The sequence below is a fragment of the Paenibacillus dendrobii genome, assembly GCF_009807035.1.
In the GTDB taxonomy this organism is placed as follows: Bacteria; Bacillota; Bacilli; order Paenibacillales; family Paenibacillaceae; genus Paenibacillus_AQ; species Paenibacillus_AQ dendrobii.
The window spans coordinates 634,386-692,056 of record NZ_WUBI01000001.1 but is presented as its reverse complement, the minus strand read 5'-3'; the positions used below and the strand labels follow the sequence as shown (position 1 = coordinate 692,056).

Annotated in this window: 46 protein-coding genes and 3 pseudogenes (2 of these 49 cut by a window edge); 41 read left to right on the top strand and 8 right to left on the bottom strand. The window is 46.2% G+C overall.

Annotated features, from left to right (window positions below):
* The 6 genes and pseudogenes from GRF59_RS03000 to GRF59_RS02975 form a co-directional block, all read left to right on the top strand.
* Positions 1-863: the 3' portion of a putative thiazole-containing bacteriocin maturation protein gene (locus GRF59_RS03000; protein ID WP_160496171.1), read on the top strand. 1,099 nt of this gene lie to the left of the window's left edge; 863 of the gene's 1,962 nt are visible here — the last part of the coding sequence; its start codon lies beyond the left edge, outside the window; its stop codon occupies positions 861-863.
* A complete protein-coding gene (locus GRF59_RS02995) occupies positions 860-2,809 on the top strand; it encodes a TOMM precursor leader peptide-binding protein (protein WP_160496170.1) in 1,950 nt (649 codons plus the stop codon). The genes GRF59_RS03000 and GRF59_RS02995 overlap by 4 nt, the downstream gene beginning before the upstream one ends.
* A gap of 43 nt (positions 2,810-2,852) precedes the next feature.
* Positions 2,853-4,445, top strand: a complete 1,593-nt coding sequence (locus GRF59_RS02990; RefSeq protein ID WP_160496169.1) for a SagB family peptide dehydrogenase — start codon at positions 2,853-2,855, stop codon at positions 4,443-4,445.
* Positions 4,446-4,811: 366 nt separating this feature from the next.
* Positions 4,812-5,030: pseudogene (locus tag GRF59_RS30235) on the top strand (phosphotransferase); the annotation flags it as partial.
* A 372-nt stretch (positions 5,031-5,402) separates the two neighbouring features.
* Positions 5,403-7,334 (top strand): fructose-1,6-bisphosphatase, encoded by a 1,932-nt coding sequence (locus GRF59_RS02980; RefSeq protein WP_160496168.1) that lies wholly within the window; start codon positions 5,403-5,405, stop codon positions 7,332-7,334.
* Positions 7,335-7,611: 277 nt separating this feature from the next.
* Positions 7,612-8,124: a DUF3189 family protein gene (locus tag GRF59_RS02975; protein ID WP_160496167.1), complete on the top strand. Its 513-nt coding sequence runs from the start codon at positions 7,612-7,614 to the stop codon at positions 8,122-8,124.
* Positions 8,125-8,355: 231 nt separating this feature from the next.
* On the opposite strand, the gene GRF59_RS02970 is transcribed toward GRF59_RS02975, so the two are convergent.
* Entirely contained in the window at positions 8,356-9,201 is an 846-nt protein-coding gene (locus GRF59_RS02970) for an SDR family oxidoreductase (RefSeq protein ID WP_160496166.1), read from the bottom strand.
* 94 nt (positions 9,202-9,295) lie between these two features.
* On the opposite strand from GRF59_RS02970, the gene GRF59_RS02965 reads away from it, so the two are divergent.
* From GRF59_RS02965 to GRF59_RS02950, 4 genes are all read left to right on the top strand, one after another.
* Complete coding sequence (locus GRF59_RS02965; protein ID WP_202128476.1) at positions 9,296-9,709, top strand: MerR family transcriptional regulator; 414 nt, start codon at positions 9,296-9,298, stop codon at positions 9,707-9,709.
* Positions 9,710-10,026: 317 nt separating this feature from the next.
* On the top strand, positions 10,027-10,629 hold the full coding sequence (locus GRF59_RS02960) for a TetR/AcrR family transcriptional regulator (protein WP_160496165.1): 603 nt from the start codon (positions 10,027-10,029) through the stop codon (positions 10,627-10,629).
* 5 nt (positions 10,630-10,634) lie between these two features.
* Complete coding sequence (map, locus tag GRF59_RS02955; protein ID WP_160496164.1) at positions 10,635-11,381, top strand: type I methionyl aminopeptidase; 747 nt, start codon at positions 10,635-10,637, stop codon at positions 11,379-11,381.
* A 40-nt stretch (positions 11,382-11,421) separates the two neighbouring features.
* Positions 11,422-11,652: a CPBP family intramembrane glutamic endopeptidase gene (locus GRF59_RS02950; RefSeq protein WP_160498091.1), complete on the top strand. Its 231-nt coding sequence runs from the start codon at positions 11,422-11,424 to the stop codon at positions 11,650-11,652.
* A gap of 192 nt (positions 11,653-11,844) precedes the next feature.
* Here the strand turns inward: GRF59_RS02950 and GRF59_RS02945 are convergent, their stop codons facing one another.
* Together GRF59_RS02945 and GRF59_RS02940 are read right to left on the bottom strand one after the other, a co-directional pair.
* Positions 11,845-13,587: a sensor histidine kinase gene (locus GRF59_RS02945; RefSeq protein ID WP_160496163.1), complete on the bottom strand. Its 1,743-nt coding sequence runs from the start codon at positions 13,585-13,587 to the stop codon at positions 11,845-11,847.
* Positions 13,584-14,264, bottom strand: coding sequence for a response regulator transcription factor (locus tag GRF59_RS02940; RefSeq protein WP_160496162.1), 681 nt, complete (start codon positions 14,262-14,264; stop codon positions 13,584-13,586). The genes GRF59_RS02945 and GRF59_RS02940 overlap by 4 nt, the downstream gene beginning before the upstream one ends.
* Before the next feature lie 107 nt (positions 14,265-14,371).
* Between GRF59_RS02940 and GRF59_RS02935 the strand changes: the two genes are divergently transcribed.
* The 11 genes from GRF59_RS02935 (at position 14,372) to GRF59_RS02885 (ending at position 35,609) form a co-directional block, all read left to right on the top strand.
* Positions 14,372-15,241 (top strand): carbohydrate ABC transporter permease, encoded by an 870-nt coding sequence (locus GRF59_RS02935; protein WP_160496161.1) that lies wholly within the window; start codon positions 14,372-14,374, stop codon positions 15,239-15,241.
* Positions 15,242-15,309: 68 nt separating this feature from the next.
* On the top strand, positions 15,310-16,161 hold the full coding sequence (locus GRF59_RS02930) for a carbohydrate ABC transporter permease (protein WP_160498090.1): 852 nt from the start codon (positions 15,310-15,312) through the stop codon (positions 16,159-16,161).
* Between the two features lie 47 nt (positions 16,162-16,208).
* Positions 16,209-17,390: an efflux RND transporter periplasmic adaptor subunit gene (locus GRF59_RS02925; protein WP_160496160.1), complete on the top strand. Its 1,182-nt coding sequence runs from the start codon at positions 16,209-16,211 to the stop codon at positions 17,388-17,390.
* A 13-nt stretch (positions 17,391-17,403) separates the two neighbouring features.
* Positions 17,404-18,756, top strand: a complete 1,353-nt coding sequence (locus tag GRF59_RS02920; RefSeq protein ID WP_160496159.1) for an ABC transporter substrate-binding protein — start codon at positions 17,404-17,406, stop codon at positions 18,754-18,756.
* Between the two features lie 21 nt (positions 18,757-18,777).
* Complete coding sequence (locus GRF59_RS02915) at positions 18,778-21,381, top strand: hypothetical protein (RefSeq protein ID WP_160496158.1); 2,604 nt, start codon at positions 18,778-18,780, stop codon at positions 21,379-21,381.
* A gap of 553 nt (positions 21,382-21,934) precedes the next feature.
* On the top strand, positions 21,935-22,876 hold the full coding sequence (locus GRF59_RS02910; protein WP_160496157.1) for a hypothetical protein: 942 nt from the start codon (positions 21,935-21,937) through the stop codon (positions 22,874-22,876).
* A gap of 126 nt (positions 22,877-23,002) precedes the next feature.
* Positions 23,003-29,782, top strand: a complete 6,780-nt coding sequence (locus GRF59_RS02905; protein ID WP_160496156.1) for a stalk domain-containing protein — start codon at positions 23,003-23,005, stop codon at positions 29,780-29,782.
* Between the two features lie 763 nt (positions 29,783-30,545).
* Positions 30,546-31,892: a lytic polysaccharide monooxygenase gene (locus GRF59_RS02900; protein WP_160496155.1), complete on the top strand. Its 1,347-nt coding sequence runs from the start codon at positions 30,546-30,548 to the stop codon at positions 31,890-31,892.
* A 452-nt stretch (positions 31,893-32,344) separates the two neighbouring features.
* Entirely contained in the window at positions 32,345-33,328 is a 984-nt protein-coding gene (locus tag GRF59_RS02895) for an alpha/beta fold hydrolase (protein WP_160496154.1), read from the top strand.
* A 405-nt stretch (positions 33,329-33,733) separates the two neighbouring features.
* The gene (locus tag GRF59_RS02890) at positions 33,734-34,786 is read left to right on the top strand and encodes a helix-turn-helix transcriptional regulator (RefSeq protein ID WP_160496153.1); all 1,053 of its coding nucleotides are present in this window, start codon (positions 33,734-33,736) and stop codon (positions 34,784-34,786) included.
* 31 nt (positions 34,787-34,817) lie between these two features.
* Complete coding sequence (locus GRF59_RS02885; protein WP_160496152.1) at positions 34,818-35,609, top strand: SDR family NAD(P)-dependent oxidoreductase; 792 nt, start codon at positions 34,818-34,820, stop codon at positions 35,607-35,609.
* A gap of 120 nt (positions 35,610-35,729) precedes the next feature.
* On the opposite strand, the gene GRF59_RS02880 is transcribed toward GRF59_RS02885, so the two are convergent.
* On the bottom strand, positions 35,730-37,109 hold the full coding sequence (locus tag GRF59_RS02880; protein WP_160496151.1) for an SMI1/KNR4 family protein: 1,380 nt from the start codon (positions 37,107-37,109) through the stop codon (positions 35,730-35,732).
* Between the two features lie 384 nt (positions 37,110-37,493).
* Between GRF59_RS02880 and GRF59_RS02875 the strand changes: the two genes are divergently transcribed.
* The 6 genes from GRF59_RS02875 (at position 37,494) to GRF59_RS02850 (ending at position 43,659) form a co-directional block, all read left to right on the top strand.
* A complete protein-coding gene (locus tag GRF59_RS02875) occupies positions 37,494-38,279 on the top strand; it encodes a stalk domain-containing protein (protein ID WP_160496150.1) in 786 nt (261 codons plus the stop codon).
* A gap of 401 nt (positions 38,280-38,680) precedes the next feature.
* The gene (locus GRF59_RS02870; RefSeq protein ID WP_160496149.1) at positions 38,681-39,682 is read left to right on the top strand and encodes a LacI family DNA-binding transcriptional regulator; all 1,002 of its coding nucleotides are present in this window, start codon (positions 38,681-38,683) and stop codon (positions 39,680-39,682) included.
* 327 nt (positions 39,683-40,009) lie between these two features.
* Positions 40,010-41,362 carry an MFS transporter gene (locus GRF59_RS02865; protein ID WP_160496148.1) on the top strand — a complete coding sequence of 451 codons (1,353 nt, stop codon included), beginning with the start codon at positions 40,010-40,012 and terminating at the stop codon, positions 41,360-41,362.
* A gap of 29 nt (positions 41,363-41,391) precedes the next feature.
* A complete protein-coding gene (locus GRF59_RS02860; protein WP_160496147.1) occupies positions 41,392-42,237 on the top strand; it encodes a sugar phosphate isomerase/epimerase family protein in 846 nt (281 codons plus the stop codon).
* Positions 42,238-42,277: 40 nt separating this feature from the next.
* Positions 42,278-43,372 carry a Gfo/Idh/MocA family protein gene (locus tag GRF59_RS02855; RefSeq protein WP_160496146.1) on the top strand — a complete coding sequence of 365 codons (1,095 nt, stop codon included), beginning with the start codon at positions 42,278-42,280 and terminating at the stop codon, positions 43,370-43,372.
* Between the two features lie 83 nt (positions 43,373-43,455).
* The gene (locus tag GRF59_RS02850) at positions 43,456-43,659 is read left to right on the top strand and encodes a hypothetical protein (protein ID WP_160496145.1); all 204 of its coding nucleotides are present in this window, start codon (positions 43,456-43,458) and stop codon (positions 43,657-43,659) included.
* Between the two features lie 92 nt (positions 43,660-43,751).
* On the opposite strand, the gene GRF59_RS02845 is transcribed toward GRF59_RS02850, so the two are convergent.
* A complete protein-coding gene (locus GRF59_RS02845) occupies positions 43,752-44,405 on the bottom strand; it encodes a cell wall hydrolase (protein ID WP_160496144.1) in 654 nt (217 codons plus the stop codon).
* Positions 44,406-44,660: 255 nt separating this feature from the next.
* On the bottom strand, positions 44,661-45,569 hold the full coding sequence (locus GRF59_RS02840; protein ID WP_160496143.1) for an AraC family transcriptional regulator: 909 nt from the start codon (positions 45,567-45,569) through the stop codon (positions 44,661-44,663).
* Between the two features lie 188 nt (positions 45,570-45,757).
* On the opposite strand from GRF59_RS02840, the gene GRF59_RS02835 reads away from it, so the two are divergent.
* From GRF59_RS02835 to GRF59_RS02825, 3 genes and pseudogenes are all read left to right on the top strand, one after another.
* Positions 45,758-46,759, top strand: coding sequence for an aldo/keto reductase (locus GRF59_RS02835; protein WP_160496142.1), 1,002 nt, complete (start codon positions 45,758-45,760; stop codon positions 46,757-46,759).
* Positions 46,723-46,917: pseudogene (locus tag GRF59_RS02830) on the top strand (SDR family NAD(P)-dependent oxidoreductase); the annotation flags it as partial. The gene GRF59_RS02835 and the pseudogene GRF59_RS02830, both read left to right, overlap by 37 nt.
* 105 nt (positions 46,918-47,022) lie before the next feature.
* Positions 47,023-48,237 (top strand): sugar efflux transporter, encoded by a 1,215-nt coding sequence (locus tag GRF59_RS02825; protein ID WP_160496140.1) that lies wholly within the window; start codon positions 47,023-47,025, stop codon positions 48,235-48,237.
* Positions 48,238-48,598: 361 nt separating this feature from the next.
* On the opposite strand, the gene GRF59_RS02820 is transcribed toward GRF59_RS02825, so the two are convergent.
* Positions 48,599-49,615 (bottom strand): aminoglycoside phosphotransferase family protein, encoded by a 1,017-nt coding sequence (locus tag GRF59_RS02820; RefSeq protein ID WP_160496139.1) that lies wholly within the window; start codon positions 49,613-49,615, stop codon positions 48,599-48,601.
* A complete protein-coding gene (locus GRF59_RS29630; RefSeq protein WP_237391604.1) occupies positions 49,605-49,754 on the bottom strand; it encodes a hypothetical protein in 150 nt (49 codons plus the stop codon). Before GRF59_RS29630 ends, GRF59_RS02820 begins: the two co-directional genes overlap by 11 nt.
* Before the next feature lie 455 nt (positions 49,755-50,209).
* Between GRF59_RS29630 and GRF59_RS02815 the strand changes: the two are divergent.
* The 11 genes and pseudogenes from GRF59_RS02815 to GRF59_RS02775 form a co-directional block, all read left to right on the top strand.
* Positions 50,210-50,621, top strand: a pseudogene (locus GRF59_RS02815) (MFS transporter); the annotation flags it as partial.
* 60 nt (positions 50,622-50,681) lie between these two features.
* Positions 50,682-50,864 carry an H-type small acid-soluble spore protein gene (locus GRF59_RS02810; RefSeq protein WP_160496138.1) on the top strand — a complete coding sequence of 61 codons (183 nt, stop codon included), beginning with the start codon at positions 50,682-50,684 and terminating at the stop codon, positions 50,862-50,864.
* Positions 50,865-50,900: 36 nt separating this feature from the next.
* Positions 50,901-51,071, top strand: coding sequence for a hypothetical protein (locus tag GRF59_RS29310; protein WP_168928891.1), 171 nt, complete (start codon positions 50,901-50,903; stop codon positions 51,069-51,071).
* An 81-nt stretch (positions 51,072-51,152) separates the two neighbouring features.
* A complete protein-coding gene (locus GRF59_RS29935) occupies positions 51,153-51,278 on the top strand; it encodes a hypothetical protein (protein WP_272914963.1) in 126 nt (41 codons plus the stop codon).
* Between the two features lie 124 nt (positions 51,279-51,402).
* Positions 51,403-52,791, top strand: a complete 1,389-nt coding sequence (locus GRF59_RS02805; protein WP_160496137.1) for an S-layer homology domain-containing protein — start codon at positions 51,403-51,405, stop codon at positions 52,789-52,791.
* A 333-nt stretch (positions 52,792-53,124) separates the two neighbouring features.
* The gene (locus GRF59_RS30230; RefSeq protein WP_423802948.1) at positions 53,125-53,283 is read left to right on the top strand and encodes a CPBP family glutamic-type intramembrane protease; all 159 of its coding nucleotides are present in this window, start codon (positions 53,125-53,127) and stop codon (positions 53,281-53,283) included.
* Between the two features lie 251 nt (positions 53,284-53,534).
* On the top strand, positions 53,535-53,810 hold the full coding sequence (locus GRF59_RS02800) for an XRE family transcriptional regulator (RefSeq protein ID WP_237391603.1): 276 nt from the start codon (positions 53,535-53,537) through the stop codon (positions 53,808-53,810).
* An 894-nt stretch (positions 53,811-54,704) separates the two neighbouring features.
* On the top strand, positions 54,705-55,160 hold the full coding sequence (locus GRF59_RS02790; RefSeq protein ID WP_160496136.1) for a DinB family protein: 456 nt from the start codon (positions 54,705-54,707) through the stop codon (positions 55,158-55,160).
* A 551-nt stretch (positions 55,161-55,711) separates the two neighbouring features.
* Entirely contained in the window at positions 55,712-56,251 is a 540-nt protein-coding gene (locus GRF59_RS02785) for a GNAT family N-acetyltransferase (protein WP_160496135.1), read from the top strand.
* A gap of 186 nt (positions 56,252-56,437) precedes the next feature.
* Positions 56,438-56,932, top strand: coding sequence for a DinB family protein (locus GRF59_RS02780; protein WP_160496134.1), 495 nt, complete (start codon positions 56,438-56,440; stop codon positions 56,930-56,932).
* 278 nt (positions 56,933-57,210) lie between these two features.
* Positions 57,211-57,671, top strand: partial view of a DinB family protein gene (locus tag GRF59_RS02775; RefSeq protein WP_160496133.1) — the 5' portion only. The gene runs 16 nt beyond the window's last position; only the first 461 of its 477 coding nucleotides appear in the window; the start codon lies at positions 57,211-57,213; its stop codon lies beyond the right edge, outside the window.

The following is a 57,671-nucleotide window of genomic DNA, read 5'->3' as shown; positions in this document are numbered from 1 at the left end:
CCTCGGCGGAGACCGGTATTTTCCACCGTTGGGAGGAAGGGGACTTGAAGCAGCTTCCGCTCTCGCAGTGTCGAGTGCAGGCAGTCGACCCGCTGTCGGAAGGTCCCGCCGAGCTGCTGCCACAGATCGTCTGTTCGGGGATGACACACCATGAAGCCAGAAAGGAAGCGGGCTTGGCCGGCATCGAGGCTTACGTGTCGCGACTGGCCGGAGTTCTGAAGGAGGCTAGACCTGCGCAGCCGGATACCGCAAGTCCGATCGAGTCGCAGTCATATGAATATGTAGGGATCGGAGCAGGAGAGACCGTAGCGGAAGCGGTCTTCCGCGGACTGCGGAAATGTCTGTTCGAGGAGCTGAAAAGTCGTTCCGAATCCAGCCTGCCCTCCGTTTATCCAGTCAAGTTAAGCAAGGTTGAGGATGACATTTGTCGCTATTGCTTGCGCACATTGACTACGATGCGGGACGCCCCGATCATCGGTCTGGGGCAAGAAGAAGCAGCGGGTTTTCCGGTCGTCTGGGTCGGTACGAACGGGTACTGGTACGGCGGGGTCGGATTCAACCGCACGATGGCGCTGCGAGAAGCCCTTTGCCAGGCACTGATGAGGACTCAAAACGATGTGTTGGACATCCAAGACCAAATCCTGGAGCGCTCTTCGGTCAGAGTGGAAGATGCTTTGCCGCAGAACCTGACGATTCCAAGCTTCGATCAGTCAGAATACAGCTTAACGCTGCAATCCGTCCGGCAGATTCTAAAATTGAATCGTAAGCGGATCACGGTCGTTGACTTGTCGTTAGAACCGTTTATGCAAGAAGAACTGGCAGGCGTGTTTGGCGTGTCGCTGCGAGAGGAGGAGACGCTTTGAGCGCGATCGTAACGGTCATTGGGGAAGGACAACTCGCGGATTTGGTAAGCAAGTTATTATCTGCCGATGACCGCTATCGGCTGTTACGGCAGGAGAGCATGGATTCTGGAGAGACGGCAATGGAAGACTTGGCGCTGGTGTTGAACGATGCTTGGGATCCTTCCATTCATCTTGCGGCGGAGGAACGGTTCCGACAGTCGGGAACGCCCTGGCTGCGCGGGTTTGTTGCATTCGGAGAGGCGATTGTCGGTCCGTTGGTTCGTCCGGAGGGGCAAGGATGCTCGCAATGCGCGGATACCCGGTTTCTGTTGGCGGGAAGTGACCGCAGGGAATCATGGGAACTACAGCAGATGCTGGCGTCGCATGGGGGGATCGCCCGGGACACTTGGGCGTCTCAAACGGGATTATTGCAGGTGGCGCACGTTGTCGCGGCAGAAGCCGTTAAGGTACTGTCGGGCGGCCAGCCGGAAATTGAAAGCCGGATGTACTTGATCAATCTGCGTACGATGAAAAGCTCATCGCACTTCTTCCTGCCCGATCCGCTATGTCCGATCTGCGGCCGATTGCCGGAAGACGATGCAGAGACGGCACGTGTTGCGCTGCAACCAAGCCCGAAAATCACCGTCGAAACGTATCGCAGCCGTTCGATGGATGAGCTGAAGGATGTTTTGGCTAATGAATATTTAGATGCCAGGACCGGTTTTCTAAACGGGAAAATGGTTGACCTTGTTTCCCCATTCGCCGATGCAAGTATCAATTTGCCCTTGTTTGGCGGAGATGAAGCTTGTGCAGGCCGGACCCACTCCTATGCGGACAGCGAAATGACGGCCATCCTGGAGGGACTGGAACGTTATTGCGGTCTGTCGCCCCGCGGCAAACGATCCGTCGTTCATGACAGTTTCCGCAATGTGAAGGCCCAAGCGCTCGATCCTCTCAGCGTAGGCGTCCATACGAAGGAACAGTATGAACGCGCAGACTTCCCTTTCAAGCCATTCGATCCTGAGCGGCCGATCGATTGGGTATGGGGTTATTCGTTCCTGCAGCAGCGTCCGATTCTCGTACCGGAGCTGTTGGCTTATTACAGTTCGGGCTGCGGTCACGGATTCGTCTACGAAACGTCTAATGGCTGCGCGCTGGGTGGCAGTCTAGAGGAAGCAATCTTCTACGGGTTGCTGGAAGTGGTGGAGCGCGACTCCTTCCTCATGACCTGGTATGCGCGGCTGCCCCTGCCGCGCCTGGATCACCGTTCGGTCCAGGACCGGGAATTGCGATGGATGACGGATCGTCTAGAGGCCGTGGCGGGCTATAACGTGCATTTGTATAATTCGACAATGGAGCACGGCATACCGAGCGTGTGGGCGCTTGCGAAAAACAAGAAAGAGCGGGGTGTGAACCTCATCTGCGCGGCGGGCGCCCATCCGGATCCGATCCGTGCTGCAAAGAGCGCGATCCACGAGGTGGCGGGCATGCTGCTCACAGTCAGCGAGAAATTCGAGGAAAACCGTCAGCAGTATGAACGGATGCTTCTCGATCCGTACCAGGTCGTTCAGATGGAGGACCACTCCATGCTGTACGGGTTGAAACAGGCGGAGGAACGGCTCGATTTTCTGCTTAATGATAATCGTCCGATGCAAACGTTTGCCGAAGCGTTTGAACCGAGAGGGTGGAACGCCGATCTGACCGATGATCTGAAGGCCATGCTGCATGTTTTTCGCCAATTGAATCTGGAAGTGATCGTGGTGGACCAGACGACTCCGGAGACGCGTCGCAACGGACTGCATTGCGTGAAAGTACTTATTCCTGGCATGCTGCCGATGACGTTCGGGCAGCATCTCATCCGTTTGACGGGACTAGATAGAGTGCTCAGGGTCCCTGCGGAGCTGTCTTATTCGCTGGAGCCCTTGTCGCCTGAGCAGCTTAATCCATTTCCGCACCCGTTCCCATAAATACGGCTATGGGGCGACGCGGTTGAAGACAAGGAGGAACGCGATGAGTCTTATGAATTTGGACGTTTTTCTTCACCTTTTGCAATATGATCCGGATAAGGTCAAGCCCTTGGATTGGGAGACGGATTGGGGTGACGCGCCGCTTCCTTACAAGCTTTATCGCGGCTTGCCAATGTTTCCTCTATCCAGAGAAGTGCCGGCAACGCTCGAAGGCAGGGAAACGACCGGTGCGCCTTGCCTTCGCGATATCGGACATTTCCTTTACTATGTATTCGGCCTTACGCAATTGACCCAATCCGTCATGCCAGGGGATACATCGGAAGAACCGGGAGGCGTCTTGCAGATGTGCCGGCGCTTCGTTCCTTCCGGAGGGGGGCTATATCCGAGCGAACTGTATCTCTATCTGAAGCTTGATGAATTGCCTGCCGGCGTATACCATTACGATGCGGCGCATCATCGGCTGGTGTTGCTGCGCGAAGGAAATTACGACGACTATTTAGCGAGGTCGCTCGGGAATCGCCGCGACACGAATGGTTGCTTCGGAGCCGCGTTCGTGTCTACGGTTTACTGGAAAAATTTTTACAAATACAATAATTTTGCCTACCGGCTTCAAGGGCTAGATGCCGGCATTGTGATCGGACAGCTGCTCGAAATGGCGAAACGAATCGGATTTTCGTCTAGCGTGCATTTTCAATTTCTCGATCAAGCCGTCAATCATATGCTCGGACTATCGGAACAAGAGGAGAGTGTGTACGCGGTTATCCCGTTATCGACAGAGACAGCGATCCGGTGGATGGAAAGCGGAAACGAGGTTGAGGACATGGTTTCCGCTTCCGAGCTGTGCCAGGAGTTGCCGCCAGTCAAGCATGATCACTATGTCAGGTCACGGAGGATAGCTGATTATCCGATGCTCCTTCGGATGAGCGAAGCGTCCCGACTGGATTCGGCGCGATTGTTTCGAGAGATCCGGAAGGATGAACAAGCAATCCCGGATCAAACGCGCGCACTGCCTCTGCCGCATGTAGACCGCTTGTCGTATGATTTGGCGACGGTTTGCCGCAACCGGTTCTCGCCCGAGACTGAATTTATTTGGAAGCCGATCGGTCTCTCCCGGATTGCCGCTCTGCTTCGGGAAGCGACGGCTTCCTTCTCGTATCACAATGACCTGGATGGCCCGCAGGAGCAGCCGGAACCCCGTGTTTGCCTTTATGGCTGTTTTTACGGGGTCGATAACGTTCCGGATGGCGCTTATCGGTATGATGGCGCCGCACATGTACTGCAGTCAGTTTGTCTTGGGGATCAACGGCAACGGATGCAGGAGGGAATGTCGCTTTCCAATATCAATTTGTTTCAAGTGCCGCTCGCCTTTCATGTGGCAGGGAAGAGGAGTTTCTTTCAATCGCAGCTCGGCAAGCGCGGATACCGCATACAGCAAATGGAGGCCGGGATGCTTGTGCACCGATTATTGCTAGCAGCATCCGCCCTTGGTATGGGAGGGCGTCCGCTTCTTGGGTTTGACGCCAATTCCAGCGATGCGCTTTATCGGACGGTTTCCCGTGATGAAACAGGGCTGATTTTTATTCCAGTCGGTCCTTATCGTCAACGATTGCGTTTGGCGGGCAGTTTGAGCCGTTGAAATAAAAAAATCATCGCTAACGACATGGACTCAAACGGTCATGTCGTCAGCGATAAAACCCGCTCTTTCAAGAAAAGGAGCCGGACTATTCAGCGCCAAAGAACCGCTTTATAACCGGATTGTAGAATGCAAATTTGTGGGATATAAGAAAGAACAGTTACATCTTTCACCGAACGGGGAAAGACAAATTTAAAGCAAATAAAAACAGCGGCCGACAAGTAATTGGCTGCTGTTTTTTGTTGTACTTAGAATCCATTTCATAATGGATGGGACAACTTATTCAAAACATCCTGTTTAGAGAAAGATGTATCTGATGAATGCTACAACAGATCGTTAGCTTACTCTACCTACAATGAACCATCTCGTTATTTTATTCACGGTGATTTCCACCAAAACAACATTTTATCTGATGGGCAACGAATAACCGGAGTCATTGATAGCAATGGAAAATATGGAGATTTTCTTATCGATCTTGCAACTTTAAAGTGGCACATAAAGACCCACTTGAATCTCGATGTGGTCCCAATATATCTGAAATATCAGCAAGAAATAGGTATTGAATACCGAATTTTAAAGAGAGATTAATTGGGGCTAAATATTATAATGAATTGATAGGGTTACGTTTTTTTTCCGTTGGCAATCTTGGCTTTTACTGATGGAGCTACTATGGATCAGATCTTTAATATCTGGTTATTTATGTAGTCTTGTATGCCTGAACGAAAAAGGAAATGAACCACCAAAATATTCTTCAGGAGCTCAGGCTATCTCTCGCTGCTCAGCAGCACAGGGATTCATTTTAAGGATCATATCATTTACTTCGTTGCGGCCGATCAATCGCACACCGTAGCTTACTTCTATATAATCTCGTTTTTGATACCACCACATAAATAATTTTGTTTTTTTTGTTAACTATACAGTTTATACATTGCCATATTTCCTTGAAGGGGGACATCTGTCTTGGATGCGCAATTTCTAGATTTATTGGCCCAGAAGTATGATACGGAAGAAAAAGTCGTAACCGAAATTATCAACCTTGAAGCGATCTCCAATCTCCCCAAGGGAACAGAGCATTTTGTCAGTGATTTGCATGGGGAGTTCCAGGCTTTTCAGCATGTACTAAGAAACGGTTCGGGTACCGTAAAAGAGAAAATCAAAGATTTGTTCCGTGAGGTTTGGACGGATAATGAGATCAATGATTTTGCGGCGTTAGTTTATTATCCGGAGGAAAAAATACAGCTGGTTAAAGGAGACCTGTGCAATAAACAAGCTTTGAACCGGTGGTATAGACAAACAATTGAACAAATGCTTAAGCTCATTTCTTATGCCTCTTCCAAATATACGCGCTCGAAATTGCGTAAAGCTCTGCCGGAGCAGTTCGTATATATTGTAGAAGAGCTTCTATACAAGACGGATCCGACCAACAATAAGGATCCTTATTATGAGGAAATATACCGGCAAATTATCTCCTTGGGCCAGGCGGACAAGCTCATTATCGGCCTTGCTTATACGACCCAGCGCCTGGTAGTTGACCATCTACATGTGGTCGGAGATATCTATGACCGCGGGCCGGACCCCGATAAAATTATGGACACGCTGATCAACTACCATTCTGTAGACATCCAGTGGGGGAACCATGATGTCCTGTGGATAGGTGCCTATGCGGGTTCCCAGGTCTGCCTTGCGAATATTATCCGGATCTGCGCCAGATACGACAATCTTGACATCATCGAAGACGTATACGGAATCAACCTTCGCCCACTGCTGAACTTGGCGGAGAAATACTACGATGACAATCCGGCCTTCAGACCGAAGCTGCAAGCTGGCCATAACGTATCTGCGCAGGAAATCCTGCAGATAACCAAAATTCATCAAGCCATTGCCATGATCCAGTTTAAGCTTGAAATCCCGATTATCAAGAGACGTCCTTACTTTCATATGTCTGAAAGGCTTTTGCTTGAGCGGATCGATTACGACAACAATGAAATCCGGATCGGCGGAAAAACGTACCCGCTGGAAAACACCTGTTTCAGAACCGTCAATCCGCAGCAGCCTGAACAATTGCTGGAGGAAGAACAGCAGGTGATGGAAAAGCTGCTGTTCTCCGTTCAGCATTCCGAAAAGCTGGCCAGACATATGAATTTTTTGATGAAAAAGGGCAGCCTTTATTTAAAATACAACGGGAATTTGTTAATCCACGGTTGTATTCCTTTGGATGAAGAAGGAAACATGGAAGCAATGCAGATTGAAGACAAGACCTATTCGGGCCGTCAGCTGCTCGATGTCTTTGAATATTATTTGCGTTATGCCTTTGCGCATCCGGAAGAGACGGATGATCTGGCTACGGATATGGTATGGTACATCTGGACTGGGGAATGTTCCTCGCTCTTTGGAAAGAGAGAAATGACCACATTTGAACGGTACTTTATCCTCGATAAAGAAACCCATAGGGAGAGAAAGAACCCTTACTACCATTTGCGTGAAAATGAGGAGATCTGCCGAAAAATCCTGATGGAATTTGATATGAATCCGGATCATGGACATATCATCAACGGCCATACACCAGTTAAAGAAATTCGCGGAGAGAACCCTGTTAAAGCAAATGGGAAAATGGTCGTCATAGACGGTGGATTTTCCAAAGCCTATCAATCCACAACAGGCATCGCCGGATATACTTTGTTGTATAATTCCTTTGGCATGCAGCTCGTCGCCCATAAGAAATTTAATTCAAAAGAAGATGTGTTATGTAACGGAACGGACGTATTGTCTGTAAAAAGACTGGTGGACAAAGAACTGGAGCGGAAGCTGGTGAGGGAAACCAATGTCGGGGAGAAGCTGCTGCAGAAAATCTCAAATTTGAAGAATCTCCTGGAATATCGCTACATGAAATGATACAGCTGTAAGGGGTGACCGTTTCCAAGTCCCGCAATCAAGAACATAAATATTTAAAAGTCGCACAATTGCGGCTTTTTTTGTTTTAACAATAGATGTTTTGTCAAAAGTGAATCACAAGAACTTTGTGTACAGGGGAAATGACGTCCCTATTGGCTCTATGGAGCCGTTCCTCTCGGCAACATCCAGTTTAATAAGAGCTAAAAAATCATCATCCGAATTGAAACTAAAATGAATGACAATAATAGCTATAGATAAACATATAAAGGATGATATCATGATTTATATCTATAATGACTACGGTGGGACACATACAACAGCTCTTGCAGCTGCTTATCATCTAAAAGAAATTACCCAATCAGAACGTAAACTAACTAAAGAAGAAATATTAAATGTTAAGTATTTCAATAAATTAACTAAAGATGATTCGGGAAAAATCATTTTTCACGGGATAGACGAACATGGAGATTCGGTATATACACTAGGACGAAAATCCTCCAAGCTTGTTGTTCCGGCATTAAAGAATTTTAGCTTGTTACTACAAAGTAAACAGCATTTTCAAGAAAAAATAATATTTTCTAATACATCACCCACGGTACCGTTCGTCATGTCAATTGGGGGGTTCTTATCAAGAGGATTAAAAATCGATTCCATAGGTGTTCCGTTATTAATTATGGGTGCTAAACAATGCTGCGATAACATTTTTAAGTTGGTTGAACATACGAAACGAACAGGGAAGTCCTCTAATGAGGAAAACGTTATTATTTTGGAAAATGAAATATATAAATAAAATACGTATCATCACAAGCGCCCATAAGCGTTTTTATTTTGCCCGTGAAGTTGATGTCATGCGCGCAAACAAAGAGTCTAATGACACAAATGAACCCCATTAAGAAAAGCAACACAGCCTGATTCTCTGGGCTTTTTTTTATTTTATGTGGTTTGATTCGTGTCATTAGAAAATGTTAAAAGGGCATCCCCGTTCATTTGAGAAGGGTACTATTTTGGAAAAATTCCTTTTTTATGCAAAATAATGTCCTTTTTCGAGATCGGCGATCAATCCGGGCTGTATCGGTTTCCAACCTAGACGTTCCCGTGTTGCCAGACTCGCTTGCGTAGTGTTGTACAAGCTTGTGATGTCTAACGCCGCAATGGCGCCAAGAAAGCCGAAATGAGAGGTTGCTTCTTCAGGCGTTATGCTGACTGCCGGCACCTTCAATTGCCGTCCGATAACAGCGGCGATCTCGCGGAGCGGAATGCCTTCATCGCCGGCGCCAAGCAACCGTGAGCCCGCCGGGGCGGATTCCAGCGCCAGACGGTACAGAATCGCTGCATCCAGGCGGTGAACCGCTGGCCAGCGGTTTGTTCCGTCGCCGATGTAGGCAGCGAAGCCCTTCGCCCGGGCGATGTTGATCATCATTGGCACGAAGCCCTTATCGCCTTCGCCGTGCACGGACGGTGCAAGCGAGACGATCGATGTCCGAATACCCCGCTCAGCCATTGAGAGCACGGCTTGATCCACGGTATGTCCATTAGCGTGAGCCGTGGTAATGAACGGCTTCCCGGAGCCTTCGAGTGCCGCTCCCATGGCTTGGGCGGCCCGCAAATCCAGAGCCAGCGCACCTTCAAAGTCGGAAAAATCGTTGGTGAACGCCAGATGAATCACGCCGTCCGCTGCCGCGGCGGCACTGCTTAGAGTATCAAGATCGTCCAGCGTGCCGTACAGGACTTTGGCTCCCGTCGCCTTTAATCCCGCTGCTTTCTCTTCCGAACGGCAAAGACCCGACACGGAATGTCCCGCGCCGATCAGTTCCCGGACGACCGCGGAACCGACATAGCCTGTTGCTCCTGTAACAAAAACATGCATATTGATATCCTCCTTCAAGAGTTGACTGCTTGATCATGTTAAGCATAAACTATAAAGTGAACTCTAGGGCAAGCGGTCCAAAGGAGAAATAATCATGAAAATTCAGGAACTGGCGGACAAGATGGGATTAACGATCCATACAATCCGCTTTTATGAAAAGGAAGGCTTGCTGGATGATCGGCATGTCCGGCGAGAAAGCAATAATTACCGTAACTATTCGGAAGAGGCTATCGAGCGGTTAAAACTCATCAAGAAGTTCCAGTCCATCGGCTGTTCGCTGGCTGAACTGAAGGAAGTTCTGCAGGACCACGACTCCAACGCGCACACAAACCTGCAGATTATAGATTGGATTCGCGGCAAGAAAAAGGAGATCGAAAGCAAGAAGGAAGAATACGACCAAATGCTGGATACCCTTAACAAGATGCTGAAGTATAGGACTCTACTCATGAACGATCCGCAAAAAGCTCAAGAGATGCTAATGACTTGGCATGCCAGCTCTTCCGATTGAGCTGCTCAGTAGCTGCCCATTTGTCCATGCGGAACAACTGAAACAGGAATGCATACTAGCGATTTCGTTAACGGGACAGGATAGTTGAATAACACATATTGTTGAGCAGGCTGCCGCAGCCTGCTCATTTTATTAAGCCAATGGGCAGTAAGTTCAACTATAACTATAATTTGCAGCAATTGATTTACAAGGATCAAACCAGTCAACTTGACTATGCGAAAAGCAGAAACCGTTCCTCGAAGTACTTGCTCCTTAATCCCAAATGAGATATATTGATTTTATATTGACATTACAGCAGGTCTAAAAAAGGAGGAGCCATGTCACCACGTACCAAAGAACAGAATGACGCGATCCGGGAGATACGGATGAACCAAATTATGCAAGCGGCTGCGGAAGTATATTTGGAAAAGGGCATTCAATTGGAAATACGCGATGTTGCGGTTAAGGCCGAGCTCGGCTACGGAACCGTGTATCATTACTACAAAAATAAGCACATGCTTTTGGAAGATTTACTGTGGGATGCCCTGTATCGAACGGAGTCAGCAATACTGCCTGCTTTGACGGAGGACGGCGATAGTTTGCATAAAGCTGAGTCGTTCTCCAGGCTGCTCCTGCGGATGTGCATCCAGGATCCTTCCGTATTTATTTTGCTTAAAACGGTTGCGGATAATTTTCATCACTTCCCGGGAAACCGTTTTATTAAGCTGTCTTCTGACTTTCATGGACGGATCTATTTGCCGTTTGTGGAATTGATCCGTGAAGGAATCGATTCCCAATCGCCGGAGAAAACAGCCAATCTGATATTTGGCTCACTAGTTGGCTGCACAGCATTGAACATCCACCACCATATGCAAAGTGATATGGATGCAGGAAAGATCGTCGATATGATCTTTTCAGGCTTACAGGCAAAGGAGAGATGAATGGAATGGTCACACTGAAATCAAAAGAAGAAATTGAAGAAATGAGAAAAGCCGGCCAAATTGTCGCCGCTTTTCATCAAGCCATAGCAGGAATGATCCGGCCGGGTGTCACGACGCTCGATATCGAGTCGTTCGCGGTGCGGTTCCTGAAGGAGAATGGCGCCAAGGCTTACACGATAGGCTACAACGGTTATCCCTTTGCGACATGTGCGTCTGTCAACGACGTCATTGCGCATGGTTTTCCGAATCGGAAACCGCTCAAGGAAGGGGACATTGTCACAATCGACATCGTCGCCGAGGCGGATGGCTGGATCGGCGATTCGGCCTGGAGTTATGCGGTCGGAGAGGTGTCGGAGGAAGCCCGTAATCTGATGCGGGTAACAAAGGAATGCTTATATCTTGGTATCGAAAAAGCTGTCGTTGGAAATCGGATCGGCGATGTGATGCACGCGGTTCAAACCCATGCCGAGCGAAACGGATACTCGGTGGTGCGCGATCTGCTCGGGCATGGCGTAGGAAGGGAGATGCACGAGGAACCTAATTATACCCACGTCGGGAATCCAGGCAAAGGGTTCCGCTTGAAGGAAGGGTTGGTTTTTACGATCGAGCCGATGATAAATGCCGGAAAAGCGTTAATGACGGTTGATGCCGACGGATGGACAGCCAGAACTGCTGACGGCTCGCTTTCCGCACAGTACGAGCATACGATCGCCATTACTGCGGATGGCCCGATTATATTGACCGCACAATAAAATTCAATTGTCTAATGACACAAATGTGAACCCAAGAAATATGGTGGACGACAGTAAAACAAAGAGTCTGCCGAGAAATGTCACATTATTTACTATAGTATTTGGTGTTGCTTCGGCAGGGATCGTGTCACCATTCTATGAAGAGATATTTTACTATGGATTTATATATCGTTGGCTACGGAATCGAGTTAGTATGAGATGTGCAAGAGTAAAGATTAGTTCACTAATCTTTACTCTTGCACATTTTCCCACTATCAATAATACAGAGTAACGGCAGCCTTTATTCTGCTGCCGTTTTCTAATCTAACGGGCAATTGAGTTGATAAATCCCACTACATGAGGATCGGAATCGAAAGTCGAAGTTTTACTGCATAAAAGTCGCTTATATGGCGGCTTTTTTTGTTTTAAGGGAACAAGAACATAGTTATCTTACCGATGTCTGGTCTTATTTGGTTGTTCCTGTTTATTGTCGCAACGACGAAAGCGGAAGTGTGAAATAAACAGCCACGCCGCCCTCAACGTTCCGGATTGCATATTTGCTTTCATGTAGTTCCAATAAATTTTTGACGATAGAAAGTCCGATCCCGTTCCCTCCGTCGTTACGGCTGCCGGACTCGTCTGTCCGGTAAAATGCATCCCACAAGTGCGGGATATGCTCATCCGGAATGGATCTTCCGGGATTAAAGATCAACACCTGCACCCAAGAAACCCCTTCTTGGGCAGGAGTGCTAGCGTGTCTTTTTTTTGTCATGCTGACCGTAATTTTAATGTCTCCGTCACCGGTTGCATGACGAATCGCGTTCGTCAGAATATTGGTAAAAATTTGTTGCAACCGCTGCGCATCGGAACGTACATCGACTTCATTCTGGACGATATTCCAATTCAGCTGGAGACGGCGTCCAGTAACCATGGGCTCCAAGGTACGTAAGACAGATATAATGATCTGCCGCAGATGGACATGCTCAAAGTGCAAACGAAACCTTCCGCTTTCAAGCTGAGACAGGTCCAACAGGTCATTCACCAAGCGCGACATCCGTTCAGACTCATGAATAATAACGGCGGCATATTTATCCCGCTTTACGCCTTCCCCTACATTATCTCGCAGAGCTTCCGCATAGCCCTGAATCAGGCTGACTGGGGTCTTCAGCTCATGGGAGACGCTGGCGACGAAACGTTTTCTGAGTTTTTCCAACTGCCTTTCTTTTTCGATATCTAGCAGCAACTGCTCGTTCGCATCTTTTAATTCCTCCATCGTACTATTCAGCTCGGTAGCCAGGTAATCAAAGGTTTGCGCAAGCTCACCAATCTCGTCCTCTCGCTTCATGTCGGCTCGCACGGAAAAATCCAACCTGGCGAGCCTCTTTGCCATTGTATTCAACTGAACCAAGGGACTCGAAATCATGCGGCTGAATAAAAATGCAAAGCCGAGCAGAAGGATGACCGCAGCGATATAGAAGTATCTGTAGAACCCGCCCAGAAGCGACTCCGCATCAGACACAGGCTCTAAGGTCGATACGGTAACCAAATAACGCTCTTGCCCCTGATCGGGGGAGAGTGGGGCAATCGCTGCCCAGATTCGTTCATTTTCAGACATCCCTGCGACACCTTGATTAAATATTTGCGTCGTGACACCTTCGTGCAGCTGCTGCTGCAGCATATCTCCAAGCTTGGATTGAAGCATATTATTGAGCCGCTCAGCATCGGCATTATACCAATGAATAGGAGTAACAATTTTTCTGATACGCGCTTTATTCTGTTGTTCATCTGCTTTTGATTGCGATGGCAGTTCTATTGTTTTCCTCGGATAGGTAACGGCATCGTCCGGGTTCGCCATAATCAAATGAACCGATAATTTCTTGGCCGGATCGACAAGCTCAATCGGTACCGTTTTCAGCGGGCGATTCCCCAGATAAACCTGGACGTCATTTCCCTGCTTGTACACAATGCCGGATAGGGAATAGTGGTCGGAGTCAAACTCTGACAGTCGGTTCATCGATACTTTCGAAAGATTGCTGGAGATGTGTTCTTGCAGTTGTCCATACATGCTGCGAAAATCTTTTTCCAGCTGAGAACCTCGCACCTGAAGCGAATAAGGCTTGAAAAATATGAACTGAAGCACCATAAACAACGTGACGAACAGTAAAAAACTTATTGCAGTCGTCCAGTATACTTTTGTTGTTAAACGTCCTTTTTTCCATATGCTCATGGTTGATATTTATACCCGTTCCCTCTCACGGTCACAATCCGGCTAGCCTCCAGGCCTAACTTGCGGCGGAGCCTCTTGATGCTGGTATCGACAGCACGGACGTCACCGAAATAATCGAATCCCCACAGGGCGTCAAGTAGGTTATCCCGTGTGAGTACATGATTAGGATGTTTTGCCAAATAACACAAGAGTTCAAATTCTTTCAATGACAAAGGGACCGGTTCTCCGCCGATACGTAGCTCCCATGCCGCTTCGTCGATAACGAAGTCGCTTTGCTCCGCTTCATTTCCGCTGGCTTTCACCTCTCCGAAACGCTGCAGCAGCACACCGACTTTCCTCGAAAGAACTTTTGGGCTGAAAGGTTTGGTAACATAGTCATCCGCACCGCTCTCGTACCCGTATAATTTGTCTTCATCTTCCGATTTTGCCGTCAGCATAATGACCAGTGCCTTCGAGAAGGTTCGCAGCTGCGTGCACACCTCGAATCCATCCATTCCCGGCATCATTAAGTCTAAAATTACCAGATCAATATCTTGTTCACGCAATATTCGTAGTGCATCCGTTCCGTTCTCTGCTTGCATTACCGAGTAGCCATCATCCGTCAAATAATCGGTAACAAGTTCTCGAACTAATTGCTCATCGTCGACAATGAGGACCACAGGCTGTTTGCCTATCATTTACTTTTCAACTTCCTTTCCAAATACGTGACACTTAATGGACACATTGGTCCTTTATACTACAGTTCGGCAAGCAAAATCTTTCAACCCATTATGGAGGATGACTTATGAGATTGCAACACAAGCTCCGGGGAGATCCGGTGATCGCACTCGGCTTTCTTGCTCCCAGCTTAATCGGGTTCGCGCTTTTTTATATGGTCCCATTTGTCATGGGAATGGTGTATTCCGTGCAGGATGGCACCAGGGAAGCACATTTTGTCGGGCTCGATAACTATATCGCGTTATTTCAAAGTCAATCCTTTCGCAAGGCCGCATGGAATACCATCTGGTTTACCGCCGTCAGCGTTCCGGTCATGTTATGCAGTGCGGTATGGATTGCAATAGCTCTGAACGGCAAGCTTTTTATCCGCCGCTGGCTGCGAACAGCCTATGTATTGCCGCTCGTCGTGCCGGTTGCCTCCGTCGTACTCGTCTGGCAGACATTTTTCGAGTGGAATGGCGCCCTCAATCACATCTTTGATTATTTCGGCTGGCACAGAGTGGATTGGCTCAAGTCGGATGCATCACGGTGGATCGTATTATTTTTGTATATGTGGAAGAACCTCGGGTACAACGTCATTCTCATCCTGGCAGGATTGCAGGGCATTTCGAAAGACTACTATGAGGTAGCAGAGATAGAAGGAGGCACCAGACGTACCAAACTGGCCATTACGCTCATTTATTTGATGCCGACGCTCATTTTTGTTGCGGTGATGGCAATCGTTCAATCTTTTAAAGTGTTCCGGGAGACTTATCTGCTAGCCGGAGATTATCCGCATGACAGTATTTATCAGCTTCAACACTATATGAACAACATGTTTGCTTCGATTGAGATTCAGAAACTGACAGCGTCAGCCGTCGTTATGGTGATTGCAATTTGGATTATTGTTACGATCCTTTTTCGGGCAGAACGATGGTTCCGAAGCTTCATGGAATAAACGCTTGGAAAGGAGGTGTACCCGTGATTCAATCCACTCGGCGCAAACAATCCTTAGGCAAGAAACACATGCCGTATGTCAGAAAGCTAATCAACACATTAATATTGTGCATTCCGGCTGCTATTTTTCTGCTTCCGGTCGTTCTTACGACACTCAACTCGATCATGACAGGCCCAGAAATCCAGGAGAATTACGCGGCTCTGGGCAAAGATCAATCTGCCGGCTGGATTAATTTGAAATTTGTTCCGGACTTGGTTTCATTCGAACAGTACAAGCACATTCTCATTGACAATGCCAATTTTCTGCGCATGTTCTGGAATTCGGTGATGCTGGTCGTGCCGATTATCGTTGGCCAGACCGTGGTCGCGAGCCTTGCAGCTTACGCCTTGACGAAACTTCGCTTCCGGGGAAGAGAGGCGCTCTTCTATGTGTACCTGATTACGATGCTGATGCCGTTCCAGGTTACGCTCGTTCCGAACTATATCGTGGCCGATTGGTTCGGTTGGATTAATACGCCGACGGCAATCATCGGGCCGGGTATATTTGCGGCATTTGGCGTATTTCTGATGAGGCAGTTTTTAATGAACATTCCTTACGCCTATATTGAAGCCGGAAAAATCGACGGAGCCAGCCACTTGCGAATTTTCCTTTCGATCATGATGCCGATGATCCGGCCGGGAATTGTCGCGTTAGTCCTGCTGTTGTTCGTAGACTACTGGAATATGGTTGAACAACCGCTGATATTCCTGCAGGATGCCATGAAGCAGCCGCTTTCGGTATATCTGTCGAAATTAAGAGGAGACAGCTTGAGCGTAGCGTTCGCGGCCTCGGTTGTATATATGACTCCGATGGTTCTTCTCTTCATGAACGCGGAACCGCACTTTATCGCGGGCATCCAGCAATCAGGTATCAAGGGCTAAAGAGAGTAACGGACTCGAGATCAGGATGTTGAAAGGAGAAACGTTCTTTGGATACAGAGAAGCGAAGTGGAAAGGTATGGAAATGGCTGATAATCGTGTTCGTGATAGCGATGATTCTGCTTACGCTGTTTAGCGGAACCATTCAAAATGTAATGCTGCCGAAGGTTGTGACCGCCTCACCGTCCGATGAGAAACTCAAGGCCGAAATCAACGGCGATGGCAGGCTGCAAGCAACCGAACAGACCGATATGACGAATCAAAATGGTTTGCCTATGAAAAAGATCCGGGTGAATGAGGGAGACAACGTTGAGAAAGGCGATATTCTCGTTGAATTTGATCTCAGCGAATTAAATCATCAGCTTCTGGACGAAGAAGCCGCTATTCAGGAGAAGGAGTTAAATGGCGACAAGTTGAAGCAGGATTTTTTGGATGCGACTTTGGGGGGCGATGAGATCAAGATTCAAGATGCCACCCGTAATCTCGATTCCTATAAAATTGAGTTTGGCATAGAGCAGAGAAAGCTGCAGGCGTTAAAAAATGATATAGAGAAAAAACGCTACCTGAAAGCTCCTTATGCCGGAACGATTACGGAAATCAAGGCAAGCAAAGATGATATTCCCTCTGCAGGACAAGCAATAGCGACATTAGTAAAAAAAGCGGACGGATATCAATTCACATTTTCGATTCCGGATGATCAGGCGAAATGGTTAGAAGAAAAAGAAACGGTAGACGTACAAGTAACGGAAGGCAAGAAATCGGCGAAAGTGAAAGGAAATATCGAATCCATTGTTTTCGGAAACAGCGGCGGCAATTCCCAGGGTTCGGGAATGAGCATGGCTGCTCCGGATGCGTCTGAGAAAAAGGATGATTCAGCTTCCCCAGGCGCTGCAACCTATCAAGTGACGGTGGGGGTGACGGAAGAGCCTAAAAATATGGCTTTGGCCGCAGGCATGAAAGCTTCAACCCAAATCATCCATGTCAACGATGCGAAGGGATATGTCATATCCAATGACTGGATGAAACAGGATCAGGACGGTAAATATGTGCTCGTCGTCGAGAAGCAGCTTGGCGCATTCGGCAATGATTATACCGTCAAAAAAGCGTATGTCCGAATCATTGCATCTTCTGCGGATCAAGCACTGGTGAGCGGATTAACCAAGAAGGATGACATTATTACCGAATCAAGCGAACCGCTGCAAGACGGGGATCGGGTGCGGGTCAAATCATGAGAGGAGAATGAAGATGAATACATTGAAAAAAAGTACATGGGGAAAGGTGTCTGCGATCATCTGCGTGATCCCGATGCTGCTGTCTGCATGCGGCGCACCAGGTGCCAGCGATAAAACAAGCGACGATGACAAAGGGGACGGAGGTAAAAAAGCGGTCACGATTTCCGTGACGGATACCAACCGTTTCCTGCAAAATGCTGAACAGGAATATGAAAAAACCCATCCTGATGTTGACATCGTGATTAAGCCTTACCGCGAAGCACAAGAACTTGCCGAGAATCAGATGGCTACCGCGATGACACAAGAGGAATTTGAAAAGTATGTAAGCACGGTAAATACTGAAATGATGTCTGGCAAAGGGCCGGATATCCTCTCCATGACCGGACTTCCGATCGGAAAGTATGCCGAAAAAGACTTGCTCGCCAATTCCTATGATCTTATGAAAGACGATTCCGATTTTAAAAAGGATCATTATTTCCAAAACATTTGGAAAGCTTCAGAAAATGACGGTAAGCTCTTGGCACTGCCGATCGACGTGAAGCTGAATATGATGCTCGTCAATAATAAGCTGCTTCAGCAGGCAGGTGTAGCGGTAAACCAGCCGTGGACGTGGGATGACTTCGTAAATGTGACTGAGCAAGTAAAGAAAAAGGCCGGAGATGATATCTACGCAAATGGCAACAGTGAGCCGCAGTCTTATTTGTATCAACTTGCCAGGGAAAACTACTCGCAGCTTGTAGATCCGGTGAAAAAGCTGGCCCACTTTGACTCTCCATTGTTCCGTAAATGGGTTGAACAAGTTGAAAGCATGTATAAAAACGAAATTCTGACCAAAGAATCTGTGGATATCGACCACGCTTTGTTCTCGGATAGAGCGATTCTTGACCCTACGTCATATATTATGTTCGATGATCATGAAACTTTGAAATCACCGTCGGTGGATAAAAACAACAACCACCTGTCATTTTATTCGACGACCTTTGGTATCAATAACAACTCCCCGGTGAAACAGGAGGCATGGTCCTTCCTGAAGTTCCTGATATCTGATGAAATGCAGGAATCACCTGAAATGAACGGTATGCCAATCAATAAAACGTCCTACAACAAGAAGTTTGATGATCTGGTCGAGCAGGCGAAAAACGGAACCGTGAAAACGAAGTACGGCGATACACCAACGACCAAAACGCCTGAAGAGCTTGAAAAATTCCGTCCATTAATTGAAGAAGCTGACTCAAACTCCAACACGGATTCCAAAGTGCTGCAAATCGTTCTTGAGGAGATTAAAACGTATTATAACGGCGAAAAATCTCTCGAAGAAGTGATTCATCTGATTCAAAGCCGGGCGATGACGTATCTGAACGAGTAATAACCGGAAGGGGGAAAAGCAATGGGGAAGCGTCAAAAAATATACGTTGCGTTACTTGCCGGGATCATGGTTTTGAGTCAGCTTTCAGCGCAACAGGCTGAAACTGCTTCTGCCCAATCCAGTGCAAACACCAAAAATAATGCGGGCTCGCTACCCGGCAGCCTAGGCATGGTATCCCTTGGCTCGAATGTCAACGTGTCACTGGAAAATGCGAACATCTGGCAGCAGCCCGGCGGCAACATCCTGTCATATACGCTTAACTATTCCAATGGCAGCGGCCGCAATGCCAGCCTTCGGAATTACTTTTCAAAGGTGATTACACCCGGCGGTTCTGTTCTTCAGGGCCGTCCCATCCACGAAGAGGATTTGAAGAAAAACGTCATTGCTAAGGGAAGCACGCGTGTAACGTATTACGTTAATATCGGTCAGATGAATTCGTTAAAAGGGATAAAAATAGGCATGTTCATCTGGGATGCAAATGCGAAGGGATACTTAAGACAAACTGGTGTATTCCCATTTCCCGCCAATTACTCTCCCGCTGCAGCAAGCGGTAAAAGCATGAATACGTTCATTCAAGATATCCCAATAACGGGAAGAGGCCAATCGCTCGAAATCTATAAATATAATGGAAAAGTATATGCGAAAGTCGGATTCATGCTGATCAACCGCGGAAACAAAGTGCTGGAAGACTCCGGTACTACAGCATATTTGGTGTCGGCGGGAGGAAGCAGGTATGAGTTGGCGCTAAGCAGCGCTCAAGTCGGATATAAAATTCAGCCACAGGAGAAGAAGACAATCTATTATGTGACGGAAATTCCTCCTTATCTGAAAACCGACAATATGAAGCTGCAATTCACCCGGAAAGATGAAACGCTTAAGCTGGAATACGCTACATCTTCATACGCTCTTCCAGCTGCGGTTCAGCCGAATTTGGTTGTCGGCCCCGGGCAGATCAAAAACATTGACATTAACAGCAATTCAGTTGAAACGAAACTGCAAAATGCCAGTGTCTATGCAGAAAACGACCTAGGGCAATGGTCTTTCCAGCTGCATCTTAAAAATAAGGGCGACAAACCGGTCACGATGCCTACATATGAACTGTCGGTTAGATCGTCGGACGGAAAATCGTTTCCAGTGGAAGCGGGAAGGTTAAACGGATTGACATTGAAGCCGCTTGAGGAGAAGGTCATTCCGCTCCATGCAGAAATCCCGCTTGAGGTGGAGCAGAATTCTCTGAAGCTCGAAATGATTGAATCGGTCGCGAAATCCGGAGGCAAGGCAGGTTCTGAGGATCAAGCGGGTAGTATGGAGACAGCGGGAGAAAACAATCGATCAGGCACTAACGGGTCGGGAGGGTCATCCTCAGGGATGAAACTGAATACACCGGTCGCCTACTTTACGATTCCATACATGCTTCATACCGATACGCAAAAAGAGGTTGTATATAATACAACGAATCAGTACGGCACATTTTCCTATAGCCTGGACTCATTGCAGCGCTTCCCATGGAAAGATGAAGATATCGTAATCGCCAAATTGAATATTACGAACACGCAGTCCAAGAATATTTCGCTGCCGGAGCTTAAGGGTGCGTTCAAGCTGGACAATGACGATTTAACTTCGTCTACAGAGCTGTTCACGGATAGCAATGTGACGACGTTAGCTCCGGGAAAAAGCGTGGAGTTGAACGTACTGGCCAAGGTGCCGTATACGACGGATTTTAATTCCATAAAAATAGAGCTGTATTCCTCGGATAAAGATGTGAAAGTGCCTTTCCTGACGCTGAGCACGCGAGGAACCATGAATGCGGTGACAGCAATCGATAAAGGTGGAAGCTACACGATTTCAACGATTGGAAAAAAAGCGAAAGTTCAAGAAAATAAAACAACCGTCTATGAAGGAAGCAACTATAACATAGTATACAGCGAGATGCTATTGAGTAATGAAGAAAAGCGGCAAAGCCAGATGCAGAGGCTCCAAGCTTATTTTAGAACTTCTGACGGTCAGTTGTATCACGCAGTATCCAATCAAACGGATGCTATCGCGACGCCGGGATTCAAGCAGTTGGTTGTATTCTGGACAAAGCTTCCTAAATCGGTATCAACCTCAGACCTTCAGATGTACCTGGGAGAAGGGATTACTGACAACAAATACAGTGGGCCGGGAGACGATCCAACCGGATTTGTCAATGTTTCTTCTTTGGAGCTAAGTCCGGTGAGGAATTCGCCGCAATCGAACTTCACGAATGTACCGTTACTCCCTTATACGTTATCCGTTCTCAATTCGACAGGATCAAAAATGAAGGGAAGCGATACAATGAATATTACGATCAATTACGATTTGCAGCGGGATAATCGGTACGAAATCGGAAATATGGATCATAAACTGATTCTTCGAATGACCGATCCTTACGGTCAATCGCAAGAGAAAACCCTCAGCATTGGTACAGATCTCATCGAGGGTAATAATACCTATTCGGCCTCCTATACGAATAATCTGTATAAGGATATGAGTAGCGGAGGATATAAGTTGACCCTTTACGAGGAAATGATAGGCGAACGTATAGAATTAGCAAGCCAAAGTTACTATTTGTCCGTTACGAATGGATCAGACACGCAGCAATAATCAGTGTTGTAGGACCTAAATTGACGTACAATGAAGGGAAAGTCGCCATATTTTCAACGTGCATTATAAAAATGACAAAAGTCGTCTTTATAGAAGTTGGGAGAGATGGGGATTTTACTCGGTTTTCAAGGAACTAACAATACACAACTGCTGATTCTGTATTGAATGATCACCCAGAATTACATTTATACGTTAATATCTAATGGCTTCGTCCTTTGTTTTCAGAGGGCGAAGCCATTAGTGTTTTGGGGATTATAGCGGACAGCTCGCAATAGACCATCTTGTTGAAGCCCAAATAGAGGTATTTTTTATCAAAACGACAGTTCCTTTATATGATATTGCTCCCTAGCACACCACATAATTGCGAACTAGGACTTTTTTTATAAGTCAAATTTGTTCTACTTCAGTCTAAATAAGCGCTTACATTCGGGGATCGCTAAACTTACAATGATGTCTAACCATTTAAATTGGGGAACTACTCCAATAACGTCGACGAATTCACTGTCATAGGCTTTCTTGCAAAGGTAGTTTGAATATTGGAAGGGGGGACGTCATGGGGATTATAAAACGAAAATCAACAGTGATTATCTTGTTTACCGCGCTTATTGTTCTTGCTTTATTCTTGTTGAGTTTAACGAACAATAAGGCGGATCTGCCTGAAAATTGGATATTTACAGTAGATGGATACGCCGTAACTGAGGAAGAATTTCAATTTTATGTCAAAGAGCAGAGAGCTATAACGGCAGACTATTTCTTCAGAACCTATGGGGCACAAGTAGATGAAGGCTTCTGGACACGTCCATACGGCGAAAATCTTGAAACCCCATCCGAATATGCCAAAAAATCTGCGATGACTGCATTGCTAAAGACCAAGCAGGAGCAATTTATTGCAGACGAGCGGGGGATCGCCCCTTACAGAAGCTTTGATGAGCTAAAATCCGACATGAAAGATGAAAATGTTAAGCGAGCTAAGATGGATGATTCAGGAGGGACTTACTATGGGTTGCCTCAGTTTGATTTATATCAATACATGCAATATTTAAGCGGCGCCCGTTGGCCGGATTTGGTAGAAACCCAGGTTAAAAAAACGAAAATGAGCGATGCCGAGCTGCAAGCCGAGTATGCATCGAAAAGTGCGGAATATGTTCGCGTTGCTGATGAATTAACGGCCGCGTTAGCGACAGCGGGACAGTCCAAGGAAGAGAAAGTGCTAAATCGATTGGATATCTCCAAAGAAGATACCGAGTCTCTTCAGTTCTGGGAGTCATTAGCTGCTGCTTCTGTAGGTGAAACCGTAATCGGTAAATATATGGGCGAGGATGTCGTTGCCACATTAATCACAAAACCGGAAACCACCAAGCTTAAACTGGAAGAAGTGAAAGATTCCATTATAAACGGATGGGCGGAATCTGACTTGCGAGCTTTCATTGCAAATACGAATAAGTTGAAGATCATGTATAACGGTAATCGATTCAGTGAATTCGTAGTGAACTAGAATCGTTATGTTTTTAGGTTTATAAAAATCTGTGTTTATTGAAGCTTCCATAGATGCAGATGTTTTATAAAGGTTTCATTTACTAATTTCAAAGGGAGGGATTTTGGGATGAGACGATCGAGATGGATGCAGAAAGCTTTGTCGATTGCTACGGCAACGACCTTAGTATTCCCTGGTCTGTTCGGCTTGGCGCCTTCATCTGAAGTATCGGCTGCGGGAGGGGGCGAATCTTTTGACGCCGTTGTACTGGAGTTGACACAAGCGGCAGGTCAGGCAGGCAGGGTGAATCTTACCTATAAAGGTTCGCCATTAAGCAGCCTGGTAAAAGGACCGGTTATGGACGAGGTTAGTTATGATTCCAGCAATTCGAATCTGTTAACTGTTAATAACCAGGGGAACATTGCTTTAGCTGGCGGTTATACATTTGCGTCGCCAGGTGCACCGGGCATCCCGGTGACAATCACGGCCACGGCGAGTTATTACTATGACTCAGATGTGTTATTCATGGAGGACTTCGAGAACAACAATGGTCCAATGACATCAACAGGCAAATTAGGTTCATCATTCGCGCTGTCCGATGCTCAGTCCCGTTCTGGATTGAAAGCGATTACACCATCAAATGATACGAATAATGAAAATGTAGCCCAAGACGTGGCATTGCCGGCAGGCAGCAATTATAAGATGACGGCATGGTATTTTGACCCGTATCCTGATGAGGAGAAGACAGCGTCGGATCGAACTCAATTTGCTATTGTAGATGGCAAAAATGCCACCTTTGCCGGGACATTCTATCAAAGTTCAGAGGCAGATGTTATTCATAATCCGACGAGATATACTTGGGCGTATGCACCATCATCAGCGGGTACAGCAGGCAACCGTTGGAAAGATAGCGGGGCTTTACGTTCCACAGGCTGGCATAAATTCGAGTGGCTCATTACACCGAATGGTGCGACGTTACAAATCGACGGAAAATTAATATCCGATTCAGCGCAAAGTGATATTTACAAAGCTATGAAGAGCGGTACAACCATTCAGCCTAAAATAGCTGGAGGATGGAACGGCCAGTCAGGCAACAAAGCTTATATTAAAAATAAACATCTAATCGACGATTTCTATGTTGTAAAAGATGTGGCTACGACCACTGGAACCAGAACATTAACATTGAATCTGGTACCTCCCGGCGGATTGCCAAATTTAGAAATAATCACTCAGCCAACAGCAATAGAAGTGAAACAAGGTGAGACAGCAACATTTAGCGTTACGGCATCAGCCGCTGCTGCAGCATATCAATGGTATGTATCTGACGACGAGACAGGTTTGAACGGGTCAAAAGTCAGCGGAGCAGATAAGGCGGTATTAACGCTTCCCAATGTGGACTCAGCTTCACAACAAGGGGAATTTTATTATTGCGAAGTGTCTTCGGCAGAGGGAGTAGTGGTGAAATCCCTTGCTGTACCATTGTTGATAACCACCAATACACAGGTGAATGCGCCAATTAACCCGACGCTTGACCCGGACACGGGCATTTATACAGGCGCATCCAATTACGGTGATACCCTTGTAACACTGCTCAAAGACGGTGTACCTATTGGTTATTATTTGTCAAAAAATGGTGGACCAGACCAGCCTAACAATCATGAAAGGCATCATGTTCTGCCCTATGCAAGGGCACTGGGAGCGGGCAATTACACGGTTACAGCCATTGTCATTAATCATGCGGGGGACATCAGTGAAGAAGTTGCAGCATCCGGAATATTGACGATCGAGAAATTGCCAGCACCGGCTAATGTCAGATGGAATGGCACACATGCCACATGGGATCGCGTCGCTAACGCATCTGCCTATTCGGTTCAACTCTTCAGTAATGGTGTGGCTAATGGAAGCCCGATTGCAGCAACAAGCAATGATGCAGCTTTGTCCCCGACTTTACATGATACATTTAAAGTGAAAGCAAACGGCAACGCAACGTCACGGTTCTTGGACTCTGATGAATCAGGGGAGAGTACACAATATTCAGCCAACATTGCGCTAATTCGCCAGAACGATACGTTACGGGCAGGAGATAGAACACGGTTAATCGTGGATACTGCTGATGTATTCGTTGCCGATAACATCAGCTTCAGCCCGGCGGATCAAGACAAGGATAAGATTGAAGTCGATGATGCCGGATTCGTGACGGTTAAGAAAGGTTATGTTCCGACAGGGAACGAAGAGGTCACTGTTCAAGTGAGCGTTGATTACTTCAATAAAGCTGACACTATGTTTTACGATGGATTTGAAGGGGAGAAGAAATTTTCAAATGGTGCGAACGGATATGTTCATAGCGATGAAATGTCCCGTACAGGGGCAAAGGCCGCAACAACAAGCGGCGCCGGTCAGGTGGCTACGGTTCCAGGTACCTATAATTACGCCCCTGCAACCGGTAAGACAACCATCGTTACTGCTTGGTACTATGATGATGGCAGAGCGGCTTCCAATGACCACGCTGTCTTTGGCTTAACCCCATCGTCCAATGAACATATCGCAATAAATTATGGCAATGGAGATGGCGACTGGGCGGCCAATCTGACCAATTATGCAGTCAGACCCGGTTCATCCGGGAGATTCTATCCTGTCGATGTCAAGCGAAGCGAAGGCTGGCATAAATTTCAATGGTTCGTTACATCAACGGGAACAACCTATAAAATCGATGGACAAGACATTCGAAGGCAATCAACAGATGGCGGCAATTTTGATACCCTGATTAAGAACAATATTTCCAAGATCGATGCATTGCAGCTTGCGACGAACTGGGGCAACAAGGCTGGAACGGTTAAGGATATACAGAACAGGCACTTTATCGATGACGTATATGTGATCGATAGTGGAATAACCGCCCAAACCGGAACTGCTTCTATTACATTAAAGCTCTTGCCTAAAGAGTATAGTCACTTGGAAGACAGCACATATGTCATTGGTCTGGATGACTATAATATCACCGTAAATCCTGATTTAGCGGATCTGGCGGGAGTGGAGATTGGTACTGCAACTCTCCAGCGGGATGTGGATTATACAGTTAGCGGTAATGTATTGAAGATTAATAAGGAATCATTCGCTAGAAATCATATCGTGCCGGGGAAATATACCGTTAGACTTGATCTGAATCCTGCCGAAATCACATTCGAGTTGAACATTGTACCCCTTGAAGTCCGTGATTATTATTTCTCCAATAACGGTGACGATCATGCAGATGGACGCACACCTGCTACGGCATGGAAATCAATCTCCAAGATTAATGAATATGTATTTATGCCAGGTTCAACCATCTATCTGGATGCGAATAGTGTATGGAGTGAACAAATCAGACTGCGCGGCAATGGTGAGGAAGGAAATCCAATTACGCTTACAAAATATAATACGAACGATCCTAACCAGCGACCGATCATTAACGGCGGGGGAACAGCGTCGAGCCCATCAGGCATTTCCTTAAACGGTACAATTGAGTTATATGACGTTAACTATTGGGTAGTCAGTGGAATTGAAGTGACGAACATCGGCAATGCAGCAGGTGACGGCCGTTCCGGCATCGCTGTCATGTCACGGATTTCCAAGCTGGGACAAGGCCAGTTTAATATTCAAGATTATGCTGATGCTCGTATGCAAGGAATCGTCATTCGAGATAACTATGTTCATGATGTCAATGGGCTGCACCAAGCAAATGGAGCAAGTAAGGTATCCGGCGGCATCATTATTAATGGATATGTAGATATATTGGTTGAAGGCAACAAAACCCTTCGCTGCGATAACGAAGGCATTCGCAATAATGCCTACGGGCCAAGCAGTCCAGGGACTAATAACACAGGCATTACTTGGAGTAACTCCAGCTATCCTTGGGCATCAAACGCTGTGTTTAGAAACAACTGGGTTTCTAGTTCGGTTGGAGATGGCATGGTCCTGTCCGGCGGGAACAACTCCCTTGTGGAACGAAATGTGATCACGGACAGCGGTTACAGCTATTTAAGCGATAAGAGCGGCAACCTGGTTGCGAACTGGGGGCCAAATAATACAACGCCAACATATCTAGGTTCGCAAAACTATGCGGCAGCGTGGATTATGGCAAGTAAAGGCACGATCTTCCGCTATAATGAGGCCGTGGATAACCCTTATCATGCAAGTAATGACGGCATGGCTTGGGATATTGACAACTATTGTCAGGACAATGTGTATGAATACAATTACAGCCGAAATAACTATGGCGGTTGGTACTTACAGATGAATGCTGCCAAGGGCAATATCGTTCGCTATAACATTAGCGTGAACGACGGTCGCAGCCCGGATTTTAACAAGAGCTTTAACAGTCTTGTATTACTTGCGGGAGGTTCTTCAACGAGCGAGGAATTAAGCGGATTATACTATAACAATGTGATCGTCACGCCATTGAAGAATAGCAGTTCGTTAGTATTTGACCCGACAGCCTCCAACTTACACATTTATTTCCAAAATAATATATTTGCCTACACGGGGGCAAACAACCAGGTTGGTCTGAAAGGCGGGGGAACATCAGCTCCATTTGCAGCCGGACGGTTTACGAACAACATTGTATATCCGGCTAATATTTTTGGTAGCATGAATGCAGGTGGTGGCGGATATCTAGGTTCAGGCGTAACGGCAACAGATAACCGCTATGTAACGGAAGAGGAACTAAATTCTATATTAAATGATTATACATCTGCGCCGGAACATTGGATTACCAACAGCGGAACAGTGGAAGCCAAGCTGGATTACAGTGCGATGAACGGGTTCCGTCTTACTGACGGTAATAACCTGGCCTATGGTGCAGGTGCCGAAATTGTAAGTCCATATGTGGATCGCGCGAACGCACTGCCTCATATGACGGAGAGAACAGACTTCTTCGATAATCCACTTAGCGGCAGAACGCCTTCCATCGGCGCACACAACCCTTTTGCGGTAACTTTTGATTCCAACGGTGGCAGCGAAGTTGTGATGAAGTTCGCTGATATGGGCGGGACAATTACCGAGCCAACAGCGCCGATCAAAGATAAAGCTGTTTTCGGCGGTTGGTATCAAGATGCAGGATTAAACGCTGCCTGGGATTTTGCTGCTGATCCTGTTACAAAGGATACTGAATTATATGCGAAATGGGTTGAAGACGCAGGTACGGCGCCAACGATTACGACGAATTCACTTGCGGATGGCAAGGTAGGACAACCTTATTCGGCAGTTCTTACCACTGACGGCGATAAGCCGATCAAATGGGCCGTTGCAGATGGTCAATTGCCATCAGGATTGAGCTTGGATGAAGATGCAGGTGTTATCTCGGGAATACCGGATCAATGGGGTCAATTTACGTTTAACGTTCAAGCTAACAATGACGCAGGCAGTGACACGAAACCGTTCAATATAGTGATCACTGAAGATGTCTCAACTGACACAGCTCCGGAGATTATCACTAAGAATTTGCCAAGTGGCAAAGCTAGACAACCGTATACGGTAACACTAGCGGTATATGGCAGCGAACCGATGACTTGGAAGGTCCAGGGAGGCGATTTACCAGAAGATTTGAACCTGGATGAAACAACAGGCGTTATCTCGGGTACGCCTCAAGAGGCAGGATATTACGAATTCACTGTTGCAGCAACGAATGACTTTGGGATGGATGAGCAAGTATTGAGCATCGAGGTCACAGAGGATAAGCCGGTTGATACAGCTCCAGAGATTATCACTAAGAATCTGCCAAGCGGCAAAGTTGGACAACCGTATACAGTAACATTAGCGGTATACGGCGACGAACCAATGACTTGGACAGTGAGCGATAATGATTTACCTGCTGGGTTGAAATTAGAAGGAGTTACGGGCGTTATTTCAGGGATGCCTACTGAAGCGGGAACGTACAAATTCACGGTTACGGCTTCCAATCATGCTGGCATGGATACGATAGAGTTAACTATCGTTATTACTGCAAATAACAACGGCGGCAATAATGGCAATAACAATGGCGGTAGTTCGGGTGGCCAAAACAGTACGCCGACTCCTTCACCAGAATCACCGGTAACGGATCGTATTGATGCTGCAATCAAAGAGCAGCTGAAGAAGGGCAATTCCATTGAATTGACGATGTCAGCCGGAAAAGATGAGCTTGAGATACAAAGCGATACGATTAGTGCAATTATTAAAGCCGACAAACCGCTAACCGTTACGAATGACACCGTATCTGTTGAATTGTCACCTGAACTGTTGAAGCAGTTGAATACAGGCAAGAGGATGAAGATTGTCATTAAACCTGTAGATGAAGGAGACGGAGTTATAGGGCGGGGATATGAGTTGAAGATCTTCGCAAATGGCCGGGAAGTAACGGATTACACAGGGCTTATACCTGTAACCTTCGATCTGACAAAAGAGAGGTTGTCGACTAACGATATGAGCATGTTATGCGGTGTCATGCTTCGATTAGACGGTAACATGGAACGTATAGGCGGCATCTATGACCATAAGACAGGTAAATTTACTTTCACGGCAATCGGGCTAGGCTATATCTTCGTTACAACCAAGCCTGAACCTGTGAAATTGGAACTTACTCTAGGTAAGACAGGGTATAAATTAAACGGAATCGAAATGAGTATGGACGTTGCTTCAATGGTAGTTAACGGCAGAACGTTGGTGCCACTGCGCTTTGTTGCTGAGAGCTTAGGAGCAAATGTAGGCTGGGATAACATGACGAAAACCGTAATGATTACCTTGAACGGTCAGACTTTGCCGATTGCGATCGGTGAACTTGCACCAGGAATGGATGTAGCAGCTGAACTTGTAAACGGACGTACGATGCTCCCATTACGCTTCATTGCCGAGTATTTTGGCGCAGATGTATTCTTCGATAATACTACGAAATCCATTAGTATCATGAAGTAGTATTCGCTACCAATAGCAGCTACTCGCGAACCCCTCTAACATGCACTGCAATCAAGTGCTAAGTTAGAGGGGTTTCTTCATTATGATTTTGGGTTTGGTATGCAACCTTAAATTTGGATTTCTTCATAGCTGCCGGAGCGAAGAGCGGATAAATTACACCATTGACATTATTTGGTTATTGTTTAATAATATTTACATCCAATTACTGGTAAATAATTTTCGTTTCTGGATAACCCAATCATCAACTTCAATTGGCTTTTTGACACTCCGCTAACACGACACCATTTGTGACGAAACTCTATTATGCCTATCTGTATCCCTCTAATTTGAGACACGATTCCAATCCCCTCCATGCTTTACCCATAGGCGTACTTACTTGGTTTTGATCTCTACATATCTCTACATCGTTGCGCATTATGAATGTCAGCATTTATCAGCAGTTTACATAGCTGTTTCTATATAGTAGAGCAGAGTTCTTAAGCTTCATTTCCCCATTCCATGAAGATTTCCAACCCGCTTTTCTACGCTTCTCACCATGTGATTAGGTATTGTTTTTCATGACTTTGTAAGAGTATATAAGCTCTAAGGAGTTTGTATAAAACAGCCTAAAAAAGGAGCGGATGCCCGCACGTTAACGGTTGTGCACAGCTTTGTCTGGAATATATTCAAGAGAGGAGACAGCTCAAAAGATCGTGGCAAAGATGGTGTCCGAAAAACGAAAGGCACATCATGACCAAACCAAATCATGGGAGGTAATATGACGATGGTTCAAACTCGTTTGGATTCCCGTTTCATCCTGCGATTCATGCTGATTGGCGGCGGATTGCTGCTCTTATTCGCTTGTATGTTCTCCTTCTCGAAGACCGTGTCAGCTCACGGATACATTAATGATCCGTCCAGCCGCGCGATCCAGTGTAAAAACGGATTGAATACCAACTGCGGCCCGATCATCTATGAGCCTCAGAGCCTGGAGGGGCCGAAAGGATTTCCTTCTGCCGGACCCCCTGACGGCAAAATCGCCAGCGCCGGCCTTGCTGGTTTCTCTCAGCTTGACCAGCAATCAGCCACGCGCTGGAACAAGGTGAACATGACGAGCGGCACCAACAACTTTACTTGGATTTTTACCGCTCGTCATGCCACGACAAGCTACCGTTATTTCATCACCAAGCCGGATTGGAATCCCAATGCACCGTTGACCCGCGCCCAGTTTGATCTGACTCCGTTCTGCACGATTAACGGGAATGGCCAGCAGCCGCCGGCTACATTAACCCATACCTGCAACGTGCCGCAAAGAGACGGTTATCATGTCATCCTCGGCGTGTGGGATATCGCGGATACCCAAAACGCCTGGTACATCGTCATCGATGCCCAATTTGGTCCTGGTGACAGCATCGCACCTACGGCCCCAACTAATTTGGCCGTCAGCAACGTTGGTACAACGACGGCCACGCTGACTTGGGGAGCCTCGACGGACAACAATGCCGTCGCGGGTTATGAGGTGTACAACGGCGCAAGTGTCATCGCCACTACGCCTGCCAATCAGACGAGCGCCAATCTCACCAATCTATTGGCAGGCACGACTTATAACTTAGCGGTGAAGGCGTTCGACGCTTCCGGCAACCGGTCGCCCGGTAGCAATAGTGTCCAGTTTACGACCACGCAGTTACCGGTTGACGTGACGCCGCCGACCAATCCGACCGGCCTGCATGTGATGGGCACGCCGACATCGACGTCAGTCACGTTGATGTGGAATGCATCCACAGATGCTTCCGGCATCGCCGGTTACCGGATTTACAACGGCAGCACGGTGATCGCTACCGTCACTGGAACGGCAACCGAAAAGGTCGTTACCGATTTGTCTCCGAACTCGCAATATACATTTACCGTCCGCGCTTACGACCCGTCCAACAACGAATCTGGCAACAGCAATGCCGTGACGGTGTCAACGCCTGACGGTCCGAGTGCAACGCCATGGGCGCCAAATACCGCTTATGCGGTCAATGCGCTCGTATCCTATAACGGCAAGGTGTACAAATGCGTCCAGAACCATACCTCCTTGCCGGGTTGGGAGCCGAGCAATGTGCCCGCACTCTGGCAGCTACAACCATAAACGCAGGCTTTAGATAAGCAGGAAGTCCGCCGCTTGCAAAGAGCGGCGGGCTTATTTTGCATGGAATCCATTCGACCGAATGGATTAAAAGAACACAGCCATAATATGATTCAGTCTCTGTTAAAACCATTTTCTCAATTTATATAACTCCTGGAAACATTGGTTTCACAAAAAATCTCTATTTGTGTAGAGAGTGTATACCTCCAACAAGAAACAAAACTGTTATAGGACAAAAACATAGTCCCATTCAATGTCGCTAAATTAGCGGCTTTTTTGTTTTATCGACACAAGTTCCTTATCCCGAAGCGAAGACATGAGCTTGTGCCGATTGCCGAAAAAGCTTTGTTCATACTCCGTTCATATGGCGTTCATTGAGAGGACATATTGGTTTGCTAGACTTGCATTAGTGGATCGCAAACCCATTGTATCGATAACAAGAGGAGCTGAATAATTTGACACAACCAGAAGGAAAGCAAGTAAGGAATAGTTCAAAAACAAAGAAAGTACTACATATTTTGCTTAAAGTAATCGTCGCAGTATTGATAGTCATCCTACTTTTTATCGCCACCGTGTATACCGTGAATAAAATCAGCAGTCACTCAGAACAGAAAAGAATGGAACAATACGGTCAGCATGTATCAGTAGATGGTAAACAGATGAATGTTTTCATTCAAGGCCAAGGTGATGAAACCATTGTGATTCTTCCTGGTTATGGAACTGCGGCGCCTGCACTTGATTTTAAACCACTCATATCAGAGTTAATCCCTGACTATAAAGTCGTCGTGATTGAACCTTTTGGTTACGGATTGAGTGATCTAACCCAGAAGGAGCGTAGTACAGCAAATATCGTAAGCGAAATTCATGAAGCGTTACAAAGTCTCCATGTAGATCGTTATTTTCTCATGGGTCATTCTATTTCTGGGCTCTATAGTCTGGCTTATGTGAACCAATATCCAAACGAAGTAAAAGCGTTTATCGGGCTGGATAGCAGCGTTCCCTCGCTGAGTGAACAGAAGATTGATTCGTCCGTGACAGAACCGATTAAATGGTTCCGTACCTTGGGCTTCGCCCGTATACAGTTGAAATTGAGTGCTGACCCTTATGATGGACTGCCCTATGATGAACAAACTAAAGAACAATTGAACATTTTGCTACGTAAAAATATGTATAACACAACTCAATTAAATGAGGCAGTGAGCATGTATTCCAACTTTAAAGCAGCAGAACAGCTAACGTTTCCTTCTGATTTACCGGTCCTTTTCTTTGTTCAAGCGAATCACCCTGTGACGGACCGATGGATCCCCGAACATGAGAAGCAAATAGAGAAGTCTGTACATGGAGAAATGGTCTTATTGGACGCGGGACATTATTTATATCGTTCCCATCCAAAAGAAATCTCTAAAAAAATAAAGGATTTTACGAGCGGAATAAAATAATTAGATAACATTTTCTTCAGGTGATAATGTCGTGAAAGAGAACATATAAGTCGCTAAAACAATTGAGTGAGAATTTCTAGTGAACGCTCTAGAATAAGAACCCAAAACCAGGAATTCAAAACATCGGAGTTCCTGGTTTTGTTGTCTGGGGACAAGAATATCGTTCCATTGTAGAGTAAAAAACGCAATATACCAGTCTTTTTTGATAACATTGAGCCTTCTCACTTCATTCTCTTGTTTGTTTTCTAGAATATTACATTTGAAAACGGCGCAATTTGCTAGTGTGTTGTCACTCTTTGCTAGTTACATATCGGAAAGTTAAGGGTAACATAAGATCCGTAAGTCAACGAAGCGAAAGGATGTTTCTCATCCATATGTGTCAGTCAACAGAAGGAGGTGAATTGAATGGCCACCCATTCCTTTGACCGTTTAAAAATGCCGTTAGGTTTTTGGGAAGGACTGCGTCAATTGGGGATAGCCTCGCATGAAGTAGCCCGCAAAGCCGGATTGCCGCTCACGATTGTAACTGAGCCGACTGTGAATATCGCCCAATATTATGCAATCTGGCAGGCGTATTCCGATTTAGCGGGTGATATTGCCCAAGGGATGATCAAACTTGCAACCATTTATGAAGTAACAAAATATCCACCAACTATATTGGCCACGTATCATGCTCGTGATTATCGCGATGCTTTGCACCGGATGGCCCGTTATAAACAGCTCTGTCCTCCCGAAAGGTTAAGGATGATTGAAGATGGCGAGGAATGTACCATTGATTTAGAATGGCTCGTTACCGATCAATCTTGTCCACCATTGCTGGTGGGGATCACATTGGCATTCCTGCTTGAGTTGGGACGGCGGGGCACAGGTCAGCATCTGATAGCCAGTGCTGTAGAATTTTCGCAGCCGATGGGAGATGTACAGACTCTTGAAGCTTATTTTGGGTGCAGTATCCGAACGGATGCCAGTCGCAATCGATTGACGCTGCATCGGAAAGATCTGGATCGTCCTTTCCTTACTTATAATGAAGAGCTGCTTGAGATTCTCACCCCGGCACTGGACCGCACGCTGCATGAACGTCAAGGAAATCGTTCCGTGTCGGAGATGGTCAAATGGATCATGAAGCGCAGTTTCAGCGCCGGACGTCCCAATGTACAGATGGTCGCCAAGGAATTAGGCATGAGCGACCGTACTTTACAGCGCCGTCTAACCGATGAAAACACAAGTTTCATCCATCTTCTCACACAAGCAAGGCATGAGCAGGCACGGATGTATTTAGCAGATTTATCATTCGATATCAAGGAAGTGGCATTCCTGATCGGATATGAAGACCAAAATTCATTTTACCGCGCATTCCGCGCTTGGGAAGGCGATACGCCTGCCAATTGGCGCGGAGAACATGCGGAGGGATATGCAAACGTAGAAGATACACCTTCAGATAGACGGAATATTCATTAATCAACCAGAACAGAAAATGGAGACATGTAACATGGATATGGGATTGAATAACAAAACAGCGTTGGTAACAGGTTCAACGAAAGGAATCGGCAAAGCCATTGCCATCGAGTTGGCAAAAGAAGGAGTCAACGTACTTATCAATGGACGAAATTCGGAAGAGGTAGAACACGTAGTCAGCGAAATCAAGTCTGCGTACCCGAATACTTCACCTCAAAATGCGGCAGCCGATATCGTCAGTGTCGCTGAGCGGGAAACATTGTTTGAAAAGTTCCCGCAGATTGATATTTTGGTAAACAACACCGGGATTTATGAGATCATGTCTTATTATGACGTTGACGATGCCATATGGGAAAAATACATTCAGACTAACGTACTTTCCGCAAATGCGCTGACCCAATTTTATATGCCCACCATGCTGAACAATGGCTTTGGCCGGATCATCTTTATTGCAAGTGAAGAAGCGGTTATGCCTGGACATATGCCACAATATGCCGTAACCAAATCCATGCTTCTCTCTTTGTCGAAGAGTCTGTCCAAATTGACGGTGGGGACGGAAGTAACGGTCAATACGATTATGCCTGGACCAACACTTTCGGAAAATGTAAAACAGATCATCGAAAGCGTCTTTCAGGACAAAAACATGACATTTGAGGAGAAAGAAAAAACGTTCATTGCCGCCAATCTCCCGCAATCCGAGTTGCAGCGGTTCATTAGACCAATCGAGATCGGCAGACTTGCGACATTTGTATGCAGCCCTTATGCAACACCATTCAAAGGTTCACCGATCCGTATGGACGGGGGAATGGTTCCCACGATTTACTAATCATGCCCAATGGGCAGAATAGCATAACAACATCAAATACTGCCGGATTCAGTAAAAAAAGAGCCGCTTCCGAAGTCTGAAGCGTGCTCTTTTTATTGTTAGGCATGAACTAATCTGTTATTAGGCTTCTTTTAGTTGCTTAATTATTTCCTCTGCAAACGAATCGGTTAATCGAAGGATTCCGTGTTTCTGTATGATCCTTCCTTCCTTGATGCGGTGATCAAGCCAATCTGTAACAAAGGAGGGAGCATACCCTCCTTGACTGAATTCCCCGCCAAAAGCGATTATGTTCTGGTAAGCTGCCACATATTGATCGCGACTGGTGTCTTGATATGATTTGGTATATAACCACAACTGCACATCATACATGACATACGATAATGGATCAGCATGAAAAGAAAAATGGCCTTTTTCTTCAACGATCTGTGTACATATACTGCGGATTTTATGTTCAATTTGTTCCACTTCGGTTACTGGGGAGCACAGCTCCTCAAGCAGTGGAGAAAATTTGCTGTATGCTACTTTATCAAGGTCACGTTTTTTGTCTTCCTCAGAAGTATCATATTCTTCATCGCTCACTAGGCCTCTAATAAACTCTTCAAAATTGTCGGCTAGAAAGGTAATCTCATAGTCATCTTCCTGATCGACGTGAACGACTTCAGGTTCACCATCTCTACCGCAAGCTCTATAGTCTAACATCACGACATCATGACCTGCAGAAGGACAATCACAGATCACCACTCCAATGTCTGGATATCCCCATTCTTCAATCATAAACGGACTACCCAGATCCCCGCACAGTGAATAGCTTTTCTCGCGCCCAATGCCCAAAATGCCCGAAATGGCAATATGATCCTCAGCCCAGGAAGTTGGTTCCTCTGTTGGAAAGTTGGTGTACTTCGGTACTCCACCATTCTGCTGCCTCATTAGTTGAATATACGAGGATGGAAGTTTGTACCCCAGCTCTTTCTCGATAGATATGATTAGTTCATCGGTGGGTGGATCAGATTGATAGGATTTTCTTGAATACTCGCTGTCATCCCAGAAATCAGTTAGAGACATATCTGACAAAGGAACCTTCTCCTCTGCGGAGCCATGCTCCAGGGAAGCTCTCTTTTTTGCGAGCCGCAGTTCTTCTCTTTTCTGCTTTTCCACTTTTTGAATGCTCCGCCTTAAAAAATACTCCGTACTTTGATCACCAGACTCTAATTGATCGGATCTGCGGAAAGCTTGAGTTGCTTCCTCATATCGTTTCAAATGATAAAGAGTAAAACCTACCCGATAATGCCATAGGTAATCTTCTTTGCCAGCCTCGGCAATGTTCTCAAGCTGATCGAGCGCTTCTTCATAAAGTCCCAAATTGTTGTAAGCTCTTGCCAGGAGACTGACCCCTTCATAGTCTAATTCTTCTTCGGGAATAGCAACCAGCAAATCCACAATTTGCTGATGTTTTTCTTTTTCATGCCACTCGTTCAGTTGTTCAATAAGCGATTGTTTCATTTTACCTCCAAGATGATTAATTAGAAGATAGCTTCAATTACACATGGCAGCTTCTACCTTTATTTTAGTAATAACTATACATAGAGGCAATTACGCGTTAGAAGGTGGTTGAAGCTTTTCTTCATAGTCTATCAACTCGGAAGGTATTTTTACGGAGCGCTGCATTCGGAGAATGATTAGCAAGGAATTCGGGCTCGTAGTGACAGAGGATGACGTGAACATTCTGAAAGAGTGATTTGGCCATTGATCGTGTAAACATATTATAATCTGCAACATTATGCATTAATATTGCGTTTACCTAAATGAGAGCATATTGTAAAGAATTTTTAACTACAGAATTGAGCTAGGATCAAGAAAATAATTGAACCAGGGGAGTAATCATCTGTGAAAAAAACAATAATGGCACTAACACTTTCTTTAGTGTTTACCTTTTTAATCGGTAATCCTGCGATAAGTTTTGCCAGTAATTTTTCGAATACGGTTGAAAATGGAAAAATTGAAAACGGACGAATGCTGATTCCACTACGTGCTGTTTCAGAGAAATTCAATTCAGAAGTGACTTGGAACCAGGCAAAAAAAAGCATTATGATTATTCGCGGCAAACAAGAGCTATTACTGCATATTAATTCTCGCACTGCTCTATTAAATCACGTGACTCTTAGCCTTGATGTGCCAGCAAAAATTGATAATGGAACAACTTATGTTCCAGCACGTGTTTTCGCTGAAGCCTTTGGGGGTACAGCACTGTGGTCCGAACAAGAACGAAAAGCTACCATTACAATCGGTATGCAACAGGTCTTTATCCATACAGAGCCGCTCAATTCTTGGAAAATGAGTCAGGAGAGAATAAACGTACTTAATTCAAAGATAAATGAAGCCACCGATCTCTCCAGATTTTCGCAAATTCGAACATATTTCAGACCTTATTTTACTGACTCATTCATTAACAAGATTATTGAAAGTAATGGCATTAAAAATAACGCTATACTAACAATAAAATCCGACATTACCTACAGCAGCACCACAGCGGCGAGAATGCACCAATCTGCTTACTTTGAAAGTGGTCCTAACAATCTCGAGCTCGTTGATCGTTATGTGTTCTATACATTTGTTGATAACAAATGGAAGGTAGACGATGTGAATGTGGGCAGACAAATTATTGAGCCATAATATGGTTAAGACTCACACGGACAAGAACATGCTCCGATTATCAATTAGACGATTGTCTAACTATTCTATCCCGATCGGTTATAGCCGGAACGGAAGAGGCCATCCTGAACAAAATAATCACTACAGTGTTGCATGTCGGAGGACAAGAAAATACACGCATAGAAAGCCGCCAAGTGGGCGGCTTTTTATTTAGCTAAGGACAAGAACTAACCTCATTTGTTAGTGGCTTTTTTGCTTTAAAGGTACACATGTCTTATTAATTACATAAATCCTTGAGTTGGAGTGAACGAAGAATATTTAATTACGGATTTCTCAAGAGGATGAAATTGGAACCGGTGCTCGGTTGTATGATAGAATGAAAGTTAAACTCAATTGTACGGAGTAAAGGAGTGGCCTATTTTATGAGACCCATACAGTTCGTGGCCAAGACGGCCGGCGTGTCCGTAGCGACCGTGTCCCGGGTGTTGAACAACAGTCCCCTCGTTAAGGAATCGACGCGCAAAAAAGTGATGGAAACGATCAAAGCATTGGACTATGAGCCGAATTCCCTTGGCAGGGAATTAAGAAGGGCGGAAACACGCCGCGTTATGGTGCTGACCCCGAGCCTCGTTTTTCCAATCATGGCGGATGTGTATAAGGGCATACAGGATGTAGCTCAGCAGAACGGATATCAGGTGCTGGTCTGCGCCTCCGAGGACAACCATGATAAGGAAGAAGAACTGCTGCAAATGCTCAAAAAGAAAATCGTTGATGGCGTCATCGTCGTAGCTTCCACCTTGAGCGCCGAAGAGCTGGACCAACTGGCTAAAGATTACAGCATCGTGCAGTGCTCGGAATACGAGCAGGTGCAGAACGCCTACAGCGTTTCGGTCGACAATGAGCAGGCAGCCTATGACGCGGTAGCTCATCTCTTGTCTCTGGGTCACCGGAGAATTGCCATGGTTAAAGGGGGAAGCGCCAAGAGTTCTTCCGCCGCCCGGGAGCAGGGGTACCGGCGAGCACTCGAATCGGCAGGGATCACGGTGCGTCCGGAGTGGATCAGAGAGAGTGACTACGAGTACCAAAACGGGGTCGATCTTGCCGTCGAATGGCTCCAAACCGCAGATCACCCGACCGCCATTTTCTGCTCCAGCGACGCTACAGCCATCGGCTGCGTCAACGGGGCTATATCACTGGGCAAATCGGTGCCAGATGACGTTGCCATCGTCGGATTCGACGATACGATGGAATCGCTGATGAGCCGGCCGCCCATTACGACGGTGCGACAGCCCAAGTATGATCTCGGCCGTGCCGCGATGGAAGCGCTCCTTCAAAGCTTGCGCGGAGAAGCGGGCGAGAACAAGACGATCCTGCTGCCCCATGAAATCGTCATCCGGGAGTCGACGAAAAAGCAATCCCGCTGACAGGTGAAAAAATGGGGGTTGCGCTCCTCAAAGAAATCGCTTACAATAGCGCTTAAAGAAACGGTTACCAAGCAAGCCGTTTTTTTTTAATCGCTGAAATGTAATGCGTTACATTTCTAAACCGGATTCGCGCGAATCAAGGGTACCATTTAGCAAAACCAACATACAAAACCAACATTAATTTTTCATACCTCAAAAATGTAACGCATTACATTTTCCGAAGGAAGGCAGATTTTCGGGCTTCAAACAGGGAAGAGAATCAAGAATGTTCATCAGGATAGGAAACCGAGAAACCGCATTGTAAAACACAAAAAGTGGTGATGAGACATGGCTCAAACGGCGGGAAAGCTTTCCTTAAGCGAAAAAATCAGTTATGGCTTTGGAGACTTGGCGTCCAATTTCGTCTGGGGGATGACGACAAGCTATCTGCTCTATTTTTACACGAATGTGTATGGCCTGGCCGCCACGGCCATCGGCACCTTGTTTCTGATTACAAGAATTCTCGACGCGGTGATCGACCCGGTGATCGGGGTCATGATCGACAAGACCAACAGCCGGTTTGGCAAAGCACGGCCTTTCATTCTCTTTCTGACGATCCCGTTTGCCATCTTCAGCGTCTTAACGTTCATTACGCCGGATTGGTCGGAAGGCGGGAAACTGATTTATGCCTATTTGACCTACTTGATTCTTGGAATACTGTACTCCGGCGTCAACCTTCCTTACGGTGCACTGATGCCGATGATGACCAAAGATCCGGAGGAGAAAAACCAGCTCAGCAGCTTCCGGATCATGGGGATGGCCATGGGGGCCATCGCGGTATCGGCGCTCACCAACCCGCTGGTGAAATGGATCGGCGGCGGGAACGACCGCTTGGGGTTCCCTGTTACGATGGGCATTTTCACGATCATCGCTATCGTGATGTTTTATGTGGTGTTTCTCAAGTGCAAAGAACGGTTCACGGAGAGCGCCGAGAAGACCAAAGAGTTTAACACGCTCACTTCGGCCAAGCATATGTTTGGCAATCAGCCTTGGGTGATGATCGCCCTGAACTCCCTGTTCATGTTTCTGCGGATCGGCGTCGTGTTCGGAGTCCTGGTGTATTTCGTACAATACGTCCTGGGCCAGCCTGAAATGATTCCGCTGTACTTAACACTCGCGAATGTCGCCAACTTTGCCGGAGGCGCTCTCGCCCCGGTTATACTCAGAAGACTCGGAAAGCGGAACGGGAGCATCGTGGCCTTGACTGGCGCCGTGCTGCTGTACGGAGTGCTGTTTTTCCTGGAAAGCAGCCCGCCTTTCCTGTATCTCGCCATTTTCTTTATCGCCAACATCGGCATCGGTATTAACAGTCCGGCCAACTTCTCCATGCTTGCCGATACGGTGGATTACCACGAATGGAAGTTCGGCCACCGGTCTGAAGGAATGCTGTATTCCGCCTACAGCTTCGCCACCAAGTTCGGCATTGCTGTCGGCGGTTCCGTTGTCGCTTATGCGCTTGGTTTCGCCGGATATAAACCCGATGCGGTTACGTCACAGGCGACCGATATGATCCGCATCCTGTTCTACTTAGGACCGATATTCCTGACCATTCTACAAATCGGCTGTCTGGTGTTGTATAAGCTGGACAAGGAGCATAAGCAGATTGTTCAAGATTTGGACCTGCGCGCATCGTCGATCTAAACCTAAATTTTAAAGAGGAGTGATTTCACATGATTCAAATTCCAGTCGGTCTGCAGCTGTTTTCGGTACGGGAAGCGCTGGCCAAAGATTTTGCCGGGACGCTGCAAAGCATAGCGGATATCGGATATACAAACATCGAGTTCGCTTTTCATAACATCCGGGAAGACGGCACGTTTGAAGTTGATTACACGGCGGCGGAACTGAAGGCCATGATGGACAAGCTGGGCCTGCAGGTGGTTACAAGCCACGTGGCTTTTCATCCGAACCTGGACCTGGATGCGGTCATCCGCTATAACGCCGAGATCGGAAGCAAAGGCATCGTGATGCCATGCGCCTTTTTCCGAGGCCGTGAGGATGCGGTGGAATTGGCCAAATGGCTAGATGCGTCCGGGCGCAAGTCCAAAGAAGCCGGCATCCAGTTCTACTTCCATAACCATTTTCACGAGTTTCAGGAGTTTGGCGGCCAGACGATTATGGACATTCTGCTGGAGCATACCGATCCGGAGCTGGTTCAGGTGGAATTCGATACGTTCTGGGCGCTGCGCGGCGGCGTGGATCCGCTCGCCTTCATGGACAAGTACGGCAGCCGGATCGGACTTCTTCACCAGAAGGACTTGGCTCCGTCGGCCAAACCTGTGAATCTGCTGGAGAAGGTTTCCGGGCATCTAACCGATGAAGTGGTGTTCTCGGCCGCAAACCAGGAGGATTTCACCGAGATCGGTGCTGGCATCATGGACATTCCGTCGATTCTGGAAAAAGCAGAGGAGCTTGGAACGGTTCAATACATCATCGTGGAACAGGATCAGACTGTGAAAGGCGAGCTTGCCAGCGTCAAGGAAAGCTTCGACAACATCCAGAGACTGCTGGCGCAGTAAGGCAGAGCTTCAGAAATACTACCAACCGGGAGGGACCAACATGAGTACATTGAAAATTGGCATTATCGGATGCGGTGGCATCGCCAATGGCAAGCATTTACCCGCGCTGGCCAAACAGCGGCACAAGGCGGAAATGACGGCATTCTGCGACATCGAGCTGGACCGTGCGGAGCTTGCGGCCAAGGAGTATGGAACGCTAGATGCCAAGGTATATACGGATTATGAGAAGCTACTCAAGGACCCATCGATCGATGTGGTGCATGTGCTTACCCCGAACTGCTCGCATTCCGTCATCACGGTTGCCGCGCTGGAAGCCGGCAAGCATGTCATGTGCGAAAAACCGATGGCGATGAACGCCGTCGAGGCGCAGCAAATGCTGGATGCGGCGAAACGCACGGGCAAAAAGCTGACGATCGGCTACCAGAACCGGTTCCGTTCGGATTCGAGAGCGCTGTACGCAGCATGTGAGCAGGGGGATCTTGGCGAAGTCTATTTTGCAAAGGCACACGCCATCCGCAGACGCGGCGTTCCGACGTGGGGCGTGTTTATGGATATCGAAAAGCAGGGCGGAGGCCCGCTGATCGACATCGGCACGCATGCCTTGGATCTGGCTTTGTGGACGATGAACAATTACAAGCCGAAGCTCGTCGTCGGGTCCGCGTTCCATAAGCTGAAGGATAAGATGGACGGCAACATGTTCGGCCCGTGGAATCCGGAAGAGTTCAGGGTGGAGGATTCGGCCTTCGGCTTCATTAAGATGGAAAATGGAGCGACGATTACGCTGGAAGCCTCGTGGGCACTGAATATGATCAATACGAAAGAAGCGCAGGTTACCCTGTGCGGTACCGAAGGCGGGGCCGAAATGTTCGGCGACGCCTGGGATAACAAAGGCACGGTGACGTTTAACCATACGCGGTATGGGCAGCTGGTCGAAACGAGCACTTCTGCCTCTGGAGGCATCGCCTTCTACGAAGGGGAATCGCTGAATGCCGGTGAGCTGGAGGCGAAGCAGTGGATCGATGCCATTTTGGAAGATAAGGAGCCGCTGGTCAAGCCGGAGCAGGCGCTTGTGGTGACGCAAATCCTCGAGGCCATATACAAATCATCGGAAACCGGCAATGCAATCATGTTGTAAATTGCTTTATATATGAAAATAACTGCCTGTCCAGGCTATGTGGACGGGCAGTTATTTGTCTACGACAGGGACATCAAATCAACATGTCTCCCGAAGACTTGATCCGATGTGCGTTTATCCAGCGCTTGTCTTCGGAGAGGAGGAAAGCAATCATCGACCCGACGTCATCCGGGAGTCCGGCGCACCAAAGCGTCGTCATGCTCGGCGTTGTCGCGCACCATGACTGCGATGAAAAGGCGCAGGGGCATGATCCTTGGACCAGCTCCTCCTTGGCCAAATACGGGTAAGTACCTCGACTGATCCCTTTTTATCGATGCATTAGCCCATAAGCCGCGCTTCCCGGGATGCTCACACGCGTCAGTTCCTATGCACGTTGTAATCAAATGGCAAATACATGACGTCCGATATTTACGGTACGGGCGCGTGTCCAAATCCACTTATTCGTTGCCGTTTTCGGATTATAGTAGTAGAGAGAGTTATGGGTCGGGTCCCATCCACGCACGGCATCGATGGCGGCACGGTAGGCAGTCCGGTTCGGCTTCATGCCGAACTGGCCGTCGCTGACGGCAGTGAATGCGTTTTTCTGAAAGACGACGCCTTGAATCGTGTCCGGGAACTCGTCCGACTGGATCCGGTTCATGACGACGGCACCGACGGCTACCTGTCCTTTATAGGACTCGCCGCGGGCTTCGCTGTAGATGATTTTAGCCATAATCTCCATATCATTTTTGCTTAAGGTGTACATTCGGAGCTTCCTCCATGTGGCGGGACCGACCGTACCATCTACCACCGTGCCGTGCTCCTTCTGGAACTGTTTGACACTTGCCTCCGTGCCGGTGCCGTACTTTCCGTCAAGCGTGCCGGCATAGAGACCAATCACTTGCATCCGGTACTGTAAATCAGAAACTTTGGGATCCTCGCTCCCTAATTTAAGGACGGGAGCCGCTTCGGCATGATCAGCCTTCCATGCTAAGCTTTGAATGACTAAGAGGGCGACAAGGATCGAGGTAACTGCCCATTTTTTGGTTATCATCGAAATCATCTCCTTCACGAGGCATTATAAAGGGAGAAGGACAGACTAAGCAAAGTCATAAACTGGAAATCAAGTGGTAAAACCTTGCGGCTCTAAGCGAAATTTTGGTAAGACAGCAGTGTTAAAATGCTGGATCTGCCGCTCGCGGATGTCATGCGTAAATGGAGAAAGACGATCAGCTTCCTGGAGAAAGTACTCTATAACGCTAAATTAAAACCCTCCAAGATCAGTTCTTGAAGGGTTATGGATTTGAATTTAATTTGAATGGGTCATTGCCCGTAGACGCTTTACATCTTCTCTAGGCGGAAAACCGAACATACGAGAATATTCACGACTGAATTGCGAAGGACTTTCATAGCCTACCTGGAAAGCGACATCAGCAGCATCCGTCGATTCAGATAATAACAGACGCCGGGCTTCCTGCAGCCTTAATTGTTTCTGGAACTGAATAGGACTCATGGCGGTAACCTCTTTGAAGTGCCGATGAAGTGAAGCCACGCTCATTTTTCCAATCTCCGCAAGCTCCTCAATGCGAAACGTTTGATTATAACTACTCACAATTCGCTCAATTACATCTCTGATTCGGTACGTAGCACTTCCTTCAAGTGCAATCTGCTCCAACATGCCTCCATGCTCACCTTCATGAACCCTGTAGAGAATTTCCTTGATATAAAGAGGTGCCAGTATTGAGATATCCTTTGGTTTATCCAGCAATCGGACTAATCGAATTACGGCATCCAGCATCGCTAACTCCGTCGGGCTGACATATATGCCTCGTTTGGCATTTTTCTTCTGCCGGCCTTGAATTTCGGAATCGCGTAACACGTCCAGCACTTGCTCCGGCGTAAATACAAGATTCAGAGCCAAATAGGGAGCGTCCGAGGAAGCCTCTACCACTTGCGAGGTAACCGGAAGGTCCAAGGAGGAAACAAGATAATCGGCCGGACTGTATCTGAAACGCTCTTCGGCCAGCCATACATCTTTTGCACCTTGAACAATGATGCACAAGGACGGTTTGTAAACAGTATGCTTTGGGCCGGTAACTGTTGAGCGACGAATAAAGAATAAGGAAGGTATCGCAGTCTCATTCAAACCTTCATGTTCTGAATAATGCTGAATAACACGGGCAAGCTCTTCCTGTTGTTTATATATGGGTTTAGACATCATATCCTCCTTACTCCTTCAACGGAATAGCCCAATTATAAACCATGAAGATGTCATATAAAAATGGTCATGAGAAGATTAGGCAATCTTTTGCGATGAATTGGTTATCGGTTACGAATACATCTGGCGCATAATTGAATTACATAGACACCACAACAGTCTTACTTTCTTTAGAGAGGAGAATCAGAATGGAAAATCGTTCTCTAGGAACTACGGGATTAAAGGTAACGAATCTATGCTTGGGTACAATGACTTTTGGAAATCAGGCAGATCAAAATACTTCATTCCATATTCTTGACCAGGCTTTTGATGCAGGGGTGAACTTCATCGACACAGCCGATGTATATCCCATTGGTAGGGCATCATATGCAATCGCAGGAGCTACCGAATCGATCATTGGGGAATGGATGAAGGGTAAACGGGACAAGGTTATTCTGGCTACAAAGTGTTTTGGAGCAATGGGACCTGGCGCTAATGACAAGGGTTTAAGCAGAAAGCACATCATAACGGCCGTGGAGGACAGTCTTCGTCGCCTAAAAACGAACTATATCGACCTTTATCAAGCTCATCAATTCGACCCAAGTACACCTTTGGATGAAACGCTGCGTGCATTTGATCAGCTTGTGGAACAAGGTAAAGTTCGTTACTTGGGGGTATCCAATTGGCGTTCCTGGCAAGTGGCGAAAGCAAACGGAATTGCGGACAGAAAAAATTACACGCGAATGGTGAGTGTCCAGCCACGCTACAACTTGTTGTTTCGGATGATAGAGGAAGACTTGATTCCAATGGCTCTCGATGAAGGGGTTGGAGTGATCAGCTATAATCCACTTGCGGCTGGTTTGTTAACGGGACGCTACAGTGATCCTGCAAGGATTGAAGAAGGGACCCGCTTCGGACTCGGGAACAATGCAGGGAAGTTGTATCAGGAACGATACTGGCAAAAGGCCAATTTCGATGCAGTTCAAAGATATGTGTCCTGGTGCCTTGAGCATAAATTGGACCCTACCACAACAGCAGTACGTTGGGTTACCCAACAACCTGGCATCACCTCCGCCATCATCGGAGCGAGCCGTCCAGAGCAGTTGGAGGCAAGTCTGCGTGCAGCGGACGTAAGTGAATTGACTCCACAAGAGCTGGAATGGCTTGATGAGTTATGGTTTTCATTACCTCGTCGAAAAGAGCTCAGCTAATAGTTGTCATTATTACCGGTGCTTCTAGTGGGATTGGAGAAGCTACAGCGAAGGAACTCGCCTCCAAAGGAGCAAAATTAGTACTGGCGGCTCGCCGTGAAGAACGAATAAAGACATTACAACATGCGATTCAATTTAACGGTGGGGTCTGCATCCATTACAGATGAGAATTTCAAACCGGTAGTCGAAAAAATGTATGAAGGGGCCATCGATGCAGGAGCGTTAATTTGGAAAAATGCGTTCTGTAGCTTGGAGGTGAGCATTTGTATTCACGGATTAAAAATCTGTTTGAGATAAAAGGATATCGTTTATTCATCATTTGCATCCTGCTGGTCGGTATAGGTATTTCTATTACGCAGCCATATTTATCCCTGTATGCCACCGAAGTTTTGGGAATGAGTATGGGAACCTTTGGCGTTTTTATGGCAGTGAGTTCGTTAGGCGGAGTACTGGTCAACTCGCTTATTGCCAAACGGTCCGATAGCGGGTTGGATCGAAAATGGTTAATTATTTTGGCAATGTTATCATCTGCGTTGGGATACGCTTCCTATTTGGTGTTTGATCATTTCATTATTCTATTGATTGTCATTACTTTTTTTAGTGGATTAGGCGCACCTGCGATGCCGCAAATCTACGCCTATGCGCAGGAATCGGCAGTAGCAAGCCAAACCAATGATAGAACGTTTGCGATGTCTATATTACGTTCACTTGTGTCCTTGGGATTCCTAATTGGACCACTTATCGGTACAGCTATTTTGGGTGTACTTGGATACAAGGCTCTCTTTCTAGGCACATCCTTTATCTATATTGCCATCGCATTTCTTGTGTTCTTTTTTTTACAAAGACGAAAATTGGTCCAGCAAAATAAGGATAAGGTAAAGAGCGCACACACTTCATCGCTGAAAAACAAAAAAATCATGCTGCCGTTTATCGCTTTTATCTTTCTGTTTGCTGTACATGCGATGAACACTATCAACACGCCGTTGTTTATTGTTCATGAGCTTCAGGATACACCAATGGATGTTGGATTGGTCGTCAGTATCTCGGCTTGTTTGGAAATCCCTATTATGCTTGTATTAGGATCGCTCGGCAAGAAAATATCAAATCACACCTTGTTGATTATGGGTTGTTTTGTGGGTCTTTTTTATTACACCATCTTAAGTCTATCGACCCATTCCTGGCAGCTTATCGCGGCACAGCTCCTGCAAGCGATATATGTGGCTATTGTGATGGGGAATGGACTAAGCTATTTCACGGATGTGTTGCCTCATTCACCAGGTCTGTCCACGACCCTCTATTACAATGGCTCCATTATTGGTCGTCTTATGGGGAATATGGGTGGTGGTATTCTTGCCCAGATCATCGGATTTCGTCATGTGTACTGGATGTGTATCGTCATTATGATTTTCTCCTTATTAATCCTATGGGCGACAAGACTTCATTCAAAAGTCAAACCATCAGCAGGACACTCTCTGTAGTTGTTAAGCAAAAAAAGTGAAGGGAAATATTCCAAGCCTGTTTCCCCGCGAGTGACTACGACCAAATTATAGTTCTGTCTGTCTCTATAAACTCAGCCACAATTGTATTGCCACTCTCACAAAAATTGTCAAAGTTCGGCATGTTTATATTGCTTAATAAAGTGATTACAAATGCAAAATCAGGTATTGAATGGTGTAATTGGGTCAGAATTTTATTGAATTAAACAACTTACTAGATAAATATTGCTCATAAACCCAAAAGCCGAAGAACATTTTGATCTCGGCTTTTGTATTGCATCTTATACCTTAGCAGGCATAACTAATCGTTAAAACAAAGCAAAATGACTTATTTTTTATAGAGTCAACCCTGCGCAGGGCTGCTCTTCATTTCATAGATTTTTTGGAGTGTATGGACAAGCTTTGTCTTCTCATCATCGTCCTCTGTGTGTAGATATCCCTCTATAAGCCTGTAGCCGAATACGAGAAGGATCAGCTCATAGACGTAATGATCGGCGATAGGGGATACATCCGCATACTCCGAAAATCCTTTGTAATACGCGGGGACACATCGCTGATAGTATTCGACCATGTGATCGATATCGGCTTCATCCGCAATCAAGCTTGCGAGATCCTCGCCCAGGTATCCCCATCCGCTGGTATCCCAGTCGATAAGCACGATTTTCCCTTCCGCATAGATCAGGTTGGTCACCCAGAAGTCCCGGTGGCATAGCACGAGGGGCAATTTTTCGATTCGGGCGAGTATCTCGTCTGCGTGCTCATCGATGTCGATTAGCATTTGCCGCACGTACTGCGGGAATTCGCAGTCCTCAGAGCGTATATAATCGTAGACGACCGGCCATGATCGGTAATGCAGATACGTATTCTTCATGAGATCCGCATGGCTCAGGTTGGTCAGGCTCTGCAGCACGGCGGGCTGCAGAGCATACAGCTTGCCTTGATAGCGTCCTAACTCCAGTGCGGCCTGTTCATACATGTCACCAGTCAAGTCTAAACCGGTTACGCCATCGATATATTCCAGCCATAGCTGGAATTCATCTTCTACGGTATTCATCTCCGCGTGATAACATTCGGGCCAACGCAAGGCATCTGAGAACGTCGCTCCCAAGTCAGACACATAGAGATCATATTCCCGGCGCCAGGAATCCGGATCATTGAAACGTTCCCATTTCTTCTGAATTTTCAGCACGATACGGTACGGCAATTTTTCTCCATCCGCGGTTTCGGCGATCCCCGTTACCAGGTACACATTTCCCACAGTTCCGCCCTGTAACGGTTTGGTTTGGCAGTCGGCCGAGATGATACCCTTCTTGAACTGTTTTTTTAAGGCATGGAGCAGCGTCTGGGGATTAATATTCATTTTTTCCAACCTCCGTTACCCTGCCGGTCAATAAACCGCATTGAATTGCGTCTATATCTGTATAACCATATGTTTTCAAATCCATCATGTTTTTATTGTTAGCTCCTTTAATGTTGTTTTTTGGACGTAAAAATGCCACGGACAAGCAGCCTCTAAAGAAGCTGCTGTCGCGCGGCATCAGGACGCGTTAAAAAGATACGACCTTCATCGTATCCAGCAAACAGCAATATTCACGAAAGGTTACTTTGGATGGCATAACAAATAATACGGGCGTTTTCCCGCTTTTTTCGCATATGCCTGCTATTCAGTTTTAAGACCAAACCACCATATAAGTAGTTGCCATTAAAAACATCTCCCTTCGTGTCAGGAACTTGCTTATCACTAAGCTGTCATTAAAATAAACTTTTTTGGGAAAAAAATCAATACCGGATACTAATAACCCTAAATTAACCTAATTTATCACATAGAATTAGCTTATTTCAGCTATCTTAATGCTCGATAACCCATTCTTTTATCTAGCGGATCGCGAAAGAAAGTACCTGCAGATGCTGAGTAAAATTCTTTGGGATGGTATATAAGCGAACGGCGAAATTGCTGATTGATAGAGGTTGGGTTCGTCCGGCCACGGGATTCGCTTTTAGCTTTAGTTATTATTTCTGCATTTCTGCCCCTTATGATTCAAACCGGTTCGACATTCTCATTAGTAGCCTTGGTAGTCGCGGCTATTCTTTTAGATATGGGAGTTTCAGCAAATCTGGTCCTTGGACAACGTGCGATCTTCGCGTTGGGAGCAGAAATTCGAAGCCGTCTAAACGGATTATTTATGGCTATTTTCTTTATTGGTGGTGCTGTAGGCTCAGCTATAGGAGGGTGGGCATACGTCATGGGCGGCTGGAAATTAGCGATGTTGATAGGAATAGCTTTGCCGGCAATGGCTATGATATATTATGCAACGGAGAAAAATGAGCCGTTTTTTATATACTGTTCAGGCAAGAACCATGAATAGCAGATATTTACTTCGAGCATAGTAAAGACGGACTCTACTCAGAAAGGGAGGTCATTCTACATGAATGTTCAAAGAGCACAAGAAATTGCGTCTTCTCCCGTAATGGCGAATGTACTGTGTGATGGGATACCAATCTATATACAGCATGTGCATGAGGAGAGTGAGACAGCGCGCATCTATGCGCTGAATAAACCTGAAGAAGAGCGGGAAGTACCTCTGTACTCGCTAATAGAAGAAGAATAGACATTGGAATAAGAAAGAAGGGAGGAGAAGCCCCGAATGGAAAAAAATAAACAGAAAGAAATAGAGGCAGACCGTTTGAATTTTCATGACGAGACCGATGACGTGGTCGGACGGGAGCCTGCCACGACGAATGTCGACGATGCCGTCGCAGCGATGACCTCACATATCAATAAATACGATGTCCCGGATGAGTTAGAGGAGAAGTAATAAAAGGGAAGCGCGCACAGATTAACCTGCTGCGTGCTTTTTATATGTGAAGAATGAACATGTCAAACATATAAGCCGAAAATGACAAGAGTACATACCGATGAGGAAAAGATTCATCTTCGAGGCAAAACCATGGAAACCTTGGATTATTTGCGGATGGAGTCCATTGATCTTGTGCCGACAGACATATCCATATGGATGGTATGAACGGGATTGAACTGCAGCAAATGGAGAAGAAATGGATCTTTTTGAGTAAACGGAGAAACCTTTTTGAGTGGAGGTACGTCTATGATGGCAAGATAAACCAACTCGACTACAAGAGGTGACATTTATGAAAAAGCCATCCAAAATCATTACCCTGTCCGCAGCCGTTGCCCTGGCATTCAGCTTGGCCGGACAAGACTTTGCTTCTGCGGCTGCCTTTAAAGATCTGGATAGCGTGCAAGATAAAGACAAGATCATTGCCCTGCATGACAGCGGCCTGATCAAGGGAATTACAGCAGAACGGTTTGCTCCGAATAAGACCGTCACACAAGCCGAGAGCGTGCAGTTTTTCGTCAACGCGCTGGGACTGAATCTCGACTTTATCCGTTTTGTTAAAGAGCCCCAGGCTTCCGATTATTACAAGCAAGCTAACGATTCCGCTTGGTACGCAAAGGCTTTCATAATCGCTGCAGTCAACGGATTAGACCTGCCTGCGGATCTGAATCCGAATGAAAAGATGACGCGCGAAGGCTTTACGCACCAGCTCGTTCATGCGATCGAAATTGCCGGTAAGCTGCCTCTCATTAACCCGATTGTCCAGAAGTTCATAGACCAGGATCAAGTCAATCCCGAGTATTCCGGATCGATCCAGCGCGCCCTGAACTACGGCGTCGTAGGTTTGGATAAAAACGGGAAGTTTCAGCCGAAGAAAGAAATTTCCCGCGCGGAAGCTGCCATTGAAATTAGCAACGCGCTTCATTATTTGAAAACTCACTCTGGGCAGCAGGGCGGCGAGAGCTTCGCTCTCACGGCAGAACAAGCCGTGCAATTGATCCAAGGGGCGGCCGGAGAAAACCTGCAGATCAAAATCGATCCAAAAGCCGCCGTGACCCGCGAGTCGTTCACGTACCTGCTAGTTCATACACTACAAACGAGTGGCCAGCTGCCGATGTTCAATCTGGTTCCGGCGGAAATCAAGGATAACGATCAGATCGATATCCTGAATCAAGGCTCCATTCAGACGGCGCTTGCCCTGAGATTTGTTCAATTGGACCAAGAGGGCAATTTTAATCCTAAGGCCGGAATTACCCGTACGGATGCGACCGATATCGTGATCAAAGCCGTAAAATACTTGAATACTCACCCGGTGCCTGAGCAAGGCGGGGCAAGCAAAGCCATCACGGCAGAACAAGCCGTGGAATTGATCAAGAAAGCCGCCGGAGATACGAAACTGCAGGTCAAGATCAACGCAGAGGCCGACGTGACGCGCGAATCGTTCACGTACCTGCTGATCCACACGCTTCAAGCCGAAGACAGGCTGCCGATGTTGAATCTAGTCCTGAAGGAGATCAAGGACAACGACCAGATCGATATACAATATCAAGGTGCGATTCAAACAGCGCTTGCTCTCAAGATCGTAGAGCTGGACCCGGAAGGATACTTCCATCCGAAGAACGGAGTAACCCTTGCAGACGCGACTGCAATGGTCGATCACGTACAAGAGTTCGATAAATAAGAGTAGGGAAACGAGTAGGAGGATATTGCACAGAAGTTGTAAAGTGGCGTTACGGCTGAGATGTAACATTTTTAAGGCAGAGGACTATCTGCGCTTCCATCGATTTGGGTCAAGCATTCATGTTGTGCGAACTTGAAATGTTAGTTAAATACCTTTTTATGTTAAGCAGGCTGCAGCAGTAGTCTGCTCATTTTTTTAATCTAACCTTATGAGTTCTGATTTACAGGTTCGAGAGAGACGCAAACATGACAAACTTAATAGTACGAGAAGTACTACAGCCTGATTCGTTAGGCTTTTTTTATTTTTATGTGGTTTGATTTGTGTCATTAGAAAATACACAAATGTGACCCCATTCTGGGATTTCGAATCTCCCTGGGATATCTCTTCAAAAAGACAAACTCCTTATGGTCGGCCACCATTGTACATACGGTCTATAATTTGTTGATATACACCAGGTCGTTAAAAGGAGGACCCGTTACTTGGCATTCGTGATGTGAGGCAAACTGAATTTTTGCGCACCATAGCTCCAATTTGTATTTTGTCTACTGTGGCTCGGAATTGCGATGGGCCGAGAATACTCCTAGCCGTTATTTGCTAATGGAATATGAAAGTCAACAATCAACAGCTTTTTCATTAAACTAACGGGCAGGTTAGTAGTGAATACCGCCAAAAGTTTTGTTTATCCATACTGAAAATGGACAACACTTATAGTTGAATATTATTGCACATGGGGGCATTTCTTTATGAAATTTGAGCTTGGACGCTGCTTGCTGCATGAACGACTTCTGGAATCCAGAAAAACAGTGGACTCGCTGGCAAAAGAATTGCTTCTTAAGCCGGAACGAATTTCCGACTTTACGGATAACAAAAGAGTCATGCCGCTCAAAATCGCCATATCGATCGCCGACACCCTCGGTTGCGATGTACGCACCCTGTATGAATTAATTCCGCTAGTATCGATATCAAAAAGACAAGAACCCGCACCTGGAGCGGATTCTTGTCATGAAGGAAAGAAATGAATCAATACAAAATATTAAACGAATACTTCTGGAGTTTTAAGAAACTGGAAGATAATTCGCCATATTAACATTAAAAGCCACTTAAGTAGAAAGCTTAAGTGGCTTTTATAATTACCTATTCTCGTTTCAAATTTTAATTGGCATTTTAAAGTGAGAGCACTGTCCGTCCGCAGCAGACCTACATTCTGAGAAAGATAAGGGCTTTAAAAGTTGCAGTTTTCTATGTGGACGATTTGATTGAAAAGTTCGAACAAGAATAATCGACGTAACGAAAATATGAGCTGCCTCTCTGGCAGCCTGTTTTATTTCAGAAGGGGGGCGATAAATGATCAGGGTACATTTGCCATATTCCAGCAAACGAAATATTGTCAAAGGTGTATATTGAGCTCCTATGGAAATTTAGACTTGGCCATTGTAAGGAAATCGGTTGCCTTTTTTAATTACACCGACAAGTAGAACAGTTCCAGAATGTGGTATATTTGATGTAGTGATACTTTCTAAGTGGAGATGTTTATGAATCCTACTTTTAAACACCTATATTCAATCGCTTGCCGGATGGGACGTGACCGTCATAGGGGCTGGCGTCAGTAACTCACCGCTGATCCGCATACTTTGCTTAACCGGGGCGAGCGTAATCGTATACGACCATAATCCAATCCTGCCACGGAATGAGTGGGACGAACTATGCGTCGAGTTGCACTTAGGGGAAAGATGCCTAGATCGAGTTGTAGACGATATAGTGATTCACACTCCAATCGTGAAGACCATCCGGCGTTAGACTCAACCACGCCGAACAGATTCCTCAAAACCAAATGAATCTGACTGACCAAATGATTAAACTAACGAATAACAGTAGGTTCAAGTAATCGATGAGACGAAGAGGGGGAAACCGAAATGAAGACGATCAAGCGCATGATGGACCACCTGTACTGGGCGGACGGACGCATCTTAGACGCGCTCGAGAAGAATGAGACGAAGAACAAGGACCTTCTGAAGCTGGTTCGGCACATCGCGGTCGCGGAACGAGTCTGGCTGTCCCGATTGCTGGGCAAGGGCAGCGCGCAATATTCGTTGTGGGAGGAAGCGGAAGACCTGACGGCGATCCAGACGATGTTCGAAGAGAACGCTGAGCAATATCGAGTCTATATCGAAGGGCTCGAGGATTCCGAGTTGGACGAGATGGTTGACTATGCGAACCAGAGCGGGGTTACGTTCCGAACGTCCGTCCGGGACATCCTGTCGCAGGTCCTCTTACATGGACAATATCACCGGGGACAGATCAACCGGGCACTTCGGATCGAATCGGCAGAGCCCATCCAAGTCGATTACATCACGTTCGCGAGGCTCTAACGGACTCGGAATGGGATTGGCATATTGGCCTAACGGGACACATTAGCACAATAAAGACAAGCAGGCAGCCGTTCATTATGATCGGCTGTTTTTCGTTAAGTAGATTTTTTTGGTGTTCATCGAGGGATTTTCTCGATGTATATATTATGGAATCGAGAGTTGTAAGTCGACAAGAACAAATATCGTTAGCCGAAAAAGCATATATATGGTTAACCGTAATTGTTAAGAATTATCAATTAAGAGGTTGGCGCAAATTCTACCGACCTTCTTCCCTACAGATCTAAAGTTTCCAACGGTTGCTCCAGCAGATGTTGGAGTCGTTCAGCTTGAAGGACTCTAAACAATCGACAAGATGTTTCTTTTTTGTGAAATTATATGGATAGCGATGCTGCACATGCTGTTGAGCAGGCTGTCGAAATCTGCTCATTTTATTAAGCTAACGGGCAGGATAGTTTAAACGATTCACGAATACCTCCAAGTATGGGATTAATTGCGAAGTTCGCAAATAAATCGTTATGTGACATACCACAAGAGCTGAAAGGACGGAGAACATGATTACTCTTAAGTACTTTGAACCTTCTGATTTTGATCAACTTATTGAATGGAGTGGCGATGAAGCATTTTTACTACAATGGGCTGGGAAACAATTTCAGTTCCCACTGAATAAAGAACAATTAAAACAGTACCTCAATGAAGCAAACGATATGAATTCATCAGACAGATTAGTCTACAAAGTAATTGATGAAATCTCCAACCAAGTTATTGGACATATTTCATTAGGAGTAATAGATAGGCACAATCGTTCTGGGCGAGTTGAAAGGGTGCTTGTTGGGGATCGAACTGGCAGGGGCAAAGGTTATGGGAAACAAATGATATTAGAGATTTTGAGAATTGGCTTTGATGATTTAAAACTGCATCGAATAAGTCTTGGTGTATTTGACTTCAATAAATCGGCAATTAAATGTTATGAAAGCACAGGGTTTGTAAGAGAAGGTTTATTACGAGATATAAGAAAATATAGAGACACATATTGGAATTTGATTGAGATGAGCATTCTTGAAAATGAATGGGCAAGAATGAAATCAAATTGAATGTAAGTCAGGAAGTGTGGTACGTCACATAACACGATATTCACGCATCAGGCATACGCCCTCGGTCCGGAAGAAGGATTTCAGGGAGGCAGAGGCAGCCGGACACATCCGACTTCGTCGGACGTCCTGAATACAAGAACGTTATCCGAAAGAACCGAGAAATAAATCAAGAAGAGAGGTATAGGTATGAATTATAAATCTATTCTATTAGATCAATTAAACGCTTGTTATAACGATAAGAGCTGGTTTATTCCACTTCATGAGATTTTAATAGATCTAAATGCAACACAAGCTGCATGGGAGACTGAAAGTAAACAATCAATTTGGTCGATCGTGAATCATCTTATTTTCTGGAATGAGACATGGCTAGGAAGATATAACACCGAGCAATTTGAATTGAACAGCTCAATAAATAATGATGATACGTTTTTTGTAAATCCACATTCTATAAATGATCTTGAGTGGAAAAAGACCCTACAGAGACTCGAAAGTGTCTTTTATAGTTGGAATAGGGCACTTGAGGAAAGCGCAGATCTCAAACTAATATCAGAAATCCCCTCATATTTCAATGCTCCATGGTGGGGAGTAGTATCAAATTTATGTATTCATAATGCATATCATATTGGACAAATAATGCTTCTCAAAAAACAATTGCTAAGTTTAAGTCAAGAAAACGATTGAACGTTTTTCAACGGAGTCGGTTCCTTCGGATAACAACATATCAACGTTTCGGGCCATTCGGCCCTCGGTCCGGCAGAGTCCGAAGTAAACTCGACGAGGCATTTCAGCAGCGAGGAAGCATATTCAGCCGAACACATCCCTCCACCTAACCGCATCGCGGCTGGTCACTTCGTGACCTTAAGCTGGGGGGACGTCGTGAATACAAGAACGTTATAGGTAATCAGCGCAATAATATTAGTTTGCTCTTTGAGCTTACTTGAAAAAAGGAGGGGTTTGAATTGAAGGAATTAATTAAGGAATACGCCTTAGGATACACAATGCTTCGGGATGCCATCGAAGGTTTAACAGAGGAGGAGCTTCATTACAATCCTGCTCCGGATAAATGGAGCATTCATCAGATCCTCATACATGTGACAGATTCAGAGATCTCGTCAACATCACGACTTAAAAAAGTCTTGGCGGAAGATGAACCGACTCTGATTTCATTTGATCAAGACGCATGGGCGAATACCTTGGGGTATGATTTATTGGACCGCGAACAGTATCTTCTTCTGTTCAAATTGCTGCGTTCCAGTATGCAGACAATCCTAGACAATCTAACTAGTGAACAAAATGAGCGAGTGGGGGTATATCCTGATCAGGAGCGGTTCACATTCAAGCAATTGCTGGAATTCCGCGTCGAACATGTCCGTGGCCACCTTGCTCAAATTGAAAGGGTAAAGAAGGCATATCAAGAGAA

Excerpts from the sequence above, each read along its gene's own strand:
- map (WP_160496164.1), top strand. The coding sequence starts at position 10,635 with ATGGTCACACTGAAATCAAAAGAAGAAATTGAAGAAATGAGAAAAGCC.
- GRF59_RS02820 (WP_160496139.1), bottom strand. The coding sequence starts at position 49,615 with ATGAATATTAATCCCCAGACGCTGCTCCATGCCTTAAAAAAACAGTTC.
- GRF59_RS02975 (WP_160496167.1), top strand. The coding sequence starts at position 7,612 with ATGATTTATATCTATAATGACTACGGTGGGACACATACAACAGCTCTT.
- GRF59_RS02845 (WP_160496144.1), bottom strand. The coding sequence starts at position 44,405 with ATGATAACCAAAAAATGGGCAGTTACCTCGATCCTTGTCGCCCTCTTA.
- GRF59_RS02935 (WP_160496161.1), top strand. The coding sequence starts at position 14,372 with ATGAGATTGCAACACAAGCTCCGGGGAGATCCGGTGATCGCACTCGGC.
- GRF59_RS02970 (WP_160496166.1), bottom strand. The coding sequence starts at position 9,201 with ATGCATGTTTTTGTTACAGGAGCAACAGGCTATGTCGGTTCCGCGGTC.
- GRF59_RS02785 (WP_160496135.1), top strand. The coding sequence starts at position 55,712 with ATGATTACTCTTAAGTACTTTGAACCTTCTGATTTTGATCAACTTATT.
- GRF59_RS02810 (WP_160496138.1), top strand. The coding sequence starts at position 50,682 with ATGAATGTTCAAAGAGCACAAGAAATTGCGTCTTCTCCCGTAATGGCG.
- GRF59_RS02855 (WP_160496146.1), top strand. The coding sequence starts at position 42,278 with ATGAGTACATTGAAAATTGGCATTATCGGATGCGGTGGCATCGCCAAT.
- GRF59_RS02800 (WP_237391603.1), top strand. The coding sequence starts at position 53,535 with ATGAAATTTGAGCTTGGACGCTGCTTGCTGCATGAACGACTTCTGGAA.
- GRF59_RS02915 (WP_160496158.1), top strand. The coding sequence starts at position 18,778 with ATGGGGAAGCGTCAAAAAATATACGTTGCGTTACTTGCCGGGATCATG.
- GRF59_RS02840 (WP_160496143.1), bottom strand. The coding sequence starts at position 45,569 with ATGTCTAAACCCATATATAAACAACAGGAAGAGCTTGCCCGTGTTATT.
- GRF59_RS02780 (WP_160496134.1), top strand. The coding sequence starts at position 56,438 with ATGAATTATAAATCTATTCTATTAGATCAATTAAACGCTTGTTATAAC.
- GRF59_RS02850 (WP_160496145.1), top strand. The coding sequence starts at position 43,456 with ATGTCTCCCGAAGACTTGATCCGATGTGCGTTTATCCAGCGCTTGTCT.
- GRF59_RS02960 (WP_160496165.1), top strand. The coding sequence starts at position 10,027 with ATGTCACCACGTACCAAAGAACAGAATGACGCGATCCGGGAGATACGG.
- GRF59_RS02835 (WP_160496142.1), top strand. The coding sequence starts at position 45,758 with ATGGAAAATCGTTCTCTAGGAACTACGGGATTAAAGGTAACGAATCTA.
- GRF59_RS02790 (WP_160496136.1), top strand. The coding sequence starts at position 54,705 with ATGAAGACGATCAAGCGCATGATGGACCACCTGTACTGGGCGGACGGA.
- GRF59_RS02870 (WP_160496149.1), top strand. The coding sequence starts at position 38,681 with ATGAGACCCATACAGTTCGTGGCCAAGACGGCCGGCGTGTCCGTAGCG.
- GRF59_RS02990 (WP_160496169.1), top strand. The coding sequence starts at position 2,853 with ATGAGTCTTATGAATTTGGACGTTTTTCTTCACCTTTTGCAATATGAT.
- GRF59_RS02965 (WP_202128476.1), top strand. The coding sequence starts at position 9,296 with ATGAAAATTCAGGAACTGGCGGACAAGATGGGATTAACGATCCATACA.
- GRF59_RS02890 (WP_160496153.1), top strand. The coding sequence starts at position 33,734 with ATGGCCACCCATTCCTTTGACCGTTTAAAAATGCCGTTAGGTTTTTGG.
- GRF59_RS02865 (WP_160496148.1), top strand. The coding sequence starts at position 40,010 with ATGGCTCAAACGGCGGGAAAGCTTTCCTTAAGCGAAAAAATCAGTTAT.
- GRF59_RS02920 (WP_160496159.1), top strand. The coding sequence starts at position 17,404 with ATGAATACATTGAAAAAAAGTACATGGGGAAAGGTGTCTGCGATCATC.
- GRF59_RS02880 (WP_160496151.1), bottom strand. The coding sequence starts at position 37,109 with ATGAAACAATCGCTTATTGAACAACTGAACGAGTGGCATGAAAAAGAA.
- GRF59_RS02805 (WP_160496137.1), top strand. The coding sequence starts at position 51,403 with ATGAAAAAGCCATCCAAAATCATTACCCTGTCCGCAGCCGTTGCCCTG.
- GRF59_RS29310 (WP_168928891.1), top strand. The coding sequence starts at position 50,901 with ATGGAAAAAAATAAACAGAAAGAAATAGAGGCAGACCGTTTGAATTTT.
- GRF59_RS02950 (WP_160498091.1), top strand. The coding sequence starts at position 11,422 with ATGGTGGACGACAGTAAAACAAAGAGTCTGCCGAGAAATGTCACATTA.
- GRF59_RS02900 (WP_160496155.1), top strand. The coding sequence starts at position 30,546 with ATGGTTCAAACTCGTTTGGATTCCCGTTTCATCCTGCGATTCATGCTG.
- GRF59_RS02885 (WP_160496152.1), top strand. The coding sequence starts at position 34,818 with ATGGATATGGGATTGAATAACAAAACAGCGTTGGTAACAGGTTCAACG.
- GRF59_RS02930 (WP_160498090.1), top strand. The coding sequence starts at position 15,310 with ATGCCGTATGTCAGAAAGCTAATCAACACATTAATATTGTGCATTCCG.
- GRF59_RS02905 (WP_160496156.1), top strand. The coding sequence starts at position 23,003 with ATGCAGAAAGCTTTGTCGATTGCTACGGCAACGACCTTAGTATTCCCT.
- GRF59_RS02945 (WP_160496163.1), bottom strand. The coding sequence starts at position 13,587 with ATGAGCATATGGAAAAAAGGACGTTTAACAACAAAAGTATACTGGACG.
- GRF59_RS29935 (WP_272914963.1), top strand. The coding sequence starts at position 51,153 with ATGACAAGAGTACATACCGATGAGGAAAAGATTCATCTTCGAGGCAAA.
- GRF59_RS02860 (WP_160496147.1), top strand. The coding sequence starts at position 41,392 with ATGATTCAAATTCCAGTCGGTCTGCAGCTGTTTTCGGTACGGGAAGCG.
- GRF59_RS02940 (WP_160496162.1), bottom strand. The coding sequence starts at position 14,264 with ATGATAGGCAAACAGCCTGTGGTCCTCATTGTCGACGATGAGCAATTA.
- GRF59_RS02910 (WP_160496157.1), top strand. The coding sequence starts at position 21,935 with ATGGGGATTATAAAACGAAAATCAACAGTGATTATCTTGTTTACCGCG.